This is a genomic window from Mycolicibacterium sp. lyk4-40-TYG-92 (assembly GCF_030209435.1).
Classification (GTDB): Bacteria; Actinomycetota; Actinomycetes; order Mycobacteriales; family Mycobacteriaceae; genus Mycobacterium.
The window spans coordinates 57672-106491 of the sequence record NZ_JARVRX010000012.1 but is presented as its reverse complement, the minus strand read 5'-3'; the positions used below and the strand labels follow the sequence as shown (position 1 = coordinate 106491).

General features: G+C 67.6%; 51 protein-coding genes and 1 tRNA gene (1 of these 52 running past the window's edge). 18 read left to right on the top strand and 34 right to left on the bottom strand.

Annotated features, from left to right (window positions below; translation table 11 throughout):
* Together QRN63_RS18745 and QRN63_RS18740 are read right to left on the bottom strand one after the other, a co-directional pair.
* The coding region (locus QRN63_RS18745; RefSeq protein WP_285032209.1) for a DUF222 domain-containing protein at positions 1-896 on the bottom strand (896 nt) is incomplete at its 3' end.
* A 118-nt stretch (positions 897-1014) separates the two neighbouring features.
* Positions 1015-1857, bottom strand: coding sequence for a carboxymuconolactone decarboxylase family protein (locus tag QRN63_RS18740; protein WP_285032212.1), 843 nt, complete (start codon positions 1855-1857; stop codon positions 1015-1017).
* A 14-nt stretch (positions 1858-1871) separates the two neighbouring features.
* Between QRN63_RS18740 and QRN63_RS18735 the strand changes: the two genes are divergently transcribed.
* Entirely contained in the window at positions 1872-2897 is a 1026-nt protein-coding gene (locus tag QRN63_RS18735) for a threonine aldolase family protein (RefSeq protein WP_285032208.1), read from the top strand.
* Positions 2898-2975: 78 nt separating this feature from the next.
* Here QRN63_RS18735 and QRN63_RS29745 read toward each other — a convergent pair whose 3' ends face one another.
* Positions 2976-3275 carry a hypothetical protein gene (locus tag QRN63_RS29745; RefSeq protein ID WP_502888160.1) on the bottom strand — a complete coding sequence of 100 codons (300 nt, stop codon included), beginning with the start codon at positions 3273-3275 and terminating at the stop codon, positions 2976-2978.
* Positions 3276-3859: 584 nt separating this feature from the next.
* Between QRN63_RS29745 and QRN63_RS18725 the strand changes: the two genes are divergently transcribed.
* Entirely contained in the window at positions 3860-5122 is a 1263-nt protein-coding gene (locus QRN63_RS18725) for an eCIS core domain-containing protein (protein ID WP_285032207.1), read from the top strand.
* Positions 5123-5796: 674 nt separating this feature from the next.
* On the opposite strand, the gene QRN63_RS18720 is transcribed toward QRN63_RS18725, so the two are convergent.
* Both QRN63_RS18720 and QRN63_RS18715 read right to left on the bottom strand, forming a co-directional pair.
* Positions 5797-7197, bottom strand: a complete 1401-nt coding sequence (locus QRN63_RS18720; RefSeq protein WP_285032206.1) for a metallopeptidase TldD-related protein — start codon at positions 7195-7197, stop codon at positions 5797-5799.
* Complete coding sequence (locus QRN63_RS18715) at positions 7197-8714, bottom strand: TldD/PmbA family protein (protein WP_285032205.1); 1518 nt, start codon at positions 8712-8714, stop codon at positions 7197-7199. Before QRN63_RS18715 ends, QRN63_RS18720 begins: the two co-directional genes overlap by 1 nt.
* 38 nt (positions 8715-8752) lie before the next feature.
* Here QRN63_RS18715 and QRN63_RS18710 point away from each other — a divergent pair, with 38 nt between their 5' ends.
* Genes QRN63_RS18710 through QRN63_RS18700 form a run of 3 tightly spaced genes read left to right on the top strand, consistent with a single transcriptional unit; the run spans position 8753 to position 11743 of the window.
* Positions 8753-9625: a carbohydrate ABC transporter permease gene (locus tag QRN63_RS18710; RefSeq protein ID WP_285032204.1), complete on the top strand. Its 873-nt coding sequence runs from the start codon at positions 8753-8755 to the stop codon at positions 9623-9625.
* Positions 9612-10424, top strand: coding sequence for a carbohydrate ABC transporter permease (locus QRN63_RS18705; protein ID WP_267319174.1), 813 nt, complete (start codon positions 9612-9614; stop codon positions 10422-10424). The genes QRN63_RS18710 and QRN63_RS18705 overlap by 14 nt, the downstream gene beginning before the upstream one ends.
* Positions 10421-11743: an ABC transporter substrate-binding protein gene (locus tag QRN63_RS18700; RefSeq protein ID WP_502888159.1), complete on the top strand. Its 1323-nt coding sequence runs from the start codon at positions 10421-10423 to the stop codon at positions 11741-11743. The genes QRN63_RS18705 and QRN63_RS18700 overlap by 4 nt, the downstream gene beginning before the upstream one ends.
* Here the strand turns inward: QRN63_RS18700 and QRN63_RS18695 are convergent.
* Complete coding sequence (locus QRN63_RS18695) at positions 11740-12576, bottom strand: CbiQ family ECF transporter T component (RefSeq protein ID WP_267319175.1); 837 nt, start codon at positions 12574-12576, stop codon at positions 11740-11742. The genes QRN63_RS18700 and QRN63_RS18695 overlap by 4 nt on opposite strands.
* Positions 12573-14612 (bottom strand): ATP-binding cassette domain-containing protein, encoded by a 2040-nt coding sequence (locus QRN63_RS18690; RefSeq protein WP_285032203.1) that lies wholly within the window; start codon positions 14610-14612, stop codon positions 12573-12575. Before QRN63_RS18690 ends, QRN63_RS18695 begins: the two co-directional genes overlap by 4 nt.
* Before the next feature lie 100 nt (positions 14613-14712).
* Between QRN63_RS18690 and QRN63_RS18685 the strand changes: the two genes are divergently transcribed.
* Positions 14713-15156, top strand: a complete 444-nt coding sequence (locus tag QRN63_RS18685; RefSeq protein ID WP_285032202.1) for a MarR family winged helix-turn-helix transcriptional regulator — start codon at positions 14713-14715, stop codon at positions 15154-15156.
* 3 nt (positions 15157-15159) lie between these two features.
* On the opposite strand, the gene QRN63_RS18680 is transcribed toward QRN63_RS18685, so the two are convergent.
* Positions 15160-15660, bottom strand: a complete 501-nt coding sequence (locus QRN63_RS18680) for an LppP/LprE family lipoprotein (RefSeq protein WP_285032201.1) — start codon at positions 15658-15660, stop codon at positions 15160-15162.
* 279 nt (positions 15661-15939) lie between these two features.
* On the opposite strand from QRN63_RS18680, the gene QRN63_RS18675 reads away from it, so the two are divergent.
* The 3 genes from QRN63_RS18675 (at position 15940) to QRN63_RS18665 (ending at position 18353) form a co-directional block, all read left to right on the top strand.
* Entirely contained in the window at positions 15940-17364 is a 1425-nt protein-coding gene (locus QRN63_RS18675) for a cellulase family glycosylhydrolase (RefSeq protein ID WP_285032200.1), read from the top strand.
* Positions 17365-17453: 89 nt separating this feature from the next.
* A complete protein-coding gene (locus QRN63_RS18670) occupies positions 17454-17852 on the top strand; it encodes a hypothetical protein (protein WP_267319180.1) in 399 nt (132 codons plus the stop codon).
* 24 nt (positions 17853-17876) lie between these two features.
* Complete coding sequence (locus QRN63_RS18665) at positions 17877-18353, top strand: GNAT family N-acetyltransferase (protein ID WP_285032199.1); 477 nt, start codon at positions 17877-17879, stop codon at positions 18351-18353.
* 5 nt (positions 18354-18358) lie between these two features.
* Here the strand turns inward: QRN63_RS18665 and QRN63_RS18660 are convergent, their stop codons facing one another.
* The 3 genes from QRN63_RS18660 to QRN63_RS18650 all read right to left on the bottom strand — a co-directional run bounded on the left by QRN63_RS18660 (position 18359) and on the right by QRN63_RS18650 (position 19860).
* Positions 18359-19204: a PRC and DUF2382 domain-containing protein gene (locus QRN63_RS18660; protein ID WP_285032198.1), complete on the bottom strand. Its 846-nt coding sequence runs from the start codon at positions 19202-19204 to the stop codon at positions 18359-18361.
* Between the two features lie 168 nt (positions 19205-19372).
* Positions 19373-19603, bottom strand: coding sequence for a hypothetical protein (locus QRN63_RS18655; protein WP_267319183.1), 231 nt, complete (start codon positions 19601-19603; stop codon positions 19373-19375).
* Between the two features lie 184 nt (positions 19604-19787).
* Positions 19788-19860: transfer RNA gene (locus QRN63_RS18650), tRNA-Asn, on the bottom strand.
* Positions 19861-20018: 158 nt separating this feature from the next.
* On the opposite strand from QRN63_RS18650, the gene QRN63_RS18645 reads away from it, so the two are divergent.
* Positions 20019-20261 carry a hypothetical protein gene (locus QRN63_RS18645; protein WP_267319184.1) on the top strand — a complete coding sequence of 81 codons (243 nt, stop codon included), beginning with the start codon at positions 20019-20021 and terminating at the stop codon, positions 20259-20261.
* 40 nt (positions 20262-20301) lie between these two features.
* Here the strand turns inward: QRN63_RS18645 and QRN63_RS18640 are convergent, their stop codons facing one another.
* The 3 genes from QRN63_RS18640 to QRN63_RS18630 form a co-directional block, all read right to left on the bottom strand.
* A complete protein-coding gene (locus QRN63_RS18640; protein ID WP_267319185.1) occupies positions 20302-20583 on the bottom strand; it encodes a DUF7155 family protein in 282 nt (93 codons plus the stop codon).
* A gap of 79 nt (positions 20584-20662) precedes the next feature.
* Positions 20663-22552, bottom strand: coding sequence for a DNA primase (gene dnaG, locus QRN63_RS18635; RefSeq protein ID WP_285032197.1), 1890 nt, complete (start codon positions 22550-22552; stop codon positions 20663-20665).
* 25 nt (positions 22553-22577) lie between these two features.
* Entirely contained in the window at positions 22578-23846 is a 1269-nt protein-coding gene (locus QRN63_RS18630) for a deoxyguanosinetriphosphate triphosphohydrolase (protein WP_285032196.1), read from the bottom strand.
* 77 nt (positions 23847-23923) lie between these two features.
* On the opposite strand from QRN63_RS18630, the gene QRN63_RS18625 reads away from it, so the two are divergent.
* Positions 23924-25873: a TPM domain-containing protein gene (locus tag QRN63_RS18625; RefSeq protein ID WP_285032195.1), complete on the top strand. Its 1950-nt coding sequence runs from the start codon at positions 23924-23926 to the stop codon at positions 25871-25873.
* Here the strand turns inward: QRN63_RS18625 and QRN63_RS18620 are convergent.
* The 4 genes from QRN63_RS18620 to QRN63_RS18605 form a co-directional block, all read right to left on the bottom strand.
* A complete protein-coding gene (locus QRN63_RS18620; RefSeq protein ID WP_285032194.1) occupies positions 25870-26709 on the bottom strand; it encodes an SDR family oxidoreductase in 840 nt (279 codons plus the stop codon). The two genes, QRN63_RS18625 and QRN63_RS18620, sit on opposite strands and share 4 nt — an antisense overlap.
* A 74-nt stretch (positions 26710-26783) precedes the next feature.
* Positions 26784-27227, bottom strand: a complete 444-nt coding sequence (locus tag QRN63_RS18615) for a hypothetical protein (protein ID WP_285032193.1) — start codon at positions 27225-27227, stop codon at positions 26784-26786.
* Complete coding sequence (locus QRN63_RS18610) at positions 27224-27730, bottom strand: EspA/EspE family type VII secretion system effector (RefSeq protein ID WP_285032192.1); 507 nt, start codon at positions 27728-27730, stop codon at positions 27224-27226. The genes QRN63_RS18615 and QRN63_RS18610 overlap by 4 nt, the downstream gene beginning before the upstream one ends.
* 164 nt (positions 27731-27894) lie before the next feature.
* Positions 27895-29280, bottom strand: coding sequence for a glycine--tRNA ligase (locus QRN63_RS18605; protein ID WP_285032191.1), 1386 nt, complete (start codon positions 29278-29280; stop codon positions 27895-27897).
* A gap of 149 nt (positions 29281-29429) precedes the next feature.
* Here QRN63_RS18605 and QRN63_RS18600 point away from each other — a divergent pair, with 149 nt between their 5' ends.
* Entirely contained in the window at positions 29430-29786 is a 357-nt protein-coding gene (locus QRN63_RS18600; RefSeq protein WP_020102080.1) for an ArsR/SmtB family transcription factor, read from the top strand.
* A complete protein-coding gene (locus QRN63_RS18595) occupies positions 29783-30178 on the top strand; it encodes a Fur family transcriptional regulator (protein ID WP_285032190.1) in 396 nt (131 codons plus the stop codon). The genes QRN63_RS18600 and QRN63_RS18595 overlap by 4 nt, the downstream gene beginning before the upstream one ends.
* A 2-nt stretch (positions 30179-30180) precedes the next feature.
* Here QRN63_RS18595 and QRN63_RS18590 read toward each other — a convergent pair whose 3' ends face one another.
* Genes QRN63_RS18590 through recO form a run of 4 tightly spaced genes read right to left on the bottom strand, consistent with a single transcriptional unit; the run spans position 30181 to position 32680 of the window.
* Complete coding sequence (locus QRN63_RS18590) at positions 30181-30585, bottom strand: NUDIX hydrolase (protein WP_285032189.1); 405 nt, start codon at positions 30583-30585, stop codon at positions 30181-30183.
* A 7-nt stretch (positions 30586-30592) separates the two neighbouring features.
* A complete protein-coding gene (locus tag QRN63_RS18585; protein ID WP_285032188.1) occupies positions 30593-31006 on the bottom strand; it encodes a hypothetical protein in 414 nt (137 codons plus the stop codon).
* The gene (locus QRN63_RS18580; RefSeq protein ID WP_267319196.1) at positions 31006-31890 is read right to left on the bottom strand and encodes a decaprenyl diphosphate synthase; all 885 of its coding nucleotides are present in this window, start codon (positions 31888-31890) and stop codon (positions 31006-31008) included. The genes QRN63_RS18585 and QRN63_RS18580 overlap by 1 nt, the downstream gene beginning before the upstream one ends.
* Positions 31835-32680 (bottom strand): DNA repair protein RecO, encoded by an 846-nt coding sequence (gene recO, locus QRN63_RS18575; RefSeq protein WP_267319197.1) that lies wholly within the window; start codon positions 32678-32680, stop codon positions 31835-31837. Before recO ends, QRN63_RS18580 begins: the two co-directional genes overlap by 56 nt.
* Before the next feature lie 80 nt (positions 32681-32760).
* Here recO and QRN63_RS18570 point away from each other — a divergent pair, with 80 nt between their 5' ends.
* Positions 32761-34194: an amidase gene (locus QRN63_RS18570; RefSeq protein ID WP_285032187.1), complete on the top strand. Its 1434-nt coding sequence runs from the start codon at positions 32761-32763 to the stop codon at positions 34192-34194.
* On the opposite strand, the gene era is transcribed toward QRN63_RS18570, so the two are convergent.
* From era to QRN63_RS18545, 5 genes are all read right to left on the bottom strand, one after another.
* Positions 34191-35105: a GTPase Era gene (gene era / locus QRN63_RS18565; protein WP_285032186.1), complete on the bottom strand. Its 915-nt coding sequence runs from the start codon at positions 35103-35105 to the stop codon at positions 34191-34193. The two genes, QRN63_RS18570 and era, sit on opposite strands and share 4 nt — an antisense overlap.
* Positions 35098-36438: a hemolysin family protein gene (locus tag QRN63_RS18560; RefSeq protein WP_285032185.1), complete on the bottom strand. Its 1341-nt coding sequence runs from the start codon at positions 36436-36438 to the stop codon at positions 35098-35100. Before QRN63_RS18560 ends, era begins: the two co-directional genes overlap by 8 nt.
* Positions 36435-36971 (bottom strand): rRNA maturation RNase YbeY, encoded by a 537-nt coding sequence (gene ybeY / locus QRN63_RS18555; protein ID WP_267319200.1) that lies wholly within the window; start codon positions 36969-36971, stop codon positions 36435-36437. Before ybeY ends, QRN63_RS18560 begins: the two co-directional genes overlap by 4 nt.
* Positions 36972-36975: 4 nt before the next feature.
* Positions 36976-38037, bottom strand: coding sequence for a PhoH family protein (locus QRN63_RS18550; protein WP_082761832.1), 1062 nt, complete (start codon positions 38035-38037; stop codon positions 36976-36978).
* 148 nt (positions 38038-38185) lie between these two features.
* The gene (locus QRN63_RS18545) at positions 38186-38401 is read right to left on the bottom strand and encodes a hypothetical protein (protein WP_267319202.1); all 216 of its coding nucleotides are present in this window, start codon (positions 38399-38401) and stop codon (positions 38186-38188) included.
* 273 nt (positions 38402-38674) lie between these two features.
* Between QRN63_RS18545 and QRN63_RS18540 the strand changes: the two genes are divergently transcribed.
* The 3 genes from QRN63_RS18540 to QRN63_RS18530 are packed head-to-tail and all read left to right on the top strand — an operon-like array spanning position 38675 to position 41262.
* Positions 38675-40342 carry an EspA/EspE family type VII secretion system effector gene (locus tag QRN63_RS18540; protein ID WP_285032184.1) on the top strand — a complete coding sequence of 556 codons (1668 nt, stop codon included), beginning with the start codon at positions 38675-38677 and terminating at the stop codon, positions 40340-40342.
* 20 nt (positions 40343-40362) lie between these two features.
* On the top strand, positions 40363-40677 hold the full coding sequence (locus tag QRN63_RS18535; protein WP_285032183.1) for an ESX-1 secretion-associated protein: 315 nt from the start codon (positions 40363-40365) through the stop codon (positions 40675-40677).
* A 3-nt stretch (positions 40678-40680) separates the two neighbouring features.
* The gene (locus QRN63_RS18530) at positions 40681-41262 is read left to right on the top strand and encodes a hypothetical protein (RefSeq protein ID WP_285032182.1); all 582 of its coding nucleotides are present in this window, start codon (positions 40681-40683) and stop codon (positions 41260-41262) included.
* 79 nt (positions 41263-41341) lie between these two features.
* On the opposite strand, the gene QRN63_RS18525 is transcribed toward QRN63_RS18530, so the two are convergent.
* Genes QRN63_RS18525 through hrcA form a run of 3 tightly spaced genes read right to left on the bottom strand, consistent with a single transcriptional unit; the run spans position 41342 to position 44349 of the window.
* Positions 41342-42109, bottom strand: a complete 768-nt coding sequence (locus QRN63_RS18525) for a 16S rRNA (uracil(1498)-N(3))-methyltransferase (protein ID WP_285032181.1) — start codon at positions 42107-42109, stop codon at positions 41342-41344.
* 15 nt (positions 42110-42124) lie between these two features.
* Positions 42125-43276, bottom strand: a complete 1152-nt coding sequence (gene dnaJ / locus QRN63_RS18520; protein ID WP_267319207.1) for a molecular chaperone DnaJ — start codon at positions 43274-43276, stop codon at positions 42125-42127.
* Positions 43277-43317: 41 nt separating this feature from the next.
* Positions 43318-44349: a heat-inducible transcriptional repressor HrcA gene (hrcA, locus tag QRN63_RS18515; protein ID WP_267319208.1), complete on the bottom strand. Its 1032-nt coding sequence runs from the start codon at positions 44347-44349 to the stop codon at positions 43318-43320.
* 179 nt (positions 44350-44528) lie between these two features.
* On the opposite strand from hrcA, the gene QRN63_RS18510 reads away from it, so the two are divergent.
* Positions 44529-44858, top strand: coding sequence for a type II toxin-antitoxin system VapB family antitoxin (locus QRN63_RS18510; RefSeq protein ID WP_285032180.1), 330 nt, complete (start codon positions 44529-44531; stop codon positions 44856-44858).
* 4 nt (positions 44859-44862) lie between these two features.
* On the opposite strand, the gene QRN63_RS18505 is transcribed toward QRN63_RS18510, so the two are convergent.
* From QRN63_RS18505 to QRN63_RS18490, 4 genes are all read right to left on the bottom strand, one after another.
* Entirely contained in the window at positions 44863-45222 is a 360-nt protein-coding gene (locus QRN63_RS18505; RefSeq protein WP_285032179.1) for a hypothetical protein, read from the bottom strand.
* Positions 45223-45653: 431 nt separating this feature from the next.
* A complete protein-coding gene (locus QRN63_RS18500; protein ID WP_043394144.1) occupies positions 45654-45866 on the bottom strand; it encodes an MbtH family protein in 213 nt (70 codons plus the stop codon).
* Positions 45844-47136 carry an NADPH-dependent L-lysine N(6)-monooxygenase MbtG gene (mbtG, locus tag QRN63_RS18495; RefSeq protein WP_285032178.1) on the bottom strand — a complete coding sequence of 431 codons (1293 nt, stop codon included), beginning with the start codon at positions 47134-47136 and terminating at the stop codon, positions 45844-45846. The genes QRN63_RS18500 and mbtG overlap by 23 nt, the downstream gene beginning before the upstream one ends.
* 31 nt (positions 47137-47167) lie before the next feature.
* Positions 47168-48820, bottom strand: the 3' end of a protein-coding gene (locus QRN63_RS18490) for a non-ribosomal peptide synthetase (protein WP_285032177.1). Its footprint extends 2724 nt past the window's final position; the window shows 1653 of its 4377 coding nt (coding positions 2725-4377); the start codon falls outside the window, past its right edge; the stop codon is at positions 47168-47170.

Here is a 48820-nt window from a genome sequence, read left to right as displayed (position 1 = left end):
GTGCAGGTGCCGAGAACCGCGACCGGGAAGCCGTTGTGCACCCCGCAGGTCCCAGCGGCCAGCATCATCCGGCCCACGAATTTGAAGGCGTCGTACTGCCGCTGGGCCACAGTTCTTGTGTCGTTGTCGATCTGTTCCTGTGTCGGCGTCCCGGAGCAGCAGGGGTGTGGGTCGGCGGGGTTGCACATGCCGGGGGCGGCGTACTTCTCGAACAACACTTCCCAGTAGGCCCGGCCTTCCGGATCCAGCTCGGCAGTGACGTCGGTGCGCCCGTCGGGTCGCTGCTTGCCCATGACGAATGAGCGTTTCGGGTCGGGCTCATCGTCGTTGGGTTCGGGCCCGTCCTGATCCAGCCGATACAACAAATCCGCTGCGACTTTGCGGAGGTCCTCGGGCGTCTTGACCCTCGCGTCGGCCACCAGATCAGCCTCGCACTGGGCCATGGTGACCGGATCGGCCGCCCACAGCGGCACCTTGATGAAGAAGTTGGTGATCACCGCGACGTGCTCGCCATTGATCGCACCCTCAGCCAGCGCGGCGGCCACCAACTCCCACACCGGACCCAACGCCTCGCCCGTGATCACCGACCGCGGGCCCAAATTATCCGTGTCGCGGACCCGGCGGCGGGCCTCCTCCCGGCTGATCCGCAACCGCACATGCAACACCTCAGGCCAGTCCTTGGCCCCGATCTCCTTAGCCGTGGCCTGGGTTTGTGCCGCGGCCAGGATCTGGTGATCGACCGCCTCGCCCGCACACCTCAACGTTTCGCGGCGCGACTGCAACGCCAACAGGACGTTGATGGATAGACCGCTGTAGTCCAGGGACGCGAGCCGAGCCTGCGCAGCCTCGTAGGCGGCGTACGCCTCCTCGATATCGGCCGGATCGGTCAATCCCATATTCGAACAATAGTTCGAACCACCGACAATTCGCTGTGACGAATGTGGCCCTAGCTACCCACAGTGACCAGCGAAATCAAAGTGACCAAAGTTTTTTCAGACGCCCGCGGGAGAACCGCTACGAGAACACCGGCTGCCCGTCCGCTCCGAGCAGATAGCGCTCGGTGCCCTCGCTGACCCGCGGCGCATCGCCGCCCAGCGCGACGGCGATCTTGTTGATCCCGTTCCGCATCACGTCCAGCGTGATCTCGGTGGCCTCGGCGTCGGAGAAGTGCGCTCGCACTCCCGCGGAGACGTCGGCCGGTATCCGCGACGGCGTCCACACCAGCGCGTCGACATAGCGGAGCGCCGCCTTCTGCCGCTCGTTGAGCAGCTCCGACGATTCGTACAGCTCGATCTCCGAATACAGCGACTCATTGCCGCCGGCATCGAGCGCCGTGCCCTCGCGCAGCGACTTGCACAGCCGGCAGTTGTGCGCGGCCGCGCCGCGCAGGCGCACGACTTCGGTCATCACCGGGTCCAACTCGCGTCGCGCCCCGACCGAGCTGGCGAACCGGTTCAGCAGCAGATCCACCGGATCAGTGGCATGGTCCCAGCCGTCGGGAGCCGCGACCGGGGGCAGACCCAACGCCGCGAATCCCGCCTGGACGCGCGGCACGAAGTCGGCAATGAACATCAGCGCTACGATGCGAAAACTATTGGCGCCCAGCGCCGCAGTGAGCTGCCCTCGCTGGGCCTCAGAGATCACCGAGACATCGGTGCTGAACTGCTCGGCGAAGTCAGCGACCAGCGGTTCGGCGTCGGACACGGGACCAAACACCGCTTCGTAGGGCAACGGCGCAAGGCCCAAGGTCTCGGCGGACGTCTGCCGCATCACCGCATTGAGCCGCCGATCAGCCGGCGGCGACAACGCGATCAGGGCAGTCAGTTGATCCTCCACACTTCGGATTATTGCCGCGATGAGACCATCGACGCATGGCTTCGACCGTCTCGGCCGCATTCGCCTCCGACAACGCTGCTGGTGCACACCCTCGCGTCATCGACGCCATCGTCAGGGCCAACCACGACAGCGTGAGCTCGTACGGCACCGACCCCAGCACCGAACGTGCAGCTCACAAGCTCAGAGCGGCCTTCGAGGCCCCCGACGCCGACGTGCTGTTCGCCCTGACTGGCACGGCCGCCAACATCATCGCGCTGGCTTCGGCGGTGCGGCCCTGGCAGGAAATTCTGTGCAGCGATATCGCGCACTCATTGCTCGACGAAGCCGGCGGGCCCGTGCGGCTCTCCGGCGCGCAACTGACTCCCCTACCCAGCGACGACGGCCTGATCGCGCCATGTGAACTGGATCGGCACATCGCCCGGCGCGGCGAGGTGCACCACTCCCAGCCGCGCATCGTCACCATCACCCAGTCCACCGAAAACGGGCGCGTCTGGTCGCCCGCCGCGCTGACGGAGTTCATCGACTACGCCCACCGGCACGACCTGCTGGTGCACGTTGACGGCGCGCGCGTCGCCAATGCCATTGCCGCGCTGGGCATCAGCCCAAAGGACGCCATCGGAGACGCAGACATCGTCACCGTCGGCGGCACCAAGAACGGTATGTTGTTCGGCGACGCGATACTGGTCCGCCGGCCCGAACATTTCCTTGGAATTCGCTTCCTACAGAAGCAGATCGGTCACCTCGCCAGCAAGCACCGCTTCATCTCGGCGCAATTCGAAGCCATGCTGCACGACGATCTCTGGTTGCAGACCGCCGCCCACGCCAACGGGATGGCTGCCGCCCTGAGCGCCGGGATGGTGGCGGCGGGATTGCAACTGGCCGCACCGACCGAGGCCAACGAGGTGTTCATCATCCTCGACGCCACGACCACCGCGCGCGTGCGAGAACAGTTCGCGGTCCACGCACCCGACCCGATGCGACCAGTCGTCCGGTTCGTCTGCTCCTGGGCCACCACCGACGAAGACGTCGCCACGGCGCTGAAAGTTATTGCGCCTGACTGACCGACGACATGTGCGTAGGTCCCACCATCTTGATCAGCGCCCGGTTTTCGATCGAACGTCTGTGTTCATAGATCGTGATCACCGGGCGAGAACCTGCATGTCCGGTGCCAGCAGACCAGCCAGCCGAGGCCATGGGACCGTGACCACAGGCAGACCGCGGGCGAATTGATAATCCGCGAAATGGATTTCGAGTCCCGCCACGGTCGGAGTCCAGTTGTGGAAGTTCTTCTCGACGGGTGCGTTGCTTGGCTCATCGCCCATCGGTCGCCCGCACACCCGGAATGCATCGAAGAGCACATCGCTGGTCAGTCCGGTGCCGTGGATGCGTATGGTGCCCTCCCCAGGCAGAATCGTTGCTGAGAACAACGCCCACTGCATCGCCGAACAACAGTTGGCCCCCGCGGGTATGACCCGGCGAACCTACTACCCGTGGGGGCGTTGAAAATAGCGGGCGGCATTCTGCGGGCGGTAGCCGGCCATCTCGTTCCAACGCACGAGTGCGGCGTCCGAGATTCGCTCCGTGGCCGGATCGGACTGGCAGATCGTGCGACGATACGATGGCAGCAGGCGCTCCATGGGATGAATGAGCGGCCTGTGCATAGTGCCGAGTGGATCGGCGTCGACGGCGTATTCCCGGAATGTAAGCCCTTGTTTCGTTGCCTTTGTCATCATCCAACGCCCCCGTCGACGATTCAGCCTTCCGCACATAGCGACGACCAACCGACCGACAGTGCAATGGCGACGATCAATCTCACAGTGCAGCCCCTGACTGCAATTCGCACAATCGTGAACCTGCCCGACACCGTGGTGAATCCGTGGACTACGCGGTCTTCGGCAGATGGAAACACGATCTACTTTGCCGCCACTCCGGCAGTGGCGGGCGTCGCCGTGACCGGAGCCCGCAGCGGGACATTTGGCTCTTCTCGGCAAAGTTCCATGTAGCCGGGAGTATTTTGGAGCCCATGGTCGGCACGTTCGCACCGCGGTCTTCCAAACCCGCCTCGTCCACCACGTCTCGCTCCGCTCCGAAAGAAGCGGGGCGGCACTCGAGTGCCGTCGCCGAAGTTCGCACGGCCCCAGCTTCAGTTCACCGCGCCCTCGCCTCGCCCGGCTTCACTATCGCCGTGCCAGGCGTCGTGGGGACTGCCACCAAGGATTCCGCATTCGCCCGGTTGCGGCCTTCACAAGTGCCGGCCGTCCCTGTCCCGAGCACGCTCATCGTCGGCCGGATCGATGCCAGCGAGGAACGCGTGGCCCTGTCTGAAACGACAAAGCCGACGTCGGTCGCCACAGGACTAGCTCCAAGCCATGTACGGGTCCACACCGGTCCGGTCGCTGAACGGTCTGCAGAGCTGTTGGGCGCCCGGGCCTATGCCTTGCCCGGGCACATTGTCTTCGGACGCGGTCAATACGATCCCAGCAGCGCTGTCGGTTCGCGGCTCTTGGCTCACGAAATGCATCACGCCACCGCTGAGCCGCTCGGCGGCAACGTCATTCGGCGAGCCACGGTCCACACCGACAAGGACCTGTTTGGGAAGATGCAGGAGTTCCGGAAGAAGAACGATCATCTGACCACCGAACAGCAGAACCTGATCTTCTGGTCGATCAAACACGCCACGGGCTCGGATGAAGTGGCATACGAATTCTTTGACTACTACTCGGGGTGGACTGGGCACAAGATTCTCGTCGCGGATGCGACAAAGGAGAAGCAGCTCCGGGACGCCGACCGTTATGCCGATACCAAGCCGAGCGATGACACCTACATCCGGCCCGATGTCCTCAGCTTCCCCGAGAGCCAGCTCGGACCGTTACTACTGCACGAGTTCAGTCACACGGGCCAGTCCGGAAACTGGATGGGGACAGGCGATTTCCAGGAGGGCATGTCCTACGGCGTCGAGTATCACTACGCCGAAAGCATGGGCAACACCGCCCGGATGACGCAAATCGAGGGCATCATGTCCAGCGCTGCCGCTCGCTTTGGCGCCAACCAGGGGGACGCGGCAAAACAGCTCTTTCGAACCACCTACGTGATGCTCAACGAGCTAGACAATCTCACCAAGACCGGATCGTCGTCGCTTCCACCGCTCAAGGGGAAGAGCAAAGACGACGGCCGGCTGATCGCGGCCAATTTCATGGCGAACTACTCCAGTATGTCGTCGGACGCCCAAGCTGTGTGGGACTACACCAAGGCGCACCTGGCGTCGTTCAAATACCCCTCGGTGTAGTGGCATGGTCTGGGCCACTCGGGTCGTGTTCCGCCAGCGATTCGGGGATCGGGGTGCGACTTGACCTATTTGGTGGGCCGATTGCGGTTCATCCCCTCACCCGAACCGCGAACACGACAGCACTCAAATACGACGGACACGGAAACATATCCGCCACACCATCCGCAGCCGAACGCCCCCAAAAGGTCGCCGCACCCTGCCTACTTCGCACGAATTCAGTGTCAAATGTACTGTGCCCTCACCGAATTGACCACAAATTCGGCGTAGCGGCCTACTCACGCAGCGTCACCACGCACACGCCACATCGTGGTTAAGCCCTCGGCGCAGTCGAGTTAGAGTCAGCGGCCTCTTGCATTTCAGTTGGTGGATCCGCCAACTTCGTCCAAGTTGGCACCCAATCGACCGCGGAGCCCGAGAAGCCCCCTCCATCGCCCCACCGTCGAGTGGGTGCGCTCACAACGTCTTCACGACCTGCTGCGCACGAGGCTCGCGTTGGGCCGACTCTGTTGGCATATGGTCAACCGCTTTGTCGCGCTGCTCGGAGCGCGATGTCGGCCTCGAGTCTCTGCCCCACTGCTATCGCATAGCGGGGCCGCATCAAACTGCGCCGCGTAGTTGACTCACGCGGCGAGCACAAACAACCAGCGGCGACGACGTCGCCGGCGGGCCGAAAGTTATTGCGCCTGACTGACCGACGACATGTGGAAGTCGGGAATCCGCAGTGACGGCATCTGTGCCCGCGTGGCCCAGTCGCCCCATTCCCGCGGCAGCGTGGTCTCGCTGACACCGGCCTCGGTGGCGCGCCGCAGCAGATCCAGCGGACTCTCGTTGAACCGGAAGTTGTTGACCGCGGCCGTCACTTCCCCATCCTTGATGAGGTAGACACCGTCGCGCGTCAGGCCGGTCAGCAACAGCACCGTCGGATCGACCTCGCGCATGTACCACAGCGTGGTCAGCAGCAGGCCGCGCTCGGTGCCGGCGATCATGTCGGACAGACTCACCGAGCCGCCGGTCATCAGCAGGTTGTCGGCGGGCACGGCTACGGGTGCATCGAATTCCGCTGCGGCAGAACGCGGATACGCCAGGGCATTCACGGCGCCGTCACGAATCCAGTCGACACGGCCGATGTCCAGTCCGTTGTCGAACACCGAGATGCGCTCCGACGAACTCGACGTCGCCACGAACGGCAGGCAATTCAGCCCCGGCGCAAAAGGATCCGAGTACAGCGTCAGCCCGAGGTCGGTGAGCTTCTCCCCCACCCGGGTGCCGCCCGGCGCCGACAGCGCGGTGCGGCCCTCCTGCGCGCCGCGGCCGTCCATGCTCCAGCCGAGGTAGATCATCATGTCCGCCACGGTCGACGGTGGCATCAGCGTCTCGTACCGGCCGGCAGGCAGCTCGACGGTCCGGGAGGCCCAGCCGAGACGCAGGCACAGGTCGTCGAGCATGGAATCGACTGGGACATCGGCGAAATCAGCGGTGCTGACGCCGGCCCAGGCGCTGGCGCCATCCCGTTTGGCGTTGATCTCCATGGAACCGGTGGGTTGAGTGAACCGCCGCCGGATGCCGCCGGACGTGGCGAGGTAGGTGGTGTCGAGTTCGTGCCGCGCGAATCCGTACAGTGCGTCGCTGCGGTGGAAGCCGTCGACCAGACGCGCAGCCACATTGCCGAACACCGAGGCACCCGTCAGCGGTGACGGCGCCTCCCAATCGTCCGAAACCGCGAGCCCGGTCAGCGCCGGCGCGCTATCCCGCGCCTCAGGCGCCGCCTGAGCGGCATCCTGCGACGCCGCCACCAGACCGGCGATGGTCTCGGGATCGACCTCGCTGGACTTCACCGTGCCGACGCGGGCCTTGTCCCCTTGGCGGACAATCGAAATGACGGTGGTCTCGCGGCTCACCGACTCGCCGTTGGTGGTCATGGTGTTGCGGGCCCAGCGCAATGACGCGGTGGACCTGTCGGTCACCAGGACGATGGTCTCGTCGGCCCGCCCCCGGCGGCCGGCTTCGGCCAGCACCACGTCGACAACTTGCGGTGCGCTGAGGCGAGCGAAGCGACGGGGAGTAGGACTGATCATCAACGCCCCGATTCAGTTCGTGTGTTGAGCACATTGATTCCGCGGAACAGCGCGGACGGACAGCCGTGGCTGACGGCAGCCACCTGGCCAGGCTGGGCCTTTCCGCAGTTGAATGCGCCGCCGAGCCGCCAGGTCGACTCTCCGCCAACGGCTTCCATCGATCCCCAGAAGTCGGTGGTGGTGGCCTGGTAGGCGACATCGCGCACCTGGCCGTCGAGTTTGCCGTCGCGGATCTTGAAGAACCGCTGTCCGGTGAACTGGAAGTTGTACCGCTGCATATCGATTGACCACGACTTGTCGCCGACGATGTAGATGCCGTTCTCGACCCGGCTGATCAGATCGTCGGTGCTCAGATCGTCGGTACCGGGTTGCAGCGAGACATTGGCCATCCGCTGGATCGGCACATGATGTGGTGAATCCGCATACGAGCAGCCGTTGGAACGGCTGACCCCGAGCTTCGGCGCGAACACCCGGTCCAGTTGGTACCCGACGAAGACGCCGTCACGCACCAGGTCCCAGCTCTGCGCGCGGACGCCTTCGTCGTCGAATCCGATGGTGGCCAAACCGTGTTCGACGGTGCGGTCGGCGGTGACGTTCATGATCGGTGACCCGTACTGCATGGTGCCCAGCTTGTCCGGGGTGGCGAACGACGTACCGGCGTAGGCCGCTTCGTAGCCGATGGCCCGGTCGTATTCGGTGGCGTGGCCGATGGATTCGTGGATGGTGAGCCACAGGTTGGTCGGGTCGATCACCAAGTCGGTGGGACCGGCCGTCACGCTGGGCGCCTTGACCTTCTCGGCCAGCAGCGTCGGCAGCTCCGCCAATTCGGTTGTCCAGTCCCAGACCTCGTCACCGGCGACGGCCTCCCAGCCGCGGGCGGTCGGCGGCGCCAGCGTCCGCATCGTTTCGAAGGCACCAGCTGCGGCATCGACGGCGACGGCCTCGAGCGTCGGCTGCACCCGTACCCGCTGTTGGGTTATCGACGAACCGAACGCGTCGGCGTAGAACACCTGCTCCTTGACGGCCTGCAGACCCGCCGACACGTGGTCCACCCCGTCGGCGGCGAGCAACCGGCCCGTGTACTCGCCCAGCAGCGCGATCTTGTCGGCAGCAGCGATCTCGAACGGGTCGACACGGTACGGCGACACCCATGACACGTCGGCGTAGACGGGCTCGTGAGCCAGTTCGATGCGCTCGGCGTTCAGCGGCGCCAGTGCCACCGCGACCTGCACGGCCCGCCGGGCGGTTTCGGCCGCGACCTCGGGGTTCAGCTCGGCGTGCGAGGCGAAACCCCAGGTGCCGTCCACGATCACCCGTACCGCCAGCCCGATCTCCCGGGTGACCACCGAGGATTCCAGCTCGCCGTCGCGTAGCTGGATGTGTTCGGTGGTGATCCGGTGTATCCGGAGGTCGGCGTAGCTCGCACCGGCAGCCAGCGCGGCCGACACCGCGGCATCGGCCAGCAAATGGCGCGGCAAGGCCAGGAAGTCGGCGTCAACCCGTCGCAGCGCAGTCACGGCTACACCGTAGTAGCACCACACGCTTTAATGATCCGGTGGCACGCCGCGGGTTACGGGACACGCTGACCGGCTACGCGCTGCTCGCCCCCAGCCTGTTCGGCGTGGTGATGTTCCTGCTGCTCCCCATGCTGGTCGTCGGCTGGCTGAGCCTGCAGCGGTGGGACCTCCTGGGGCCCATCCGGTTCGTCGGGCTCGACAACTGGCACGGCGTGCTGACCGACCCGACGTTCGGCCGCTCGATGGCGGTGACGCTCGGTTTCGTCGCGCTGGTGGTCCCCGTCCAGACGATTCTGGGTCTGGCCGCGGCCATGCTCTTGGCCCGCGGACTGCCGGGCACCGGGTTCTTCCGCACGCTGTATGTCCTGCCGTGGATCTGCTCGCCGTTGGCGATCGCGGTGCTGTGGCGCTGGATTCTCAGCCCCACCGACGGTGCGGTGAGCACCGTGCTCGGGCACCACATCGAGTGGCTGACGGACCCCACGCTGGCGTTGCCGCTGGTTTCGGCAGTCACGGTGTGGACCAACGTCGGCTACGTGACGCTGTTCTTCCTCGCCGGAATCCTGGCTATCCCGGGCGATGTTCACGACGCGGCTCGTATCGATGGAGCCACGCCGTGGCAACGGTTCCGCCGCATCACCCTGCCCATGCTGCGGCCGACGCTGTTCTTCGTGCTGGTGACGGGCATCGTGAGCGCGGCACAGGTCTTCGACACCGTGTATGCGCTGACGGGCAGCGGTCCCGAGGGCCGCACCGACCTGATCGCCCACCGCATCTACGCCGAGGCGTTCGGTTCGGCAGCGGTGGGTCGCGCCGCGGTGATGGCGCTGATCCTGTTCGTCCTGCTGCTCGGCATCACCGTGGCGCAGCACGCCTACTTCCGCCGGCGGGTCAGCTATGACCTCACGTAACGCGCTCATCTACACGGTGCTGGTGCTCGGCGCCGCGATCACCCTGGTGCCGTTCGGTCTGGGCCTGCTGACGTCGTTCACCTCGGCCCGCCAGTTCAACACCGAATCGCCGCTGTCCCTGCCGAATCCGCCGACACTGGCCAACTACACCGCCCTGTCCGATGCCGGCTTCGGGCGGGCCGCACTGGTGACGGCCCTGATGACCGCGGTGATCCTGGTGGGCCAGCTGACGTTCTCGGTGACGGCCGCGTACGCCTTTGCCCGGCTCGAATTCCCCGGGCGCGACACCCTGTTCTGGTTGTACCTGGCCACCCTCATGGTGCCCGCGACGGTGACCGTCGTGCCGCTGTACCTCATGATGGCCGAAGCGGGTCTGCGCAATACGTTCTGGGCGTTGGTGCTGCCGTTCATGTTCGGCTCGCCCTACGCGATTTTCCTGCTGCGCGAGTACTTCCGGTCCATCCCGGCCGACCTCATCCGCGCCGCCCGCATCGACGGCGCCGGCACACTGGATGTCATCGTGCACGTGGTGCTGCCGGCCAGCCGGTCGATTCTCGTCACCCTGGGGCTGATCACCGTTGTCTCGCAATGGAACAGCTTCATGTGGCCGCTGGTGATCACGAGCGGCTCATCGTGGCGGGTGCTGACCGTCGCCACCGCCGGCCTGCAGTCCCAGTTCGATGCGCAGTGGACCGTGGTGCTGGCGGCAACGACCGTCGCGATCGTGCCGCTGATCCTGCTGTTCAGCGTGCTGGGCCGGCACATCGTCCGCTCGATCGTCGTCACCGGCCTGAAATGAAGTTCTCGACGCGCTTCGTGACCGCCCTGGCCGTCACCATGGCGGTGCTGCTGGCGGCTGCCGTACTCCTGGGCCGGACGCAGGACTCCGGGAAAACCGTTGTCACGGTGCGGCTGTGGGACGCGCAGGTCGCTGCCGCATACCGGTCCGCGTTCGCCGAGTTCACGCGCCGGCATCCCGACATCGAGGTGCGGGTCGACGTCGTCGCCTATGCGTCGTACTTCGATTCGTTGCGCACCGATGTCGCCGGCGGCGGCGCCGACGACATCTTCTGGCTGTCGAACGCCTATCTGGCCGGGTACGCCGACACCGGCCGACTGCTCGACATCGGGAAACTGTTGGGGCGCGGCGCTTCCGACGCCTGGGACCGGTCGGTGAACCAGCAGTTCACCCGCGACGGGACACTGTGGGCGGTGCCGCAACTGACCGACGGCGGCGTCGCGGTGTACTACAACGCCGACCTCCTCGCAGCCGCCGGGGTCGAGCCCGCCGACCTGGACACGCTGCGCTGGTCCCCCGATGGCGATGACACGCTACGGCCCTTGTTGGCGCGGCTGACCCTGGACCGACAGGGAAACCAGGCCGGGACACCAGGTTTCGATGCCGGGCAGGTACGGCAGTGGGGCTACAACGCGGCCAACGCTATGCAGGACATCTATCTCAATTACATCGGTTCGGCCGGCGGGCAGTTCAGCGACGATGACCGGTTCACGTTCGACAACCCCGGCGCCCGGGAGGCTTTCGAGTACTTGGTGCGGCTGATCAACGCCGACCACGTCTCCCCCTCGGCGGCCGACACCAACGGCAACGGCGACTTCTCCCGCAACCAGTTCCTGCAGGGCCGCATGGCACTGTTCCAGTCGGGCACCTACAACCTCGCCGCCATCGCCGACCAGGCGCGCTTCCGGTGGGGTGCGGCGTTGCTGCCCAGCGGCCCCGCCGGCCGGGTCAGCGTCACCAACGGCATTGCCGCCGCAGCCAATTCGGCCACCCGCCATCCCGACGCGGTGCGGGCCGTACTGCAGTGGATGGGCAGCACCGACGGCAACGCGTTCCTGGGCACCAAGGGGGCTGCGGTGCCCGCGGTGCTCGGCGCCCAACCCGTCTATTTCGACTACTGGAAACAGCGCGGGATTGACGTTCTGCCCTTCTTTCAGGTGCTGGACGGCCCCCGCATCCCGGCCCCCGGCGGCGCGGGCTTCCCGGCCGGATTCCAGGCCATCAGGCCGCTTTTCGACGAGATGTTCCTGGGCCGCGCAGCGGTCGCAGCCACCCTGACCGCCGCTCAGCGGGCGGCCAACGCCGCCGCGGATCGCTAAAGCCGGTGGGTGGCCAGCGGGGTGAACGCCTCGACCCACAGCGACAGCGCACACATCGCGACCACCATTACCAACGCCACAGCATCGGCCCGTCCCGGTCGCGCCGGACTCGCGACGATCTGGCCCACGCCGCCACGCGCGGTGATGGCATCGCCCATCTCATCGCCGCGGCGCAGGGCCACGGTGATCGCGGCGGCCAGCAGGTCGACGATCTCGGCGCGACGTTGTCGCCCGCGCTCCCGGCGGGTCTCCGGCCGCACCTTCGGACGCAACCGGCGGGCCGCGAACAGCACACGGTATTCGTCGATCAGCATCGGGAAGGCGCGCAGCGCCAGGGCCAGCGTCACGGCCCACTCGTCGACCGGGATTCGCAGCCACTTCAGCGGGCGGCCCAAAGTGGCCACCGCAGGCGCGATTTCAGCGACATTGGTGGTCCAGGAGACCAGCCCACCCAGGCCGAGCAGCACGATGGACAACACCGTGATCTGCAGGAAGTTCAGCAGACCACCCAGTCCCAGATGGGCCGACGCGATGTCGACGAACGGCTCGCCGCCGGCCAGCGCAGCCGTCCCACCACCGAGCAACAGCAGTACCCACACCAGGCGCGGCACCGACGGCAGCACGCTGCGCGGGATGTGCGCCAGCCACGCCGTCAGCATCACGAGCAGGGCCACCAGGCCGATGGGCACCCACCCCGGGTAGATCGTGAGGACGATGCCGATCAGCGCCACCACGACGAGCTTGGTACCGGCCCACAGTTCGTGAATGGGTGACGTTCCGGGCACGGGACGCAGTAGCACCATCGACCGGCGCTGGGTGGCAGGAGCCGTCATGACCGTCCTCCCGCTGCTAGTGGCGCTTCCGTCGACTGGCCGGCGAGTTCGCCGCGGTGCAGCCGCAGGATGCGCGGACAGAGTTCGTCGAGCCCGGCGAAGTCGTGTGAGATGACGACGACCGTCAGCCCGGTGGTGCGCCGCAGTTCGGCGAGCAGCGTCACCAGACCACGCTGGCTCGCGGCGTCCAGCCCGGCCAGCGGCTCGTCCAGGATCAGGGCCCGTGGGCGGCGAGACAGCAACCCGGCCAACACCACGCGGCGCATCTGACCGCCGCTGAGCTGATCGATGCGTCGGTCGGCCAGTTCGGGATCGAGCCCCACCATCGCGAGCGCTTCGGTGATCCGGGCGGTGTCACGCTTCGAAAAGCCCGCGGCCGAGGCGATTTCGGCGCCGACGCGAGACCGCATCAACTGCAGCCGCGCGGCCTGGAACGAGATTGCCACGGCACCAACCTGATCGGACACCGGCTTGCCGTCGAGCAGGCAGCTGCCGGTCGTGGGCACGGTGAGACCGGCCAGGATCCAGGCCAGCGTGGACTTGCCGGAGCCGTTGAGTCCGTGGATCAGGACGCCCTCGCCCTCATGGACGGTGAAGCTGATATCGCGCAACGCCGTCGATTCCCACGGCGTCCCGCTGCCGTACTGGTGCCCGACACCCTGGACCTCGAGCACTGCCGGGCCGCCGGGTTCGATGCCGTCGGAGACGATCGGCACCGGTGCGGTCGCGACCATCTCGATGTTGTCGCTGGAGCCGTCCAGCCGGACGACCCGGTCGGCCGAGTCCGCTTCGTCGTTGTAGTGCGTGATGTGCACGAGCGAGGTGCGGTGGCGCCGGGTCAGGTCGGACAGCACCGAGAGCAGGACATCGCGGCCCTCCTGGTCGACCATGCTCGTGACCTCGTCGGCGATCAGCAACGCCGGTTCGCGGGCGAGCGCAGCCGCGACGGCCAGCCGCTGCAGCTCGCCACCGGACAGCCCGCCGGTGTCCCGGTCGGCCATACCGTTCAGACCGACCTCACCAAGCAGCCGTTCGACGTCGATGGTCGTCCCCGCCGGCAGGCCCCAGACCACGTCGTCGGCCACGCGGGTGCCGAGCACCTGGCTCTCCGGATGCTGCATGACCACCGCGGTGCCACCGGCCCGGCCGAGGCCGACCGCACCCGGCCGGTCGATGGTGCCCGCGGTCGGTGCACGGCCCGCGAGCGTGAGCATCAGCGTGGTCTTGCCCGATCCGTTGGCACCGGTGACGGCGACGTGCTCGCCCTCGTTGATGTCCATGCTCACCGGGCCGAGTGCGTCGCGATTGGTACCCGGGTACCGGAATCGGACGTCGCGCAAGCGGGCCGGGACCGGCGCGACCAAGCCGGCGGATTCGTCGGTGTCGAGCTTGTGCACGTCGGGAATGCCGAAGAGCCGCTTCAAGACCCGCGACAGCGCCCACCAGCCCAGCAGCGTGACGACGATGATGTGCAGGATCACCGAAATCATGATCGGCACCGGCCAGTAGTGCAGGAATGCGGCGAACCCCGTACGCAGATCCTCGGCCGCGCGCTCCCCGCCGGGCATCGCGGCGATGACGTTGGCGATGCCGTGGATGTTCGAGGTCATCGACGCGAAAATCAGCTCCCGCAGGCGCCCCACCAACAGCAGGATGCCGATGACGTAGGCCCCGAACGCCGCCCCCGCGACCACCGAGGCGCACAGCACGGTGACGATGCCGCGGCCCGTGCGCTTGACGATGCCGGTCAGCCCGCCGATGTAGGCGCAGAACACCACGGTCATCAGACCGCCCATGCCGGCGATCAGAAACGCGATGGTGCCGCCGGCGACGGTCGCGGCCACCAGCACCCGGAGCCGGTAGCGGTAGGCCAGCAGTCCCATCGGCACCGTGCCGAGCATGCCCAGCCCGGCGGCGAACGGCACGACGACGGCGATGATGGCGGTGGCCGCGCTCAGCGCCGCCATCACGGCGGCCTGGGCGTACTCGCCCGGATTGAGGGGACCGGCTTTGTCTCGGGTGCCGGCAGCAGTCATTGCACAATTCTGCCAGGCGTTTTGACGAGTAAACTCGTCGGTGTTGTGACCGTCACCACTCATGACGGCAGGTTCGACTACATAGAGAATCTATGGAACCATGTTGAACATGACAGCTGCACCGGCGTCCGAAACGACCCTCGCCTCGGATCTGCTCGCCGTCGTTGCCCGCATCAACCGCCTGGCCAATCAGCGCGTCCGGCTCCCGCTGCCCTTCGCCCAGGCCCGGCTGCTCTCCACCATCGAAGCCGAGGGCCGCGCCCGCATCTCCGATCTCGCCGCGCTCGACCACTGCTCGCAGCCGACGATGACGACCCAGGTCCGTCGCCTCGAAGATGCCGGACTGGTGTCCCGCACCGTCGACCCCGACGACGCCCGCGCCGTCCTCATCAGCATCACGCCGCAGGGCATCGCCACCCTGGCGCAGGTTCGCACCGACCGCGGCAACGCCATCGACCCGTTCCTGGCGGAACTCGACAGCAGCGACCGGGACACCCTGGCGGCCGCCGTCGAGATCATGCGCGGTCTGCTCGCCGCGCACTGACGCTCACGGCCCCGGAATCGGATCCAGCGCCTTGAGGGCGCCGCCGTCGACGGTGAACCGCACACTGCCGATACCTGTCGGCATCCCCGGCTGATCCTTGGGCTGCTGCCATTGGTACTGCACCGTCACGCTGTCCGGAGCGCTCGCGGTCACCGTGATGTACGGCCGCGCGTTGGGGGTCGGGGTGCCGATCATCGTGTTCTTGTTGAAGAACACCACCTGCTGCAGGCTGTCCGGCGTCGAATTGTTCTGCCCGACCTGCACCCAGTACAACGCGCAGTTGGCGGTGTGCCCGCTGCTCATCTGGGTCCACTTACCCGACGGCGGCGCCGGCAGCGCGTAAATGGATGCGGTCACGACGTTCTGCGCCGGCCCGTCGGCGGGTGTGCACTTGTCGGCCTGTGGGGCCGGGTCCGGACCTTTCGGACTCCAGCCGCACCCGGCGGTGAGCAGGGCCGATGCCGCAAGCAGGGCGAACGTTGAGGTGTAGTTGGTGGACCGCATGCGGCCAGCTTACGTCCAAGCGCACCAAGCCTTTTTGACCTGAACCTGGTTTGCCCACACTTTGCACGGGGCACCCAATCTAGGTCTAAGACGCCCGGCCGGGGTTAGCCGGGCGCGAAATCCATTGTGAATAGGGGTAATTCGATGTGGCATAGACAGAAGCGAGGTCAGCACACGAGGCCGGTGATCAAGACCGGTGTGACAGTGGCAATCTCGACGGCATTGCCTGTCGGGGTTGCAGGTTTACTTTTTGCGAGCACAGGCACCGGTCCGCGACCGGTGCCCTATTTGCTCTCGGCGGCAATCACCGATTCCAACACGACAGTGGGATTCGCCGACTCGGACATCATCGGCATGTCGACGGCCGACATCAACAAGACGCTCGACGAGATGCAGTCCCTCGGCGTGCAGAACGTCCGGATCCTGATCCCGTGGAACAACGTCGAACCGGCGCCGGGCTATTGGAACTGGAGCACCGTCGACACCCTGGTGAACGCTGCCGCCGCCCGCAACATGGGCATTCTCGGGGTACTCAACGCCACGCCGGCGTGGGCGGTGCCGCCGGGATCTCCGGCCGTGGCCTCGCCGCCGGCGGACAACGCGCAGTACGCGCAGTTCGCCGGCGCGGTAGCGCAGCGCTACGCCGGCAAGGTATCGGCCTACGAGGTGTGGAACGAGCCCAACGCGGCACCCTCCTGGTACCCGACGCCCGATCCCGCGGCGTACACCAGGCTGCTGCAGGCGGCGTATCCGGCGATCAAGGCCGCTGACCCGAACGCGACGGTGGTCGGGGGCGTGGTCGGCTGGGTCACGGACACGCCCGGCCTTGCCATCAACGCGGCCTCATATGTCCAGGGCATGTACGACAGTGGCGCCCAGGGGTATTTCGACGCGCTCTCGTTCCATCCGTACCAATACCAGGTGCCGTTCGGAAACGGCACGCCGTACGGGCCCATGGCACCGATCAACCAGCTCGCGACGATCCATCAGGAAATGGTCGCGGCCGGCGACGGCAGCAAGCAGATCTGGGCCACCGAGTACGGGGAACCGACCTCGGTCGTCGACAACAACACGCAGGCGGCGTTCATCTCCAACTTCCTGAACTCCTGGAGCAGCTTCAATTACACGGGGCCGATGTTCATCTACACCACCCGTGACCGGAACACCGGTAGCACCAGCGACCAGGACACTCTCGGTGTCTTCCAGACGGATTGGACGCCGAAGCCCGCCGCCTCCGTCATCGCCCAATGGACCGCGACGCATCCGCAGAAGCCGCTCGACCCGCCGGCTCCGACGGCAGTTCCGAGTCCGACGGCGACCCTGATGACGCTCAGTGGCACCGCCAAACCGCTTGCCGACCAGACGCAGTCGACGACGAACACCGTCGCGAATGACACCACAGCGGCGGCGAAGACGGCGGATGCAACGGCAACGCCGGCCACGGCCCCTTCGGCGACAGCGACCGCGTCGGCGACACCCGTCACCGCGGCCGCTCCGGCAGCAGCCACATCGGGTACGGCAACGCCAAACGCGTTGGCGCCCAACGCGTTGGCGCCCACAACCTCGGCGTCGACCACTACCGGCACCGCGGCACCGGCAGCGTCCACGCAGACGAAGCCGGCGCAACAGGCGCCGAAGACGAAGTCGGCGCCGACGAACTCCAGCCCGAAGAACACCGGGCCGAAGAACACCACGACGAAGTAGTTTCAATCCGCCTCATCCGGGGCGGTGCGCCTGCACCGCCCCGGATAGCTGTGCGTTTCGCGACATCGTCGCGTGGGTAAGTAATGTCCATGTCGATCACGGTCGGTGGTAGACCACCGGAGTACGACGGTGATTTGCCCGGAGGCGTCGCCGGTCTGTACGGCGGCGGCGCGTGGCCGACCACGGGCAACAAGGCACAACGTCGCGTTCTGGCCCTTGCCGTAGGCGTCCTCGTCGGATTGCAGCGGCGACGGTGGCAGGACGCGGCCGTCGAATTGATCGGGGTCGCCCACGACGCCGACATGTCGCCTTACGTACTTGCCGAGGCATTGGTCGAGCTTTCCGGTGGCCATTCCCTGCGACTGGCAGGTGGGTCCCGTCCCGATGCGATGCGAACCGCGCTCAAGCATTGGGGCGACTTGCTCACTCCCCTGGACGATTCCGGTGTCGAGCCGGGCTCAGGCCCGGACCACGTGGTCGCTTGGTGAGACGCCCGAGTTCGTCTCTATTCTGTGAATGTGACCACGACGCAAGACTTCTCACTCCGTCCCTGCCATGGACCCGCGGAATGGCCGGAGCTGCTACGCATCTGGCGTAGCGCGGTCGAAGCGACCCACGACTTCCTCACCGCCGACGACATCGACTTCTACCAGCGGCGCCTGGCCGAGGAGTATCTGAAGATGGTCGAACTCACCGTCGCCGAATCCGGCGGGGTGCCGGTCGGATTCTCGGGTGTCGCCGACGGGAACCTGGAGATGTTGTTCATCGACCACCGGCATCGTGGTCGTGGCGCGGGCTCCGTCCTGCTGGCCGAGGCGCGCGCCAAGAATCCGGGCCTGCTGGTCGACGTCAACGAACAGAATCCGCAGGCCGTCGGTTTCTACCACCGCCACGGCTTCGTCACTCTGAGCCGGTCGGAGACCGACGGCGACGGGCGGCCGTTTCCGATCCTGCACCTGGGCCCGGCGCCGTCGGCTCCGCTCGGCTGAGAAGGTCAGCGCCGATGACGCTCGACGCCCTCGGCATTGATCTCTTCGCGACGGACGTTCTCGGTGACCTGCTTGTTCTCGGTGACCTCGTCGACCGCCAAGCGAACCCGTTCGACTGGAACCGATTCCTTGCTCACGACGACCTTGTCCTCGTGCAGCGTCACTTCGCGTTGATCATCGGCGAGACGGCTGTCCCGGACCTGAGCCGGATCGGTGATGGCGGCGCGCTCCACGCGCACCTCTTCGTGGGTGACGGGCACCTGAACGGTGCGCTGCTCGGTCACCACATGCTTGTTGAGCCGGGCCGTGCCTGACGCCGCGCGCTCGGTGCCCACCTCGAGGCGCTCCTCAGAGCGGATCATCTCCGGCCCGGTGTGAGTGGTCGAGCCGGTCTGGCCCGACGTGTTCGCTGTCGTATTCGCAGAGGTCCCGCCGATGCCGCCGAGGGCCGGCGCTGCTCCCCGCAGGTGCTTACCGCCGTTCGAGGGCGCGGACTCGGTGTCGGGCTGCTGCGCCGACTGCGGCTTCGCGGCCGGGCTGGCGGACCGCAGGCCGTAGTACTGCATCAAGGTTGCTTCGTCGGCCGGGCTGATCCGGTCACCGATGTGTACGTGCGGGGCGTTCTTGACCGCCTCCTTCGCCACGGCTACGCGCACCGAATCCCCGCCGTCTGGCTGTGCACCCGCCAGCGGGACCAGCGACTCCGTGACGCCGAAGAGGCCGGTGTGCACCGACGCCCACTTGGGCTCCCTGCTCTTGCCGTCCAGGTAGAGCTCGTGGATCTTGCCGATCTTCTCCCCAGACGGGTCATAAGCGGTCGCACCCTTGATCTGCTCCAGAATGCTCGTCATAAATTCGCTCCTTTCGTCCGTTACTCGTGTTTCCCACTGCTCCGCGGACCCGATCGGGCCCACGGGGGCGTGTTGACGGCGATCTCGGGCGCCGTGCCGCGGCAGCGTCACACTGAAAAGGTGCTCAAATGCCTTTTTCTCAAATGCTTTTGGATTATGCCGACGGCTTTAGACGTGCCGGCCGTGCAGATGCTGGTGATGCTCGCCGAGCAGGATGCCGGAAAGCAACCACACCGCGCCGAAAGTCGCAGCGGCCAGCGAAACAATCATCGCCACTGCGCCGAACGTCAGATATCCGGCCACCATCGCGACGGCTCCGACGACCAGGGCCACGAAACTCGTGGCGATGGTCACCAGGCCCGGCACCATGGCGCCGGCCGAGGTACGCGATTCGTTCATGCCTAGCGGGTACCCGTGAGTGCGGGCACCAAACGCTGCGCGCGTACCGAGCGAGGGACTTTTCGAGGCGACGCGCCGACAGGATCACGTCAGGCCGCACGCTCGGCGCAGGGGCCTCGAACCGTGCGCGACGCACCCACCCCGGAATGCAAAATGACCAGCACCTGAGTGCTGGTCACTGTTGCTCCCCCGATTGGACTCGAACCAATAACCGCCCGATTAACAGTCGGGAGCTCTGCCAATTGAGCTACAGGGGATTGTGCTCCGGCCCTGGGCGCGTGTCCCTGAACCGAGGCATGACTCTAGCGTATGACTGCGCGGATCTTTGAATCGGCTGGTAGCTGCCGGTCGGGCCAGACGCATCGGCGATCGTGAGGCAGGATGGAGCCAAGCACCGTCATCAGGGAGGGGTCCAGTGATCCGAGCCGTCGCCGTCATGGCCGTTGGCTATGTTCTGGGAGCCAAGGCAGGCCGTCGCCGTTACGAGCAGATCGCCGGCACATACCGCGCCATCACCGAGAGCCCGAAGACCAAGGCGATGCTGGATGCGGGCCGGCGCAAGCTGGCCGACAAAGTGTCACCGGACCCGAACATGGTGCGGTTGACGGCGATCGACTCGCAGACCACGGTCCTGCATCCGGAGTCGATTCACGACTGACCCGACCGGTGATCGGGCGGTTATCGGTTCGAGAGAAGCGTCAGCCGAGCGGCTGGTTCCAGGACTGGCCCGGCAGCAGCGGTCCGCTGCTGATGCCGCCTTGCGGGCCCCAGACGCCCCACGGGGTGCCCACGTTCACGGGCTGACCATTGGACCGGCCCATGCAATTGCCGTCTTCCTTGTTGCCGAACCAGGCCAGGCAGCCGCCGTCAGCCGTCGTCTGCGACGACGGAGCGCTGCTCAGCGCCACGATGACGGGGGCGGCCACTGCGGTGGCCACGAGCGCTGCTGCGGCGAAAAGCCGGGTTGCTCCGATGGTCATGCTGGGCCTCTCCACTGGGGTCGGTTCTGCCCCACCATATCGCGGCGGGTGGCTCTCCGCGTTACTGCCGAGAAAAGCCTCAGCTGAGGTCGTCGCCGCTGGCCTGCTGCAACAGGCTGCGCCGGTACTGTTCCATGGCGACGAGGTCGCCGAACAACGCGTGGTACTCGTCGCTCTGTTCGACCGGCGACATGCGCTGCAATTTCGACTTCAACTCGGCGATCTCGCGGCCGACCCAGACCTCCTGCAGGCGGGCCAGCACACTCGCGATGTAGCGCGGCAGCTTGTCGTCTTCGGCCTGGAACGCCTCGACCGACAGTTCGTTGATCAGGTTCGCCGCCGCCGGTTCAGCCGTCCGGACCGCCTCGATCCATTCCCCACCGCCCAGACCGGACGACGTCCCGCCTGCCGTGGTGATCGCCTGCCGGACGACGGCGTACCCGGGATGGGTGAAGCTGTCGACCGGCAGCCCGTCGAACACCGGGCCGGCCATCGCGGGGTACTGCAGAGCCGACTTGAGCGCCTCGCGCTGCGGCCACAGCGTCGGGTCTTTCGGGTTCGGGCGCCCCACCGCCGCTGCCGGGGCGGTCGGCGCCGACGGACGCCGGGCATCCCGCTTCGACGTTGCAGGACCCGACTTGGCGGTCTCGCGCACCCGCGAGATCACCTGCGCCACATCGTCCCAACCCACCCAGCCGGCGAGCTGACGGGCGTACTCGTCGCGCAGGGTGGGGTCTTTGATCCGGGCCGTCAACGGCACGCACCGCCGCAGCGCCGCGACGCGGCCCTCGGCGCTGTCCAGGTCATACTCTTCCAGCGCGGTGCGAATCACGAACTCGAACAACGGCGTTCGGCGTGCCACCAGATCCCGCAGCGCGCCGTCGCCGGCCTTGAGCCGCAGATCGCACGGGTCCATGCCGTCGGAGGCCACCGCCACGAACGACTGGCCGGTCAGATTCTGTTCGCCCTCAAAGGCTTTCACGGCGGCGGCCCGTCCGGCGGCATCGCCGTCGAAAACGTAGATGAGCTCGCCGCGAAAGAAGTTGTCGTCCATCATCAGTCGCCGCAGCATCGACAGGTGCTCGTCGCCGAAGGCCGTACCGCAGGATGCGACCGCGGTGGTCACCCCGGCCAGGTGCATGGCCATGACGTCGGTGTAGCCCTCGACGACGACGGCCTGATGGCCCTTGGCGATGTCACGCTTGGCCAGGTCGAGACCGAACAGCACGTGGGATTTCTTGTACAACACCGTTTCCGGTGTGTTGACGTACTTGGCTTCCATGTGGTCGTCGTCGAACAGGCGGCGGGCACCGAACCCGATCACCTCACCCGTCGCACCCCGAATGGGCCAGAGCAGCCGGCGGTGGAACCGGTCCATCGGACCGCGGCGGCCCTCCCGGGACAGCCCGGCGGCCTCCAGCTCCTTGAAGGTGAATCCCTTGCGCAGCAGGTGTTTTGTCAGGGTGTCCCAGCCCGACGGGGCGAATCCACAGCCGAAGCGCTTGGCCGCGTCGGCATCGAAGTTCCGGTCGATCAGGTACTGGCGGGCGGCTGCGGCTTCTGCCGACTGCAGCGCCTCGGCGTAGAACTCCTGCGCGGCGGTGTTGGCGGCGAGCAGCCGGCTGCGGCTGCCCTTGTCGCGCTGCACATTGGTGGTCGACGACCCCTCGTAGCTGATCGTGTAGTTCAGCCGGTCGGCGAGCAGTTCGACGGCTTCGACGAAGGTGACGTGCTCGATCTTCTGCACGAACGCGTAGACGTCACCACCCTCGGCACAGCCGAAGCAGTGGAACAGCCCGTGGTTGGGCCGCACGTGGAACGACGGCGACTTCTCATCGTGGAACGGGCACAGGCCTTTGAGCGAGTCGGCACCCGCGCGCCGCAGTTGCACATGCTCGCCGACGATGTCCTCGATGCGGCTGCGTTCACGAATGGCCGCGATATCGCGATCAGGAATCCGGCCGGCCACGCGCCCAGTGTAGGCGGCGCTGGATTCAGTCCAGCGGCCGCGGCGAGCGCGCCTCGTGGACCCGTTCCAGCCGGGTCTCGGTGTACGACGCGATCTGATCGACGACCACCCGCAGGCGGGCACCGTCGTCGTCGGCGAGCGCGAACTCGGCGGCGAACTGCGGGTCGAGACTCGCCGGGGCCTGCCCCCACAGCGACAGCGCGACCTCGCGGACCATGGTGCGCTGATCGGCCTGAATCTGCAGGTGCTGGTGGTCGGACATGATGAACTGCAGGGCCAGCATCTTGAGCACCGCCACCTCGGCCCGGACCAGGGCCGGCACCGCGAGCTCGGCTTCGAAACGGCGCATCGTCGCGCGGCCCGCCTGCTTCTTGGTCTCGGTGACGGCGGCATTGGCGAACCGGCCGACCAACTCACTGGTGAGCCGCTTGAGCGCCACCGACGTCGCGACCGAACCGTCGTACTTGCCGACGGCGGTGACCACGGGCAGCTGCGACAACCGGGCGGCGGCCGCCAGCATGTCATCGTGCGTGACGGTCGGATGTGACCGGGCGCCCAGCTGGGCCAGGGTGTCTGCCGCGTCCGCGTCGGCGAGGACGCGCAGGTCGATGCGGCCGGAGATGATGCCGTCCTCGACGTCGTGCACGGAGTACGCGACGTCGTCGGCCCAGTCCATGACCTGGGCCTCCAGGCACAGCCGCTCGGCGGGCGCACCCTCGCGCACCCAGGCAGCGGCGGCCGCGTCGTCGTCGTAGAAGCCGAACTTCACACGGTCCTCGCGGAACCACGGGTACTTGATCACGGCATCCAGCGCGGCCCGCGTCAGGTTCAGCCCGGCCGAACGGCCCTCAGCGTCAAGCGCTTTCGGCTCGAGCCGGGTCAGGATGCGGAAGTTCTGGGCGTTGCCCTCGAACCCGCCGAACGGCTTGGCGATCTCGTCGAGCGCGCGTTCGCCGTTGTGGCCGTAGGGCGGGTGGCCGATGTCGTGGGCCAGACCGGCGAGGTCGACCAGGTCGGGATCACAGCCCAGCCCGACGGCCATGTGACGGCCGATCTGGGCCACTTCGAGCGAGTGGGTGAGCCGGGTACGTGGCGTCTCGCCCTGACGGGGTCCGACCACCTGGGTCTTGTCGGCGAGCCGGCGGAGCGCGGCGCTGTGCAGCACACGGGCCCGGTCACGCGCGAAATCCGTGCGGTGTCCGGCATCGGTTCCGGGCAGCGTGGCGCTCTTCGTGCCCTCCCCGACCAGCCGCTGCCGGTCGAAGTCGCTGTATCCGTCGCTTGCAATGCCCACGGCCGAAGTCTGCCAGCCCGGGCGCGCCCAATGGCCAGACACCCTCAAGGTGGGGCCACCTTAACTAGATTGACCGCATGCGCCTGGCTCGCCTTCTCAGTCTGATCGTCGCGGTGTTGTCGGCGGGGTTGCTCCTCGCGCCGACGGCGGCGGGCCGGCCTCCTTTCCGCCTACCCGGCCAGATCGTCGATTCGGCACATGCTCTCAGCGGCCAGGACATGAATCACGTCACCCAGGCCATCGACAAGCTCTATGCGGATCGGCACGTGCGGCTGTGGGTGGTGTACGTGGACACCTTCGGACAAGAACCCGAGCCCTGGGCACAAGCCACCCTGCGCGCCAGCAGCCTGGGGTCGAACGACGCACTGCTCGCGGTGGCCACGGAGGACCGGGCGTACGCGTTTCTGGCCGGATCGGGGGCGGCCAATGCCTCCGTGGTGAATTCGCTACGCCGGAACGCGATCGAACCGGCTCTGCACGGCGGCGATTGGGCCGACGCGGCGATCGTCGCCGCCGACGGGTTGCGGGCACGCGCGCCGTCCGGCGGCTCCTTCAACTGGGTCGGACTGGTGATCGCGCTCGCGGTGATCGCTGTCTTGCTCGCCGGCCTCATCTGGTGGGCCCGCCGGCGCCGCCGGCAGCGGCGGCAGGCCGATCTCAACGCCGCACAGCAGGCTGATGCCACCGATCCCGCCGTCCTCGCGAAGATGTCGCCGGGAACATTGGAGGACCTGTCCAAGTCGATCCTCGTCGAGGTCGACAACGCGGTGCGCACCAGCGACAACGAGCTGGCGCTGGCCGTCGGCGAGTTCGGCGAGCGCGACACCGCGCCGTTCACCGCCGCCGTGCAGAACGCGAAAGCCGCCATGGCACAGGCATTCAGCGTGCGCCAGCGGCTCGACGACGCGGTGCCCGAGACCCCGCAACAACGCCGGGACATGCTGACACAGGTGGTGCTCGCGGCGGCCCGCGCCGACAAGGAACTGGAGGACCGGCGCACCGCATTCCATCAACTGCGCGACCTCGTGATCAACGCGCCGGCCCGGCTGGATGCCCTGACACAGCAGATGGTGGCCCTGACGGCCCGCGTCGAGCCGGCCCAGCAGACGCTCGCCGGGCTGCACGGCCAATTCGCCGCTGCCGCACTGGCATCGGTGGCCGGCAACGTGAACAGCGCCAAAGAGCGGCTGACGTTCGCCGACCAGAACATCACCGCCGCGCGGGGGTTGGTCAGCAAGGCGGGCGACAGTCAGGCCGCGCTGGTCAACGCCATCCGCGCCGCCGAATCGGCGCTGGGTCAGGCACAACGCCTGCTCGATTCGGTCGACAGTGCCGCGACCGATATCGCCCACGCGATCGGCGCCCTGCCCGCCGCGATCACCGACATCCAGAACGGCATCACGGCAGCGGAGGCAGTACCGCCCGGGGCGCACTACGCCGAGCTGACGGCCGCGCGTACCGCTGCGGTACAAGCCGTTTCGAACGCCACGGCATCGGGCACGGCCGACCCGCTCAGCGCCTTCACCCAGTTGACCGCCGCCGATTCGCAGCTGGACAAGCTCCTCGCGGCCATCTCGGAGGAAACCGCTGCGCTGAACCGGCTCCGGCAGTCGTACGGTCAGGCGCTGCTGGCGGCGCAGTCCCGGGTGCGTGGCGTCTCGGATTTCATCGACACCCGCCGCGGCAGCGTCGGCCCCGAAGCCCGCACCCGGCTGGCCGAGGCGCAGCGCCGCATCGAAGCCGCACAGGCCGCGCAAGCCACCGACCTGCCGGCGGCCATCGACCAGGCCAACGCCGCAGACGCTCTGGCGTCCCAGGCCCAGAACCTGGCCGACGACGACGTCCGTGCCGCACGCCAGGCCTACGCCGGCAGCGGTACGAGTACCGCCGGCGACATCGGTGGCATCATCGTCGGCGGCATCTTGTCGGGCATGATCCGCGGCGGCGGCAGCCACGGGGGTGGTTGGAGCTCAACGAGTTTCGGCGGCTCCGGCGGCGGATTCTCCGGCGGTGGCGGCCGGTTCTAGTCCTGGACGGCCGCCAGGCGCGCACGCTCGCGCATCGAGGCGACCACGCCACCGTCGTTCAGGATGTCGGTGCCCGTGAGGTACCCGGCCTTGTCACTGGCACAGAACGCGAACAGCTCCGCCATCTCCTCGGCCTTGCCCCAACGCGGCACCGCGGCGTTCATGACCATCGCGCCGGCACCGGCGTCGGCCTCGAGCAGGCCCATCTCGGTGTCGACCGAGCCCGGTGACACCGAGACGATGCGCAGCCCTTTGACGTTGAAGCGCTCGGCCTGCGAACAGCTGTACCACTTCACGAAGTTCTTGCTCACCCCATAGGCCATGCCCGAGCGCAGTTCCTCGGGCGCGAACGCACAGGCCGCCGCGATCTCGGCCAGGAACGCCGCCTCGTCGGTGAGCGCCAGTGGGAACTTCGCCGTCGGGATGATTTCGTCGGGCAGCAGGTGCGCCGCCATCGACGCCACGTTGACGATCGCCGCACCGTCGTCCGCAACGAAGTGGAAGGCCTCGTTGACGTACACGGTGCCGACCGCATTGGTGCGCGCCACGTAATCCGCCGTCCCCATACTCGGACTGACGCCGGCCGCGTGGATCACCGACGCGAGTGGGCCCAGACCTGTTGCGGTAGCGAACAACTGGGCCACCGCGGCGCGATCGGTGACATCGGCGTTGACGACGATCGCGGCGATGCCGAGCTCGGCCAATTCGGCCGCGGCGCTGTCGAGCCGGTCCTGCCGGACGTCGGCCAGCACCACCATGTGGTCCCGCCCGATGATCTTGGCCGTCGCCAGGCCCATCCCGCCGGCACCACCGGTGATCACCGAAACTCGCGTCATGGCCGCCACGCTATACCGAAAGCGCAACGGGATCGGCGACGGGTGCTGACGAGCCGCTCAGCACCCGGGCTGGGCTAGGTCGTGTACAACGCGAGGTGGACGTACACCTCGTCGGGCCCGCGTTCGTCGACGACGACTTCGCGATTCACCACTTTGTGGTCCTCGGTGATGACCTTGTCCTGCAGTAACAGCGGTTCGGGTGCACCGGACAAGGCCGGGCCGGCGAGCCCCGTCATCGTCTTCGGAATGTCAGACGGTCGCGGCACCGCCGGGAACTGGCCCAGGAACTCGCGCAGCTGACCGTCGGTCAGCCGCAGTGCCACGCGATACCGGGTGTCGCGGCCCGCATCGGTGACGGTGGCGAGCACCTGGGCGCCCGACGGCAGTGTCAGGTCACCGAACGCCGCCGCCGTCTCCGCGGAAACCGGCGCCTTCTGCTCCCGGTCCACCGCGGTCGCGCATGCGGACAACGCGCACAACAGCAGGACGCCGGCCAACGCGCAGCGGCACCACCTCATCGCTGCGCACCGCGCCCGGCGAGTTCGTCATAGCCTGTGCCGATCTCGCGGATCCGCGCGGCGATGGTGTGCAGGTCCGCATTCGAGCGGCTGAGGATTTCGGTGATGTCGGCAGTGCCCTTGGCCACCACGGGAAGCAGCGCATCCTCCCCCGCTTCGGTGGACGGCGCACTGGCGGCCGCATCGATCACCCACTGCCTGACGGAGTCGAGATCGCGGCGGCCCGCCGTCACCACGGCCGCGGACCGATCGATCTCGGCGCCGAGGCGCCGGTCGAGTTCGGCGAGCTTGCCGATGGTCCCGGCATGCTTGCGATTTCGGCCGTCGTACGCCTCGGCAGCGGTGCCCGTCCACTCCCCTCCGGGCGCCACCGACAGGACCGTCCGCCGCAGTTCCCGGAACTGGGCGCTCATGTCGAAGTCGGCACCGCCGACCGGCGTGCCGGACCCGAACGTCGCACGCGCGTCGTCCCACGTCGAAAGAAATGCGCCGAGAATCGTCACTGTCGCCCCCTCCGGCGTCCCTTGCCCCTTTGGCTCACAAGCCTATTCGAGCCCCGGGCAGGTCCCCGTCGGCAATTTCTCCCGCACGAGCCCGCTCGCGGTAAACGCAGAACTGCCCCTCTCCCAAGGGAAAGGGGCAGTTTCAGGCCTGCGCCGCCAAGAGCTCAGCAACCCTTGAGGCGCACCGCGAGGTAGTCACTGACGGCGTCGATGGCGACGCGCTCCTGGGTCATGGCGTCCCGCTCGCGGATGGTCACGGCGTGGTCCTCGAGCGAGTCGAAGTCGACCGTGATGCAGTACGGCGTGCCGATCTCGTCCTGGCGCCGGTAGCGGCGGCCGATGGCGCCGGCGTCGTCGAACTCGACGTTCCAGTTCTTGCGCAGCTCGGCGGCCAGGTCGCGGGCCTTCGGCGACAGGTCGGCGTTGCGCGACAGCGGCAGCACCGCGGCCTTGACCGGCGCCAGGCGCGGATCGAGCCCCAGCACCGTGCGCTTGTCGACGCCGCCCTTGGCGTTGGGAGCCTCGTCCTCGCGGTACGAGTCGACGAGGAATGCCATCAGCGAGCGCGTCAGGCCGGCAGCGGGCTCGATGACGTACGGCACGTAGCGGGTGTCGGTGCCCTGGTCGTAGAACGACAGGTCGACGCCCGAGTGCTCACCGTGGGTGCTGAGGTCGAAGTTGGTGCGGTTGGCGATACCTTCCAACTCACCCCAGGGGTTGCCGGCGAAGCCGAACTTGTACTCGATGTCGGTGGTGCCGGCGCTGTAGTGCGACAGCTTCTCCAACGGGTGCTCGTACAGCCGCAGGTTCTCCGGGTTGATACCCAGGTCGACGTACCACTGGAAGCGCGTCTCGATCCAGTACTTGTGCCATTCCGGCGCGGTCGAGGGCTCGACGAAGAACTCCATCTCCATCTGCTCGAACTCGCGGGTGCGGAAGATGAAGTTGCCCGGCGTGATCTCGTTGCGGAAGCTCTTGCCGATCTGGCCGATGCCGAACGGCGGCTTCTTGCGCGCGGTGGTGACGACGTTGGCGAAGTTGACGAAGATGCCCTGCGCGGTCTCCGGACGCAGGTAGTGCATGCCCTCCTCGGACTCGATGGGGCCGAGGTAGGTCTTGAGCATCATGTTGAAGTCGCGCGGCTCGGTCCACTGGCCCTTGGTGCCACAGTCCGGGCAGACGATCTCGTCCATCGGCACGGCATCGGGGTCATCCAGCCCCTTCTTGAGGGCGTAGGCCTCCTGCATGTGGTCCTGGCGGTGCCGCTTGTGGCAGTTCAGGCACTCGACCAGCGGGTCGTTGAACACCGCGACGTGGCCCGAGGCCACCCACACCTGGCGCGGCAGGATGATCGCGCTGTCGAGGCCGACGACGTCGTCGCGCGAGGTGACGACGGACTTCCACCACTGGCGCTTGATGTTCTCCTTGAGCTCGACGCCCAGTGGCCCGTAGTCCCACGCCGACTTGGTACCGCCGTAGATTTCTCCCGACTGGAAGACGAGGCCCCGGCGTTTGGCCAGGTTGGCAACGGTGTCGATGATGGACGCCACGATGTTCGAGGACTCCTGTGTCAGGTGGGATGCAACCCGTCCAGCCTAAAGGCCCCACTCACCGGCCAATGTCGCACCCACCTTTGACATGCGTATCCGCGCATGGAAAGCTAAATGAAAACTATTTCCAATAGCCGGGAGTTGCCGGGGTGCCACCCACCACTACGCATGACGAGCTCGACCACCAGCACAGCGGTGCGCCGTTTCCGTCGTCCCCGCCGCGGGAGACGCTCGACGCCGCCGGCGACCTGCTGCGCGCCCTCGCCGCCCCCATCCGCATCGCCATCGTGATGCAGCTGCGGGAGTCCCAGCGCTGCGTCCACGAACTCGTCGACGCCCTGGGTGTCCCGCAGCCGCTGGTCAGCCAGCACCTGCGCATCCTCAAGTCAGCCGGGGTCGTGGCCGGTGAACGCGCCGGCCGCGAGGTGATGTACCGCCTGGTCGACCATCACCTCGCGCACATCGTGGTCGACGCCATCGCCCACGTCGAGGAGGAACGGTCGTGAGCGCCCCCACCCGTTCCACCAAACAGCGCACCGCGATCGCGGCGCTGCTCACCAACGTCGAAGAGTTCCGGTCCGCACAGGAACTGCACGACGAGCTGCGCCGCCGCGGCGAGGGCATCGGCCTGACGACCGTCTACCGCACCCTGCAGTCGATGGCCGCCGCCGGACAGGTCGACAGCCTGCGCAACGACAGCGGGGAGGCCCTCTACCGGCGCTGCTCGCAGGCCCACCATCACCATCACCTCGTGTGCCGGCAGTGCGGCGCGACGGTCGAGGTGGCCGGTACCGAGGTCGAGGCCTGGGCCACCGAAACCGCTGCCGCCCATGGCTTTTCCGATGTCAGCCACACCATCGAGATTTTCGGGGTGTGCGCGGCCTGCACCGGCACCTGAGTTCAGGGCTCGAGAGCCGGCCGGCTCCGCGCCCAATCCAGCACCGCCTCCGCCGTCAACGGCGCCAACTCGATGTCGCCGGGTGCGTGCGGATCGATCCAGGCCATCTCTTCGATCTCGGCGGCGATCTGCGGCGTGCCGTCGAGCCGCACGAAGAACAGCTCGGCGTCAACCGTGTACCCGGGTTCGTTGGCCGCAATCGCGGTGTGGTGCCCCAACTCCCGCACGTCGGTGATTCCGACCCCGAGTTCCTCCCGGATCTCGCGGGCCAGCGCGTCAGCCGGCGACTCCCCCGGTTCCAGCTTGCCGCCGGGCTGCATGAACGCTGTCGTCCCGCGCTTGCGGACCAGCAGCAGGTGCCCACGCTCGTCGGCCACCACCGCGGCGACGATCCGGATGACGGTCACTTCGACTTCACGACGTCAGGTCGGCCCGCACGTCGACACCGGTGGACAGCACCAGCATGACCAGGGTGGACAAGGCGTCGTCGGTGAGCCCGGCGGCCGGGAAGTTGTAGCGCAGCATCACGTCGCCGACCTTCTTGGCACCGTTGCTCTTGGGATCGCCGGCTCGCTCCACCATCACCACCGAGCCGAGCATGGTGCGGCCCGCGTGATCGGCCACGCGGTCACGAACCTTGTTGTCCAGCTTGATATCCCACGCCAGCGGCTGGGTGAGCGAGATCAGGTCGAGTCCCTCGCCGATGTTCACCACGCGCAGTGACGCCACGGTCCCGTCATGTGCGACGGTGAGCGCGCCGTCGTTCTCTTCGACGATGGTCAGGGAATCGGCGAGCACGGCTGCCAACCGCTGCAACAAGTCCGACATCAGGCCCTCCCGAACCTTCGGTTGCGGTTGACGTACTCCTCGCACGCGGCCCACAGGTCGCGGCGGTCGTAGTCCGGCCACAGTTTGTCCTGGAAGACGTACTCGGCGTACGCCGCCTGCCACAGCATGAAGTTGCTCGCGCGCTGCTCGCCCGAGGTGCGGATGAACAGGTCCACATCGGGAATGTCCGGGCGGTGCAGGTGCTTGGCCACCGACGCCTCCGAGATGCGGCTCGGGTTGATCTTGCCCGCGGCAGCCTGCTCGGCGAGTTCCCGCGCGGCTTCGACGATCTCGGTGCGCCCGCCGTAGTTCACGCAGTAGTTGACGGTGATGACGTCGTTGCCGACCGTCATCTGCTCAGCGATGTCGAACTCCTTGATGACGCTGCTCCACATGCGCGGCCGCGACCCGACCCAGCGCATGTTGACACCCATCGCGTTGAGATTCTCCCGGCGCCGGCGCACCACCTCACGGTTGAAGCCCATCAGGAACCGCACCTCTTCGGTGCTGCGCTTCCAGTTCTCGGTGGAGAACGCGTACACCGACAGGTGCTTGATACCCAGTTCGATGGCTCCGCAGGTGATGTCGATCAACACCGCCTCGCCCATCTTGTGGCCTTCTGTACGCCCGAGTCCACGCTGGGTGGCCCACCGACCGTTGCCGTCCATGACGACGGCGACGTGGTTCGGTACCTGGTCGGCGGGAATCTGCGGTGCCACGGCCTTGGACGGGTGCTGGGGCGGCCGCGCGAAACGGCCGTTGGAGTTCGGGGGGAGCTCCGGAAAAACCACCGGCCAGGTCGAAACGTCCGGGAAAACCGGATAGTCGTCAGGCGCCTGCGGCAGCTGCGGATAGCTGGTCTTGCGCGCCCGGTTGAGTGCCATGGGCCATATCCTGCCTGAACGTGGTTACGCGCTGCTCAATGAGTGCGGTATCGGGACGGTACGCACGCTCCACGAGCGGCAATGTCCGCAGCTTGCGCTCCAGATGCCACTGCAGGTGCGCGGCCACCAGCCCGCTGGCCTGGCTGCGATGCCCCGCCGGCGAGCCGTTCGCAAACTCCCAGTCGCCGTCGTGCAGCGCGGCCATCAGATCCAGCACACCCTGCGGCGGGGTGACCGACCCCGACGGCCGGCAGTGCACGCACACGCTGCCGCCGGCCGCGACGTGGAACGCCCGATGCGGACCGGGTGCGGCGCAGCGCGCACACTCGGTGATGGCCGGCGCCCAGCCGGCGATGCCCATGGCCCGCAGCAGATAGGCGTCGAGCACCAGTTCACGGGACCGGCTGCCGTCCGCGACGGCCCGCAGCGCGCCGACGGTGAGCCGCTGCAGCGCCGGCATCGGGTTGCGTTCCTCACCGGCGAGCCGCTCGGCGGTCTCCAGGATGGCGCAGCCACAGGTGTAGCGGCCGTAATCGTTGACGATGTCGGCGGCGAACGCGTCGAGCGACACCACCTGGGTGACGATGTCGAGGTTGCGGCCGGGATGCAGCTGCACATCGATGTGGGCGAACGGCTCCAGCCGCGAGCCGAACTTGCTGCGGGTCCGCCGCACGCCCTTGGCCACCGCGCGGACCAGCCCGTGGTCGCGGGTGAGCAGCGTGACGATCCGGTCGGCCTCGCCGAGCTTGTGCTGGCGCAGCACGACCGCTCGATCCCGGTACAACCGCATCGGGCGATTCTCCCATCGCGGACCGACAACTTCCGTTAGGCAGCGCCGGGCGAATGGTCACCACTATCCTCGGAATCGCCATGGCCAGCATTCCGAGACCGTCCGCTCCGCCCCGATTCCCGACACTGACCCAGCAGTTGTACCGACTCGCGAGCGGCGCGGTGACGTCACAGCAGATCGTGCGACAGTCGCTCGACGCCATCGCGGCCAGTCAACTCGAGCTCAATGCGTTCCGGGTGGTCTTCACCGAGCAGGCGCTGGCCGACGCCGCCGAAGCCGACCGCAAACGCGCTGCCGGACAACATCTTCCGCTCCTGGGTGTACCCATCGCGATCAAGGACGACGTCGACGTCGCGGGCGTACCCACCCGGTTCGGCACCGACGGCGACGTGCCCCCGGCCACCGCGGACGCCGAGGTGGTGCGCCGACTGAAGGCCGCCGGCGCGGTGATCGTCGGCAAGACCAACACCTGCGAACTCGGCCAGTGGCCGTTCACCAGCGGCCCCGGCTTCGGCCACACCCGCAATCCCTGGTCGCGCGCGCACACGCCGGGCGGCTCGTCAGGCGGGAGCGCCGCGGCCGTCGCGGCCGGATTGGTCACCGCCGCAATCGGATCCGACGGTGCGGGCAGCGTCCGCATCCCCGCCGCATGGACGCATCTGGTCGGCATCAAACCGCAGCGCGGACGCATCTCCACCTGGCCGCTGCCCGAGGCCTTCAACGGCATCACGGTCAACGGGGTGCTGGCCCGCACCGTCGCCGACGCGGCCCTGGTTCTCGACGCGGCGTCCGGCAACGCCGACGGTGATCTCCACAGGCCGGAACCCATCGCGGCGGCCGAGGCCGTCGGGCACGCCCCCGGCCCCCTGCGTGTCGCGTTGTCGACCAAGTTCCCGTTCACCTTGTTCCCGGCCCGGTTGCATCCGGAGATCCGGGCGGCGCTGAACACCGTTGCGGGACAACTGGAAGAGCTCGGACACACGGTCCGGCCGGACGACCCCGAGTACGGGCTGCATCTGTCGATGGACTTCTTGGCGCGCTCCACGACGGGACTGGCCGAGTGGCGTGACCGGGTAGGACCGGGCGTCAGCCTCGACCGTCGCACCCGCGCCAACATCCGGACTGGGTGGCTGCTGTCGGAGCACGCGCTGCGCGAGGCCCGGCGGCGTGAAGCCGCCCATCAGCGGCGGATCGGCTGGATATTCAACCTGCACGACGTGGTGCTGGCGCCGACCACCGCGCAGCCACCTCCCCTGATCGATGCCTTCGACCGGCTCGGCAGCACCGCAACCGACCGCGCCATCATCGCGGCCTGCCCGGTGTGCTGGCCCTGGAACGCGCTCGGCTGGCCGTCGATCAACATCCCCGCCGGCTTCACCGCCGACGGGCTGCCCATCGGCGTGCAGCTCATGGGGCCGGAGGGCAGCGAGCCTCTCCTGATCTCCCTGGCCGCCAGCCTGGAAGCCATCAGCGGCTGGGCCACCAAGCAGCCCGAGAACTGGTGGGCCGGCTAAAAACCTAGCTTGCCAAGCTGTTTCGGGTCACGCTGCCAGTTCTTGGCGATCTTCACGCGCAGGTTCAGATACACCTTCGTGCCGAGCAGCTTCTCGATCTGCGTCCGTGCCGCCGTCCCGACCTCACGCAACCGGGAGCCGCCCTTGCCGATCACGATGCCCTTCTGGCTGTCGCGCTCGACGTAGATGATGGCGTGGATGTCGCACATCTCGCCCTGCTCGGGGGTACGGCCTTCCCGCTCGGTGAACTCCTCGATGACCACCGCCAGTGAGTGCGGCAGCTCGTCGCGGACACCCTCCAGCGCGGCTTCGCGGATGAGCTCGGCGATGAGCACTTCCTCGGGTTCGTCGGTGAGTTCGCCGTCCGGGTAGAACGCCGGCCCCGGCGGCAGCTTGCCGGCCAGCACATCGATCAGGACGTCGACCTGTTCACCCGCCACCGCGGACACCGGCACGATCTCGGACTTGCCCTCGGTGAGCTCGCTGACCGCCATCAGCTGCGCGGCCACCTTGTCGCGCGGCACCTTGTCGGTCTTGGTGACGACCACCAGCAGCGTGGTTCTCGGTGCAACCGTACGGATCTGCTGGTAGATCCAGCGGTCGCCGGGCCCGATGGCCTCGTCCGCCGGGATGCACAGGCAGATGATGTCGACCTCGGAGTAGGTGTCCTTGACCAGTTCGTTGAGCCGCTGGCCGAGCAGCGTGCGCGGCCGGTGCAGTCCGGGCGTGTCCACCAGGATGATCTGGAAGTCCTCGCGGTGCACGATGCCGCGGATGGTGTGCCGCGTGGTCTGCGGCCGATTCGACGTGATCGCGACCTTGGTGCCGACGAGCGCATTGGTCAGCGTCGACTTGCCGGTGTTCGGCCGGCCGACCAAACAGACGAAGCCGGAACGGAATTCGTCACTCATCGGGTTCTCCTTCTTCAACATCCTCAGCACGTTCTGGCTCGACGGGTATCACCAGCACGGTGCCGATCCGGACCCGGCCGCGGTGGTCCCGCCCGCCCTCGGCCCGTAACTGGAGAGTCGCCGGGTGCTGCGACCGAAGCGACGGGAACGCCACCCGGACCTCGGCGCCCGGCAGCGGCACGCGCCCCAGTTCGTGCGCCAGGAGCCCACCGACGGTGTCCACGTCCAGGTCGCCGTCGACCTCGAAGCCACACAGCTCGGCCAGGTCCTCCAGCGGCAGCCGGGCCGACACCCGAAACCGGTCGTCGCCCAGTTCTTCCACCGGCAGCACTTCGTCGGTGTCGTATTCGTCGGCGATCTCACCGACGATCTCCTCCAGCACGTCCTCGATCGATACCAGGCCGGCGATCGCGCCGTATTCGTCGACCAGCAACGCCATGTGATTGTGGGTGCGCTGCATCTCGTTGAGCAGGGCGTCGAGTGGTTTGGAGTCCGGCATGAACACCGCGGGACGCATCACCGCGGCCACCTTGGTCTCGCGACCGCCGTTGGTGGAGTTGTATGTCTGTTCCACAAGGTCTTTGAGGTAGACGACGCCGACGACGTCGTCGACGTTCTCCCCGATCACCGGGAGCCGGGAGTGTCCGCTGCGCACGGCCAGTGAGGTCGCCTGCCCGGCCGACTTGTCGCTCTCGATCCACACCATCTCGGTGCGGGGCACCATGACCTCGCGGGCCGGGGTGTCGCCGAGTTCGAAGACGGACTTGATCATTCGCCGCTCTTCGGCGGCCACGACACCGCGCTGCTGGGCGAGGTCGACGACCTCGAGCAACTCGATTTCCGAGGCGAAGGGTCCGTTGCGGAAGCCCCGTCCCGGCGTCAGGGCGTTTCCGATGAGCACCAGCAGCCGGCTGATCGGGGTCAGCAGCGCGGCGATCACCTGCAGCGGAAGTGCCGACAGCAGCGAGATGGAATAGGCGTTCTGCCGCCCGACGGTGCGGGGGCCGACGCCGATGGCGACGAAGCTGACGACGACCATGATGGCCGCCGCGGACACCAGTGCCCAGCCCCGGCTCAGCTGTTCATCGAGGTAGTCGACGAGCATGACGGTCGCCGATGCCTCGCAGACAACCCGCAGCAGCACAACGAGATTGACGTACTGCGGCCGGTTCCGGACGATCTTCGCCAGCCGCACCGCACCGGGCCGCTCATCCCGGATCAGCTCGTCGACGCGGGCGAGGGAGACAGTGTTGATGGCGGCATCGATCGCCGCGAACAGCCCGCCGATCACGACGAGCACTATGGCGCCGATCAACGGCGTCAACCCGGTCACGGTTCGTCGAAGTACCGCGACTTGTCGAGCAGCCGGCGGTCTTTCTCGGTCTGCCGATCCTTGTGGTACGAGTGCACCTGGTCGGCGACCCACTCTTCGAGCAGCTGGCGCTGCAGGTCGAACATCTCTTTTTCTTCGTCGGGCTCGGCATGGTCGTAGCCCAGCAGGTGCAGCACACCGTGCACGGTCAGCAGGGCCAGCTCATGGCCCAGCGAATGTCCTGCGGCCTCAGCCTGATTCGCGGCGAATTCGGGGCACAGCACGATGTCCCCGAGCATCGAGGGCCCCGGCTCGGGCGCATCCGGACGGCCGCCGGGCTCGAGCTCGTCCATCGGGAAGCTCATCACGTCGGTGGGGCCCGGCAGATCCATCCAGCGCATGTGCAGGTCGGCCATGGCCGACTGGTCGACCAGCACCATCGAGAGTTCAGCGGCGGGGTTGACGTCCATCTTGGAGATGACGAACCGCGCGACGCTGATCAGCTCGTCCTCGGATACGTCGACACCCGACTCGTTGGAAACCTCGACCGTCACTCCGTCACCGCCTCGTCCGGCCGGTGGCTCTGCGGTGCGCGCGGTTGGCCAGGCCGTGCTCGCTCACTTTGGCTTCCGCCGCTTCGTACGCGTCGACGATCTCCGAAACCAGCTTGTGGCGCACCACATCTGCACTCGTGAGCTCGGCGATGTCGATGTCCTCGATGCCGTCGAGGACATCGATCGCGGTCCGCAGTCCCGACGTCTGGCCGCCCGGCAGGTCGATCTGGGTGACGTCACCGGTGACCACGATCTTGGAGCCAAAGCCCAAGCGGGTCAGGAACATCTTCATCTGCTCGGCCGTCGTGTTCTGCGCCTCGTCGAGAATGATGAAGGCGTCGTTGAGGCTCCTGCCCCGCATGAAGGCCAGCGGCGCAACCTCGATAACCCCGGCTGCCATCAGCTTCGGGATCATCTCGGCGTCCATCATGTCGTGCAGCGCGTCGTACAGCGGACGCAGATACGGGTCGATCTTCTCGTTGAGGGTGCCCGGCAGGAAGCCGAGCCGCTCCCCCGCTTCGACGGCGGGACGCGTCAGGATGATCCGGCTGACCTGCTTGGTCTGTAATGCGCTGACGGCCTTGGCCATTGCCAGGTACGTCTTGCCGGTACCGGCGGGGCCGATGCCGAAGACGATGGTGTGCGCATCGATCGCGTCGACGTAGCGCTTCTGGTTGAGGGTCTTGGGCCGGATCGTCTTGCCGCGCCGCGACAGGATGTCGAGCGTCAGCACCTGCGCCGGCGACTCGGCGTCGGCGCCGTCGAGCATGCCGACACTGCGGCGGACGACGTCCGGGGTCAGCGTCTGGCCACCGGCGGCGATCGTGATCAGCTCACTGACCACGCGCTCGGCCTTCGCCACGTCGGCAGGCGAGCCGGATATCGACAGGGAGTTGCCGCGCACGTGGATGTCGGCCGCCAGCAGGTTCTCCAGGGCACGCAGATTCTCGTCGGCCGAGCCGAGCAGGCCCACGACAAGATCCGGCGGAACAGTGATGCTGCTTCGAACCGACGGGTCGAGCTCCGAGGAGCGCGACGCGGCGGCGTTCGTATCGCGGGGCGTCACGTGGTTTTCGATGCCTGCTTTCCGGTGTCGAGCTGAGGAGCACATTCTACCGCCGGGCCGATGGCACGCCCAACGAGTTGGCTGGTCACGCAACCGCGGGCGGCACCTTTCGGTACCGCCCGCGGGTTGCGTAGTTGTAGGTCGCCGATTACCGACTCTGGTGCACGTTGGTGTCGACCGTGGGCGACTTGGCGCCCTGGTGCACATCGTCCAGCCAGTTCAGATGATCAACTCCCGTCGGCACCACGGTTGCCTGCACCCCTGTCGGGGCCGGTCCGGTGGCGGCTACGGCGGGAACGGCGAACCCCATGGCACCGGCGGCCAGGCCACCGGCGATAACTGCTGCAATTCCGAAATTCTTCATGGAGTGTTCCCCTTCGCGTCTTCAATCCGTCTTTGTCCCCTGGCGGCCCGAGCCGCTGTGACATCTATGTAAACAGGCAGGTCAACGGATTAATTCCGCTGGCAGAAAATTGATGTTTCTGGCAGGAATTGCTGTAACCCAGGACACACGGCCGGGCCCTTCCGACCGCCCACGGAGTTCCGAATTAGCGCACTGAAGGGGCATTCGCCGCTGTTAGGCTCGATTCACCGGCGAGGGTCCGCCGGGGCGATGAGGAATCGGGGAGGGTTCTGCATGGGTCGGCACAACCATGGCGGCGGTCACCACGGCGGATCGCACAATTCGCCCGGAACCCGCCATCCACGCCATGACGACGAGCCCACGGTACGCATCCCGCGGCCACATCACGACGACCGCAACAACCACCCGCGGCGCCACGACGATCACGACGGCAACTCGCACCGGCGCGACCACGACAGCGGCGACACCCCGAGCCTCGGCGAGAAGATCAACGACATCCTCGACAAGGCAAACGACGTCCTGGACACCGCCTCGGACATCGCGGACAACGTCAAGAAGCTGATGGAGGGCGACCCGATGGGCGCCGTCGGGCTGCTCAGCGACGCGGGCGACATCGCCAAGATGCTGCTGCCCGCGGCCGCGCCGACACCCATCATCGAGGGCGGCATGTGGGCCCTGAACATCGCGGGGCTCGGTTTCGGTATCGGCGATCCGGACACCGGAGAATCGTTCTCCGAGGGCGCCGAGCTCTTTCAGGCCGCCGGCGACGGACTCAGCAGCGCCTATCCGACCGTCTGGCAGGGCACCGCCTCCACGGCTTACTCCAATCGCAACGCCGAGCAGATCGGCAGCGCCGAACAGCTGCTGCAGGCCGACAATCTCGTCGTCGAAATCCTGAGCGCCGAGGCCGAGCAGGTGGACGCCGGACGCCAGCAGATGGACAACATCGCGACCTGCCTCGGTGCGATGATCCCCGTCTGCCTCGCACTGGAGGCGACCGTCGTCGGCGCCCCCGAGTCGCTCGCGCTGCAGGCCGCATCCGTCGCCGTCGCCGCCGCGGCCTCCGCCGTGACGATCAACAACATGATGGCCCAATCATCGAGCAACGCAGCGCAATTGAGCCGCGCGACGAGCATGTACCAGAGCGCGTCGCACGCGCCACCGCTGAGCACCATGCCGCCGCCCGCGAAGAAGCCGGGCGACGGGCCGGATTTCGGCAACGCCGACCCCAATGCGCCCGGCAACCCCAACCAGCCCGGGCGGCCGGGAACGGGCACGCCGTACGGTCCGCCCACGGGCAACCCGCCCGGCACCGGCAACCCGACGGGCTCGCCCGGCACGGGCACCGGAGGCGGCGGTTCGGGTGGCGGTTCGGGCTCCGGTGGCGGTTCGGGCTCCGGTGGCGGTTCGGGCTCCGGCGGTGGCGGCACCCCGAGCATGCCGAAGATGCCCGAAATGCCCGCCACCCCAGCGGCATCGGGTGCGGGCACCGGCGCCGGGTCCGGCATGGGCGGGATGCCGTCCCTGCCACAGATGGGCGGCGGCGGCTCCGGCAGCGGGGGCGGCGGCCTGCTCGGCACCCTCGCCGGTCTGGCCGGTCAGGCGGCACAGACCGCGACGCAGGCGGCTCAGGCCGCCCAGCAGGGCAAGCAGGATCCGAACGCACAGGACCCCAACGCACTCGGCACGGACAAGGACGGCGACGGCAAGCCCGACGACCCGGCCGCCGATCCCAATGCCCAACCCGCCCAGGAGAATCCGCCGGGTGCCGCAGCCGGGACCGAGTCGCCTGCGGGCCGCGCGCCCATCCAGGTGTCGTTCGATGACGGCGCCCACCACGTCGAGGTGGCCGTCGATCCCGACACCGCCAAGGGCCCGGTGCACGTGAGCCTCGACCCGTCGAATCCGACTGCGCCCCCGCGCATCACGACCGAAATCTAGCTTTCCGAAAGGAGCAACACATGGGCAGCAAGCTCACCGTCGAGACCTCGGAGTTGCAAACGCTCTCGACAAAACAGGACGATGCCGCCGCCACCTTCAGCGCTGCCGGCAACACGACGTCCTACGTCGAGGTCAAGGTGCTCGCGACCCACGGGCCGCTGTGCCTGTCGACGCAGTCGGCGCTGAGTGCCGCGAACAACGCGCGCAAGGCTGCCTGCGAACAAATGATGAACAAGTCGCGCAACCTCGCCGACAACCTGACCAAGGCCGCGTCGCAATACGACCAGACGGATGCGCAGGAAGGCTCCAACCTCGGCAAGCAGATGCAGATCTGATCGATGTCAGACCATTCCTGGGACGACCACGAAGACGAGCATCTCGCCGAATCCGAAGGCGGGCTCGACTATTTCGCCACGGACAGCGACGCTGACGCCGACCCGGACGACTCGGATCTCGATCTGCTGGTGACGTCGGATGCCGACGCTCCGGACGCCGATACGGCGGGCTCCTACGCGGAGGCGATCACGCCGGCAGCCGACACCGCGTCCGACGACGGCGAGACGCAGGACGACGACGCGCCGCGGGTGGTGGTGTTCGCGGTGTCCGATCCGGCCGGAAACGTCACTGCCGAGGCGTCCATCGCCGGCTCGATCCAGCGCATCAAGCTGGCCCCCAAGGCCACCTCGATGACCGAGTCCGAGCTCACCCGCAGCATCCTGGCGACCGCGAAGCTCGCGAACATGAAGGGCCGCGCGGTGCAACGGGCGCTCATCGAAGGCGTCCTCGCGGCCGAAGGACTGGACGACGAACGGGTCGAGGCCATCATCGAGATGAACGCACCCGACCTGCCGACACCGCGGCAGGCCGACGACGCCGTCGCCGAGGCGGAGGCGGCATACCTCCGCGGTGAGCACCGATAGCCGACGCGCGGGCCTGCCCGAACATGCCTGGGCGACTTGGCTGTTCGGCTGCCCCACCGCCGGCGGCCGCGGCTAGTTCCTAGACCTGCCAGCGCGGCGTCAGCACGCCCAGGGCGCCCAGTGCGACGGCGGCCGCGGTCGACGTCCGCAGCACCGACGGCCCCAGCCTGACAGCGATGGCGCCGGCGGCAACCAGTGCCGCCACCTCGCCGTCGGTGATGCCGCCTTCGGGCCCCACGATCAGCGTCACGGCCTCGGTGGCCGGCGAAATCACTTCGCGCAGTGACACTTCCGCAGATTCATGCAGGACCAACGTGACGAGGCCCTTCCCGTCGCTCCGCTCGCCCCTGCCGGTACCAATGGACGCAATCAGCTCATTGGTCGACACCGGGCCACTGACCGACGGCACGTAGGGGCGGCGGGACTGCCGCGCCGCCGACCGGGCCACGGCACTCCAGCGTCGTAAGCCCTTCTCCACCTTGGCCGTACCGTCCCAGCGCGCGACACAGCGCTCGGACTGCCATGCCACGAAGGCGTCGGCGCCGGCCTCGGTCGCCAATTCGATGGCCAGTTCGGAGCGTTCGGACTTGGGCAGGGCCTGCACCACCGTCACTGTCGGCACCGCAGCCGCGACGGCTGTGACCGACAACACCCGCGCCGTCAACCGGCCTTTCACGGCCTCCTCGATCACGCAGTGCGCCAACGTCCCTGCCCCGTCGGACAGGTCGAGTTCCTCACCCGGACGAATGCGTCGCACCGTCGCCGCGTGGAAGCCCTCGTCACCGTCGACGACGGCGAGCCCGCCGACCTCCGGTACCGCGTCGACGTAGAACAACGCCCGGCTCACCAGCAGCCCCGAAGGCTAACGGCCGCTGAAGGTTTCGCGCAGGCGGCTGAACAGGCCGCCTCCGCCGCCGGCCACGGCCTGCGTCGACCGCACCTCGGTGACGTCCCGCGACCGCTGCTCCTTGAACTTGCGCAGCAGCTCCAGGTCGCGGTTGTCGAGGCGCGACGGCACCACCACGTCGATGTGCGCGTGCAGGTTGCCGCGCACCCCGGACCGCAGGTGCGGCATGCCGTGGCCGCGCAGGGTGGTGATCGAACCAGGCTGGGTACCCGGCGCGATGGTGATCTCGGTGGGCCCGTCGAGAATGGCGTCGACGGTGACCGTGGTGCCCAGCGCGGCGTCGACCATCGGCACCGAGACGGTGCAGTGCAGGTCGTCGCCATCGCGCAGGAACAGCTCGTGCGGCTGCTCGTGCACCTCGACGTACAGGTCGCCGGCGGGTCCACCGCCCGGGCCGACCTCGCCCTGGGCCGCCAGGCGCACCCGCATGCCCTCACCGACCCCGGCCGGAATCTTCACGCTCACATCGCGCCGCGCGCGCACCCGGCCGTCGCCGCCGCAGCGGTGACAGGGGTCGGGAATGACCTCGCCGACGCCGCCACAGACGGGGCAGGGACGCGACGTCATGACGTTGCCGAGCAGCGAGCGCTGGACCGTCTGCACCTCGCCCTGACCGTGGCAGGTATCACAGCGGGCGGGCTGGGAATTGCCGTGCGTGCCCTTGCCCTGGCACACGTCGCACAGCACCGCGGTGTCGACGGTGACCTGCTTGGTGACGCCCGTCGCACACTCCTCGAGGTTCAGCCGCAGGCGCAGCAGCGAGTCCGAGCCCGGACGCACCCGGCCGATCGGACCGCGCGAGGACGCGCCGCCGCCGAAGAAGGCCTCGAACACGTCGCCGAGGCCGCCAAAACCGGCGAATCCCCCGGCACCGCCGCCGCCTCCGCCGCTCTCCATGGGATCACCGCCGAGGTCGACGATGCGGCGCTTCTCCGGGTCGCTGAGGACCTCGTAGGCGGTGCTGATCTCAGCGAACCGCTGCTGTGCGCCTTCGTCGGGATTGACGTCGGGGTGCAGCTCCCGGGCCAGCCTGCGGTAGGCCTTCTTGATCTCCGAGTCGCTGGCGCCCTTGCTCACGCCGAGCAGGCCGTAGTAATCGCGTGCCACGCCTAAGAACCTTGCCTAATCTCTCGAACTGCTGGACACCCTTAGCGGGTGCCCAGTACCTCGCCTATGTACCGGGCGACGGCCGCAACGTTGGCGATGGTGCCCGGATAGTCCATCCGGGTGGGGCCCACCACGCCCATGCCGCCGTAAACCTTGCCCAAACTGCCGTAGGCGGTGCTCACGACGGACGTCCCAGCCATCTGCTCGGCCTCGGTTTCGTGGCCGATGCGTACCGTGACTTTACCTGCCTCCTGTTGGGCAGCCAGCAACCGCAGGACCACGACCTGCTCCTCCAGTGCCTCCAGCACCGACCGCAGGGACCCGCCGAAATCCGCCGTGTTGCGCGTCAGGTTGGCGGTGCCGCCGAGCAACAGGCGCTCCTCCTGGTGCTCGACCAGCGTCTCCACCAAGACCGTGGCCGCGCGACCCACCGCGTCGCCCAGGCCGCCGTGGCCGTCCAGCTGCGATGCCAGGTCGGCCACCGCGATCGACGCGGCCGACAGCAGCTTGCCTTCCAGTGCCGCGCCGAGCCGCTCGCGCAGCTGCGACAGTTCGTGCTCACCGATGGGATCGCCGAGTTCGACGACGCGCTGGTCAACCCGCCCGGTGTCGGTGATGACCACCAGCAACAGCCGGGCGGGGGTGAGCGCCACGACCTCGAGGTGGCGGACCGTGGACCGCGACAGCGTCGGGTACTGCACGATGGCGACCTGCCGGGTCAGCTGGGCCAGGAGGCGCACCGCGCGGCGCAGCACGTCGTCGAGGTCGACGCCGGATTCGAGGAAGCTCAGGATGGCGCGGCGCTCGCTCTGCGACAGCGGTTTGACGTCGTCGATCCGGTCGACGAACTCGCGGTACCCCTTCTCCGTGGGCACCCGGCCCGAGCTGGTGTGGGGCTGGGTGATGTAGCCCTCGGCCTCCAGCACGGCCATGTCGTTGCGCACCGTGGCGCTCGAAACGCCGAGGTTGTGGCGTTCGACGAGCGTCTTGGAGCCGATGGGCTCCTTGGTGGAGACGAAGTCCGCAACGATGGCACGCAGCACTTCAAAGCGACGGTCGTCGGCACTACCCATTCGTCACCTCCGGTTTCACCGCCATTTTACGGTGACGATGGATTGGGGCGGGCGACAGACGTCATCTGGTGGTTGGATGCCTCGGCAAACCTCAAGTCGACCCGCTAGGGTCAGGTGTATGCCGACGCTGTCACCGCGGACCCGCTCGGCGCACGGGGTGCTTGCGGAGTGATCTACTCATGATTTTCAAAGGGGTGCGCGACGGAAAGCCGTACCCGGAGCATGGGCTGAGCTACCGCGAATGGGCGCAGATTCCGCCGCGCCAACTGCGTCTCGACGAGATCGTCACCACCACGACGGTGCTCGCCCTGGACCGGCTGCTGTCCGAGGATTCGACGTTCTACGGTGATCTGTTCCCGCATGCTGTGCGCTGGCATGGCACCATCTATCTGGAAGACGGCCTGCACCGTGCGGTGCGGTCCGCGCTGCGGAACCGGGTGGTGCTCCACGCCCGGGTGTACGACATGGATGTGCCACTGTCGCAGCAGCTTTCACCCGTCGGCGAATAGACCGCTAGCGCAGGTACGTGCCGGCCAGCACGACGATCACCAGCGCGACGAGCCCGATACCCAGGCACATCAGTGCCGTGACGACCCGGCTGCGGGCGTCGCCACCCAGCCGGTAGGTGCCACGGAACAACGTCGACATGGCGACGCTCGCGGCGCGCCAGCCTGGGGAGTTGCCGTTGTTCGTCGGCTCCGGCTGTGGCTGCGGGTAGCCGTAGGGCTGTGCGTACGGATACGGCTGCTGGGTATACGGCTGTTGCGGGTTCGGGTAGCCGGCCGGCGGATAGCCCGGCGGGGTGGGATGGCCCTGCGGATGTGGCCCCGGCTGCGGTTGTTGCTGCGGATACCGAGGATCCGGATACGTCATTGCTGCACTCCCCCTGGTCAGCGCCGGCTCTCGCGACTCTACTCGGACTGGTGGCCCTGCTGCGGATCGCCGAACTCCGATGCACTGCATGAACGCAACTGCACGGTGATTCCGGCCAGATATTCCGCCGCCCAGTTTCGGTCGAGCGGCGCAGCAGGCGCCAGGACACTCCACAGCGGAGTCACGCCGCGTAGCCCCGGGCACAAACGGCAGAGGCGGCTGCATTTCGCCGTGAATTCAGGGTCGACGGGCACCGCGGGCCGCAGTGCCGTTGACCCTGACGCCACGGCGGCGTCTACTCGGCTTTGCACACCCTGGGTACAGGCTCGACGGAAAGCCTGGCCGTGAGTTCACGGTCAACCCGCCCACGACGCCGTACCGCGTTCACCCTGAAACGTTGCCTCGTCATCCCGCACGCTCGAGGGCGCGGCTCAACCGACCAGCGAGTCCCGCAGCGTCTTGGGCCGGATGTCGGTCCACGTCTCCTCGACGTAGGCCAGACAGTCGGCGCGGGTGCTCTCCCCGAACACGACCCGCCAGCCGGCGGGCACGTCGGCGAACACGGGCCACAGGCTGTGCTGCTCCTCGTCGTTGATCAGGACGTAGAACGCACCGTTCTCGTCATCGAACGGATTGCTGCTCATGGCTTCTCCTTGCGGATGGTGTGGCATATTCGGCACCCAGCACGCGGTCGCTGAGCAGACCGAGGCAGCTGAGGTTGGGGAATCCTGGGCCCTGGGTGAGCCAGGACAGGCTGGGCAGGAACAACTTCGGCGTGACGCCGCTGACCGCGAGGTCGTAGCCGATGGCCTGCTGCAGCGAGTCGGCCGACAGCGGCGCACCGATACCGAGTTCCAACACGTCCAACGCGTCCTGGCTCAGCAACGGCGCGAACCACATGGAATCGGCTCCGGAACCGTCGATCACCAGATCGAAGCCGTGCACGGTCTCCAGGCAGCCGGAGTCACGTTCGGTCTGCAGCGTCAACCGGATTCGGTCTTCGCGGGGCACGGCATGGGCGACGCGGCCGCGCAGGTGCCGGATGCGGTCGTCGGCCAGGAGCGAGTCCTGAACGCGGGCGGAGAATACGCCGCGGTCGGTGCGGGCCATGGCATCTCGGCGCTCGGTGATGCTGAGCCCGGCCCAGCCCGTCGGGTCGGAGAACAGGGTGTTCTCGAAGTAGCCCTCGCCGCGGGTGAACAGGGTCACCCCCGGGGAGATCACCGTGATGGTCGAAACCCGGTGCGAGAACAGCTCATCGAGCATCGTTGCGGCGGTTTCGCCACCGCCGATGACGGCGACCCGCTCGGCGTTGATGCGCTCGTCCTGCGCGACGCGATGCCAGAACTGGGCGATCGACAGCACCCGCGGATGCCCCGGCAGGATCGACCGCTCGGCCTGCCCCGGCCCGGTGATCATCACGCCGTCGGCGCGCACCTGCTGATCGCGGCAGTGCAGCACCCACTGGTCGCCATCCACCGACAGCTGGGTGACTTCACCCGTGACCACCTGCATGGCAACACTTTCCGCCACCCAGGCGAGGTACTGGCTCCAGCGCCGGTGGGTGGGTGCGGGCCGGCCGCGGTCGATCCACTCGGCGAACTGTCCCGTCGAGATCAGATACGACTGCCAGCTGTGCCGCATCATCCGTTCGTCGAGTTCGACGTTTCGGCGCGGCACGAGTGCGGACCGGTACGGGAAACCCACGTCCTTCTCGGGTCCGGTGCCCAGCCGGTGCCTGCCGTCGGTCCAGCCGCCGGCGGCCTGCCAGTTGGCGCCGACGCCGAGGCGTTCCACCGCGATGACATCGGGCGCGTCCACGCCCATGGCGCGCAGTTCGGCGGCCTTGGCAGCCACGGCGACCGCTTTGGCCCCGGCGCCGATGACGGCCAAGGTGTTTCGGGTCTCAGTCATGCGCGATCTGCCTCCGGCTCCTCGCTGATGGTCATTTCACCACTTCCCTGAGCTGTGCTTCCCACAGCTGTTGCAATTCGGCAATGTCGTCCGCGCTGAGAATGTCTGGCACCGTGCGCCATTGGACACCGAGCGCAGCGGTGCCGGCGTGGTCGATGACCCCCGCCATCAGGGTCAGTTCGTGGTGCACCGCGTAGTTCGGTTCGGGTACCGGTGACGCGCCCGCCAGCAGCGCACCGTCGAGCTGGAGTGCGGCACCACTCGCCGCGAGGTGTACCCGGCCCAGGTAGTTCAACAGCACCTGCGGCTCCGGGTACGCCGACAATCGGTCCGCGGTGTCCGCGCGCAGATACCGCAGCAGCCCGAAGTCAATGCCATGGCCCGGGACGGCACCGATCTCGGCGCTGACCTGATGTGGCGCTTCGGAACTGATCCGCACCGGATAGATGGCGCTGAACAGGCCGACGGTGTCGCCGCTGTCGACGTCGTCCCCGGAGACAACGGTGTCCGCGCGGCCGTGAGTCTCCAGCGCCACCAGCGGAGCCGGAGTGTCCTGTCCGCGGCGCTGTCGCCAGCGGGTGATCGTGCGCGCGGTCGCGGCGGCCAGCAGATCGGTGATCGGCTGACTTGCCGCGAGCAGCCGTGCCGTCAGATCCGGATCGATGATCGCCATGGACATCACCACGTCTGCGGCGCAGTCGGTCTCGGGCTTCACGCGGCGGTTGCCGAGCGCAGGATCCGGGCCGGCGATCTGCGCTTCCCAGAAGTCCGCCGTGTCGAGGTGCTTCGCGCGTTCGGCGACCAGTCGGGACCAGGCCCGGTAGCTGGTGTGTTCTCGGATGACGGCGGGCTGGGTACCGGAATTCAATGCGTGCCAGCCATTTTCCAACTCGCCGAGCACAATTCGCCAGGATGCCGGGTCAACTGCCAACACGTGGGCACTGAGCACCAGCACTTTTTCGCTCGACTGTCCGGCACCGTCTTGCGAATGCAGCAGCACTGCCTGCAGCAGGCGCCCCTGCTCCGGGTCCAACCGCTCGACCGCGAGATCGGTCTGCTCGGCCACCGCGGCGACGAGGTCGCCGTCGACGGTGACCTCGGAAAGGACGTTGTCCACCGGATGGTCGACCAGAGTCATGGTCGTCCGGTCCAGCCGGCTGCACAGGGCGGGGTGCGCGGCAATGACGTGGTGCAGCAACGTGGTCAGTTGCTCAGCGGTGATGGCATCCGGCAGCCGCAGTGCCTGGGTCTGGGCCAGCCGGCGACCGTCGCCGTACTGATACAGCCAATGCACGTTCGGCAGCACCGGCACCGGGCCGGACTCCTCGACCGCTGTGGCGGCCAACTCGTTCTCCGCGTCCAGTTCCTCGGCCAGTTCGCGAATGCTGCTGCAATCCAGCATCATTCGCGCGCGCACCGCCAGACCGCGGCGGCGCGCGGCCTGCACCACCGACAGCGCGACGATGCTGTCGAGGCCCAGATCGAGAAAATCGGCGGTGACGTCGAGGCCGGCCGGGTCGGCCACCTCCAGGACGTCGGCGAACAACTCGGCCACTGCGAGTTCGGTCGCGGTCGCCGGCGCGGCTGCCTCCCCGGTGCCGGCGGCGGCATCGATGGCGGCCAACGCCGCGTCGTCCACCTTGCCGTTGACCGTCAGCGGAATCTCGTCGACGGCGATGATGTG

What these genes read in the sequence shown, in the direction of transcription:
- QRN63_RS18735 (WP_285032208.1), top strand. Translation starts at nt 1,872, where the DNA reads ATGGCTTCGACCGTCTCGGCCGCATTCGCCTCCGACAACGCTGCTGGT.
- QRN63_RS29745 (WP_502888160.1), bottom strand. Translation starts at nt 3,275, where the DNA reads ATGCAGTGGGCGTTGTTCTCAGCAACGATTCTGCCTGGGGAGGGCACC.
- QRN63_RS18725 (WP_285032207.1), top strand. Translation starts at nt 3,860, where the DNA reads ATGGTCGGCACGTTCGCACCGCGGTCTTCCAAACCCGCCTCGTCCACC.
- QRN63_RS18720 (WP_285032206.1), bottom strand. Translation starts at nt 7,197, where the DNA reads ATGATCAGTCCTACTCCCCGTCGCTTCGCTCGCCTCAGCGCACCGCAA.
- QRN63_RS18705 (WP_267319174.1), top strand. Translation starts at nt 9,612, where the DNA reads ATGACCTCACGTAACGCGCTCATCTACACGGTGCTGGTGCTCGGCGCC.
- QRN63_RS18700 (WP_502888159.1), top strand. Translation starts at nt 10,421, where the DNA reads ATGAAGTTCTCGACGCGCTTCGTGACCGCCCTGGCCGTCACCATGGCG.
- QRN63_RS18695 (WP_267319175.1), bottom strand. Translation starts at nt 12,576, where the DNA reads ATGACGGCTCCTGCCACCCAGCGCCGGTCGATGGTGCTACTGCGTCCC.
- QRN63_RS18690 (WP_285032203.1), bottom strand. Translation starts at nt 14,612, where the DNA reads ATGACTGCTGCCGGCACCCGAGACAAAGCCGGTCCCCTCAATCCGGGC.
- QRN63_RS18685 (WP_285032202.1), top strand. Translation starts at nt 14,713, where the DNA reads ATGTTGAACATGACAGCTGCACCGGCGTCCGAAACGACCCTCGCCTCG.
- QRN63_RS18680 (WP_285032201.1), bottom strand. Translation starts at nt 15,660, where the DNA reads ATGCGGTCCACCAACTACACCTCAACGTTCGCCCTGCTTGCGGCATCG.
- QRN63_RS18670 (WP_267319180.1), top strand. Translation starts at nt 17,454, where the DNA reads ATGTCGATCACGGTCGGTGGTAGACCACCGGAGTACGACGGTGATTTG.
- QRN63_RS18660 (WP_285032198.1), bottom strand. Translation starts at nt 19,204, where the DNA reads ATGACGAGCATTCTGGAGCAGATCAAGGGTGCGACCGCTTATGACCCG.
- QRN63_RS18655 (WP_267319183.1), bottom strand. Translation starts at nt 19,603, where the DNA reads ATGAACGAATCGCGTACCTCGGCCGGCGCCATGGTGCCGGGCCTGGTG.
- QRN63_RS18640 (WP_267319185.1), bottom strand. Translation starts at nt 20,583, where the DNA reads ATGACCATCGGAGCAACCCGGCTTTTCGCCGCAGCAGCGCTCGTGGCC.
- QRN63_RS18625 (WP_285032195.1), top strand. Translation starts at nt 23,924, where the DNA reads ATGCGCCTGGCTCGCCTTCTCAGTCTGATCGTCGCGGTGTTGTCGGCG.
- QRN63_RS18620 (WP_285032194.1), bottom strand. Translation starts at nt 26,709, where the DNA reads ATGACGCGAGTTTCGGTGATCACCGGTGGTGCCGGCGGGATGGGCCTG.
- QRN63_RS18615 (WP_285032193.1), bottom strand. Translation starts at nt 27,227, where the DNA reads ATGAGGTGGTGCCGCTGCGCGTTGGCCGGCGTCCTGCTGTTGTGCGCG.
- QRN63_RS18585 (WP_285032188.1), bottom strand. Translation starts at nt 31,006, where the DNA reads ATGTCGGACTTGTTGCAGCGGTTGGCAGCCGTGCTCGCCGATTCCCTG.
- QRN63_RS18580 (WP_267319196.1), bottom strand. Translation starts at nt 31,890, where the DNA reads ATGGCACTCAACCGGGCGCGCAAGACCAGCTATCCGCAGCTGCCGCAG.
- recO (WP_267319197.1), bottom strand. Translation starts at nt 32,680, where the DNA reads ATGCGGTTGTACCGGGATCGAGCGGTCGTGCTGCGCCAGCACAAGCTC.
- QRN63_RS18570 (WP_285032187.1), top strand. Translation starts at nt 32,761, where the DNA reads ATGGCCAGCATTCCGAGACCGTCCGCTCCGCCCCGATTCCCGACACTG.
- era (WP_285032186.1), bottom strand. Translation starts at nt 35,105, where the DNA reads ATGAGTGACGAATTCCGTTCCGGCTTCGTCTGTTTGGTCGGCCGGCCG.
- QRN63_RS18545 (WP_267319202.1), bottom strand. Translation starts at nt 38,401, where the DNA reads ATGAAGAATTTCGGAATTGCAGCAGTTATCGCCGGTGGCCTGGCCGCC.
- QRN63_RS18540 (WP_285032184.1), top strand. Translation starts at nt 38,675, where the DNA reads ATGGGTCGGCACAACCATGGCGGCGGTCACCACGGCGGATCGCACAAT.
- QRN63_RS18535 (WP_285032183.1), top strand. Translation starts at nt 40,363, where the DNA reads ATGGGCAGCAAGCTCACCGTCGAGACCTCGGAGTTGCAAACGCTCTCG.
- QRN63_RS18530 (WP_285032182.1), top strand. Translation starts at nt 40,681, where the DNA reads ATGTCAGACCATTCCTGGGACGACCACGAAGACGAGCATCTCGCCGAA.
- hrcA (WP_267319208.1), bottom strand. Translation starts at nt 44,349, where the DNA reads ATGGGTAGTGCCGACGACCGTCGCTTTGAAGTGCTGCGTGCCATCGTT.
- QRN63_RS18510 (WP_285032180.1), top strand. Translation starts at nt 44,529, where the DNA reads ATGATTTTCAAAGGGGTGCGCGACGGAAAGCCGTACCCGGAGCATGGG.
- QRN63_RS18505 (WP_285032179.1), bottom strand. Translation starts at nt 45,222, where the DNA reads ATGACGTATCCGGATCCTCGGTATCCGCAGCAACAACCGCAGCCGGGG.
- QRN63_RS18500 (WP_043394144.1), bottom strand. Translation starts at nt 45,866, where the DNA reads ATGAGCAGCAATCCGTTCGATGACGAGAACGGTGCGTTCTACGTCCTG.
- mbtG (WP_285032178.1), bottom strand. Translation starts at nt 47,136, where the DNA reads ATGACTGAGACCCGAAACACCTTGGCCGTCATCGGCGCCGGGGCCAAA.